Raw genomic sequence first — 57671 nt, forward strand, 5'->3', positions numbered from 1 at the left:
AGGCCTGTTCGCCCTGGACCTGGGCCAGATTGCCGTCGGCGTGATTGCCCTGATCGCAGGCCTGGGCCTGCAGCGCCACGGGCACCGCCTGGAAGCCGAACAGCCCGAACCGTTCGCCAACCGCAAGGACGCCATGCAGCGGCTGCTGACCGAGCAGTTCATCACCTTCCCGCGCTTTGTCCTCAGCGGCGCCTGGTGGAAAGCCTGGCGCGAGCGGCATAAACACCGGCATTGATGCTCAGGCGAAGACGGTGACCGTCTGCCGGCTCAAGGCCAGCAATTCACCGCCCGCCGTCCACAACGCTGCGGCTGCATGCCCGTAGCCATCGCGCGCGTGCTCGGTCTCCACACGGTAGCGGCACCAGTCCAGCGTCGACAGCTGCGGCGTCGGCTGGATGAACTCGATGGTCCAGGTAAGCGTACTGCCCGCCGCCGGCTGCTTGAGGAACGGCATCAGGCTCGGCGGCCAGGCATCTACCAGTGCCAGCAGGTGCGCCTCGTTTACCTGTTCTTCGGCTACATCGCGCAAGCGCACCCAGCCGCCCATGTGGCGCGATTGATTGCCACTGAACGGCAAGCCTCCCACCGCCCAACGCAAAGCGACATGGCGCATGAACTCCGGGGTAATGCCCTTGATGTAGGGCAACTCCGGCGCCGCGTGCTCGAGTGGTTTCATTTCCGCTGCGGGTGCAGCCGCAACATTGACCACCGATGGCCGGCCCGCACCAAAATTCCCCTGCACCAGCGTCACCACCTGGCCCTCTTGAATGGCCCGGCCCAGCAGTGTGGTGACCGCCTTGCCCTCGCGCAGCACCTCGACCTCGAAACGTATGGGCACATCCGCCGCAGCCGGGCTGACGAAGCTGATGGCCAGCGAACGCACCGGGCGAGCATCGGAGAGCTTCAGACGCATGCTTTCGTAAACCATGGCCGCCATCAGGCCACCGAACACGGCACGCCCCTGTGCCCAGCTGGGCGGAATGCTGACTGCGTCGGGAGTTTCCCGCACGGCGTTGAGCAACTGGTTGAAATTCATCGGCCGGCTCCTGGCTCCTGGCTGTAAAGCGAAAGGTCCGCCAATACTAGCCAGCAAACCCCTGTCGATCAGCCCGCAAATCGGTCATTTACCGGGCTAACGCCGCTTGAGTGCCGCCTGCAGCGCGTCCAGGGTGACATCCGACTGGCGCTCGGCCTCGTGCAGCTCCTGCGCCCAGTCGACCTTGCAAGGCGCTAGGTCAGGGTGATCCTTGGCCTGCAGCAACCACTGCAAGCGGTCATGCCAATCCCCCAGATCGCCCTGCGCCTTCTTCAGCAGGCGCTGCAGCTTCTTGCCGGCATGATCGAGCTGCGGATAGGCCTCATCGCCATAACGCGCACGCTTGATGAGCAGGCGCAAGCGATGGCGATCATGGTCGGGATCCTCCAGGGCCTCACGCAGCTTGTGCCACTGCTTGACCAGCCGCTTGTCGATACGTTTGTCCAGCGACCTGGCCAGCCCCTCGCGATCCGCTGCCCGCAGAAACAGCGGGAACGCATCGACAATTGCCAGCACCCGGGTCAGCTGCGGGCTGGAGGCAACGCTGGCGAATGTCTTGTCACGCCCTGCCAGGCGCCGTTGACCGGCCTGGGCATGGCCACGCCGGATGAGTTCCGCTGCCAGCACCTCACGATCACGCAGCGGTGTCGTCAATGTGCCCAATGACTTGGCCGCCTCCTCCAGCTGCTCGACCCCAGGCAGCCCCTGCAACGGCCGCAGCAGGCTGCGCAGACGCCGCAGGCTGGTGCGCAGGTCGTGCAGGGCCTCGCTGTCGGTATCGGCGGCCAGGCGCTCGCGGCATGCCAGCAGGCGCACCTGCAAGGCCAGTAACTGGGCAACGACATGATCGAGCATGGCGGACATGTGACGCTCCTCGGTCAGCGCCCGGCGCGCGACTCACGAATGTAGAAACGGGCCTTTTCGGATTTGTGGGTGCACCCTTCGTACCCTTCGAACTGCTGCTGGGTCTTGGCACCGGTCAGCAGCGACAGGGCCTTGGAATAGCTGACAGTACCGGCGAAGCCTTCGGCCTTGGCCAGGTCCAGCTCCTTCCAGGCGGCATCCAGCTGAGTCGCGCAGCTGTCACGGTAGGCCGTCTTGCCCGCGCAGCCAGCAAGGGCCAGGGCGATCAGTGGAAGGCAGATCCAGGCTTTCATCGGTAATACCTCAAAGGTCAAAAGAGTGGCTGTTCGACGCCCGTGCAACTGAAAAGTGCCCGGTTCGATATGCTTTGCTTAGAGTAGTTCAGCACGCTCTGGATTGAAGCACAGGCAGCAATGAGCGCATTGTAGGACCATGGTTGTACAAGTCGAGGGAAGCTCATGAGCAAACGCGTGGCATTGGTGTTGGGATCAGGAGGCGCTCGTGGGTATGCCCATATCGGCGTGATCGAGGAAATCGAACGGCGCGGCTACGACATCGCCTGCGTCGCTGGCTGTTCCATGGGGGCGGTGATTGGCGGCATCTACGCAGCTGGCAAACTCGACGAGTACCGCAACTGGATCGAAAGCTTGGACTATCTGGATGTGCTTCGCCTGGTCGATGTCAGCTTCCGCCTCGGTGCCATCCGTGGTGACAAGGTGTTCGGCCAGATTCGCAAGATCGTTGGCGAGATCAACATCGAACAGCTACGCATCCCCTACACGGCGGTCGCCACCGACCTTACCAACCAGCAGGAAATCTGGTTCCAGGAAGGCTGCCTGCACCAGGCCATGCGTGCTTCGGCGGCGATACCCAGCCTGTTCACCCCAGTGATGCAGGGCAATCGCATGCTGGTCGATGGTGGCATCCTCAACCCCTTGCCGATCGTGCCGGTGGTCTCCAGCCATTGCGACCTGATCATTGCGGTCAATCTCAACAGCACCAACCAGAAGCAGTATCAATTGCCCGTGATCGAACGGCCGGCGGCATTCAAGATGCGCTTCGAAGCACTGCTCAGCTCACTCGGCTCGCGGCTGCCGTTTCGCCGCAAGCCGGCCGAGGAGCTGATTCGCATCGAGCAGGAGATCGTCGCCGAAGGGCTGGCACCGCCCAATCCGTGGCTGGCCGACGCGGCCGATCCCGAGGCCCAGCAACCCGCAGCAGCGCCCGAGCGTGAAGGTGCGCCGAAATCGGCGACCGGCTCGTTCATCATCGACAACGTCGGGCCAGCCTCACTGCTCGACCTGATCAACCAGAGCTTCGAGGTGATGCAGACTTCGCTGGCGCAGTACAAGATTGCCGGGTATCCGCCGGATGTACTGATCAACGTGCCCAAGCGGGTGTGCCGCTTTTTCGAGTTCTACAAGGCGCCGGAACTGATTGCCTTGGGGCGGGAGATTGCGCGGGATACGCTGGATAATTACGAGGGCGAAAAACGCTAGGTTTTGGGCTGCCTGTGCCAGCCTCTTCGCGGGTAAACCCGCTCCCACAGGTACTGTGCAGGACTTGAGCCCTGCGCTTTACCTGTGGGAGCGGGCTTACCCGCGAAGAGGCCGGTACAGACGGCAGAAATGAAACAGGCCGCATCAAGCGGCCTGTTTCATCATGCGTCCATCACTCAGTAGCGGGTGATGTCGGCAGTGCCTTCCAGCTGCTTGCGGTAGGCCGCGAAGTCCTGCTGGCCAGCACGCGATGCAAGGTAGCGGCGGATCTGCTGCTTCTCCTCGTCGCTGGCGGCAGCGCCTTCATTGACGCCTTTGAGCTGCAGCACGACCAGGCTGCCGTCGGCCAGGACCACACTGCCGTACACCGGCTTGTCCTTGGCTTGCGGCTTGGCCAGGCGGAACAGCGCCTGCAGCTCGGCCGGGTCGATACCGTCCTGACCACGGGTCACAGCCTCGTGCGCCTTCCACTCCTGACCGTCGTGAGCACCAGCGGCAGCGATGGAACCGTCACGCAGGCCAGCGATCAGCTTGTCCGCCTTGGTCTTGAGTTCGGCAGTCGCCTTCTCCTTGGCCAGGTGTTCGCTGATGTTCTTGGCCACGGCCTGCAGCGGCAGTTGCTCCGGCTTGCGGTGCTCCTTGACGCGCAGCACCACGGTGGTTTCCGGGTCGAGCTCGATGGCGGTGCTGTTGGCACCTTCATCCATCACCTCTTCGGAGAACGCGGCCTGGATCACGCCACGGTTGGCCGTGATGCCCTCGCCGCCTTCACGGCCGAACGGGGCGGAGGTCTGCACCTTGAGGTTCAGGTCCTGAGCGGGCTGGGCCAGGTCGGAAGCCTCGTAGGCAGCATCCTGCAGCTGCTTGCTGGCGTCGACGTAACGCTGCTCGACCAGCGGGGTCTTCAGGTCGCGGGTCAGCTTGTCCTTCAGGCTGGCGAAGCTTGGCACTTCCGGCGCCTGCTTGCCCAGCAGCTTGATCAGGTGGTAGCCGAACTCGGTGCGCACCGGGGCCGATACCTGGCCGTCGTTGAGCTTGTACAGGGCGTCTTCGAAGGCCGGGTCATACACGCCCGGGCCAGCGAAGCCGAGGTCACCACCATTGCTGGCAGAACCTGGATCCTGGGAGAACTCCTTGGCCAGCTTGGCGAAATCTTCACCCTTGGCCAGACGCTGTTCGACCTCTTCGGCGCGGGCCTTGGCCTGAGCGTCGGTGACCTTGTCGTTGACCTCGATGAGGATATGCGCGGCATGGCGCTGCTCGGCGAGGTTGGCGACTTCCTTCTCGTACTGGGCCTTGAGCTCTTCGTCGGTGACCTTGACCTGGTCGAAGAACGCCGACTTCTTCAGCTCGATGTAGTCGATGACCACCTGGTCCGGCGTCATGAACTCCTTGGCGTGCTGGTCGTAATGCGCCTTGACCTCGTCATCGCTGACCTTGACCGCAGCCGGGTTGGCCTTGAAGGTCAGGGAAGCGAAGTCGCGGGTCTGGTTTTCCAGGCGGGCAAAAGCGTCAACCTGCTGATCGGTGACGAAGCTGCTGCCGGCAATACCGGTACGCAACTGGCCAATCAGCATCTCTTCCGCGAGCATGTCGCGGAACTGCATGCGGCCGTAACCCATCTGGCGGATGACCTGGTCGAAACGATCGGCGCTGAACTTGCCATCGACCTGGAATTCCGGCGTCTGCAGAATCACCTGATCCAGCGCGGCTTCGGAGAAGGCGAACTTGGCGTCTTCGGCACCCTGCAGCAGCAGTTTGCGATCGATCAGGCCTTTGAGCGCAGCATCGCGCAGCAGCTTTTCATCCAGCAGTGCTGGGTCAAAATCCTTGCCCAGCTGTTGCATCAGCTGGCGGCGCTGCATGTCGGCGGCCTGGCTCAGCTCATTCTGGCTGATGGTGTCGCCGTTTACCTTCGCCGCGTCCTGGCTGTGGGTGGCGGCCTTGAAAATGGCTTCGAAGCCGGTCAACGCCATCAACACGACGATGAGGCCAATGATGGTCTTGGCAATCCAACCTTGTGAATTGTCCCTGATATTTTGCAGCATGCGTCCCCCAGAAACGGCTGTACCACTGCGTCGACAACCGCGGAGCGTGGGTAGAATCCTGATAAAAGAAAGGCGCATCCGAGGATGCGCCTTTTCTTAGCAAACGTGTCAGGCGGGAACGTTTGCGGCCCGCCGTCAGCGTGCTCGGAGCTGGCCAGGCCAGGTCCGGCTGAAAGAGACGACTTAGTTGACGGCGTCTTTCAGGCCTTTGCCAGCCTTGAAGCCTGGAACCTTGGCAGCCCCGATCTTGATCGCCTTGCCGGTTTGTGGGTTACGGCCGGTGCGCTCGGCGCGATCCTTGACCGAGAAGGTACCGAAGCCAACCAGTACCACATCGTCACCTTGCTTCAGGGCACCGGTAACGGATTCAATGACTGCGTCCAGCGCGCGGCCGGCTACAGCTTTCGGGATGTCAGCAGATGCGGCGATAGCGTCAATCAGTTCCGACTTGTTCACTCTAAGTCCCCTTTTTTCTCTATTGAGTTTGTTTCTAAGTATGTAATGAAAAGCGTATGAAACGTGTCCCGGGTGGCAGTTTGACAATAGCGTGCCGCTTTATAGCAAGGCCCCGAAAAAACTGTCAAGGAAAGCCCCCCGGCCAAAAACTACTAATGCGTGCTGATTCTTTCCTTAGCATCGCCGTCGCGTTTGTCATCTTTCGCGACAATCTCCGGAGCCACATCTGGCAAGGGCTCCGGGGCGTATTGCAGCGCAATTTGCAGGACTTCGTCAATCCATTTGACCGGTTTGATCTGCAGATCCTGTTTGATATTTTCCGGAATTTCCTTCAAATCGCGAACATTCTCCTCGGGAATGATCACCGTCTTGATCCCGCCCCGGTGTGCGGCCAGCAGTTTTTCCTTCAACCCGCCGATGGCCAATACCTGACCACGCAGGGTGATTTCACCGGTCATGGCCACGTCGGCACGTACCGGAATCTGCGTCAGCGCCGACACCAGCGCGGTGCACATGCCAATACCGGCGCTCGGGCCATCCTTCGGCGTGGCGCCTTCAGGCATGTGGATATGCACGTCGTGCTTCTCGTGGAAGTCGGCGGCAATCCCCAGGCTGCGCGCGCGGCTGCGGACCACGGTCTGTGCGGCTGTGATCGATTCGACCATGACATCACCCAGCGAGCCCGTCTTGATCAGCTGGCCCTTGCCGGGGATGACCACAGACTCGATGGTCAGCAATTCGCCGCCCACCTGGGTCCAGGCAAGGCCGGTGACCTGGCCGATCTGATCCTGCTGCTCGGCCAGGCCGTAGCGGAACTTGCGCACGCCGAGCAGGTGCTCGAGCTGCTCGCTGGTAACCTTGACCTTGACCTGTTTCTGCCCGGTATGTTCCTTGACTACCTTGCGGCAGACCTTGGCGATCTGGCGCTCCAGGCCACGCACACCCGCTTCGCGGGTGTAAAAACGGATGATGTCGCGAATCGCCGAGACGTCGATGTCCAGCTCTTCGACCTTCAAGCCGTTGGCCTTGACCTGCTTGGGCGTCAGGTACTTGACCGCAATGTTGATCTTCTCGTCCTCGGTGTAACCCGGCAGGCGGATGACTTCCATGCGGTCGAGCAGCGCCGGCGGAATGTTCATCGAGTTCGAGGTGCACAGGAACATCACGTCCGAGAGGTCGTAATCGACTTCCAGGTAATGGTCGTTGAAATTGTGGTTCTGCTCCGGGTCGAGCACTTCCAGCAGCGCCGAGGCCGGGTCGCCCCGCATGTCGCTGCCCATCTTGTCGATCTCGTCGAGCAGGAACAGCGGGTTGCGCACACCCACCTTGGTCATCTTCTGGATCAGGCGGCCAGGCATCGAACCGATGTAGGTCCGACGGTGACCACGAATCTCGGCCTCGTCACGCACGCCACCCAAGGCCATGCGCACGAACTTGCGGTTGGTCGCGGCAGCGATCGACTCGGCCAGCGAGGTCTTGCCCACGCCAGGTGGGCCAACCAGGCACAGAACCGGGCCGCGGATCTTTTTCACCCGCTTCTGCACGGCGAGGTACTCAAGGATGCGCTCCTTGACCTCTTCCAGGCCATAGTGGTCGGCATCGAGAATCTCTTCGGCCTTGGCCAGGTCCAGGCGCACTTTGCTCTGGGCCTTCCACGGTACCTGCACGAGCCAGTCGAGGTAGGACCGCACCACAGTAGCCTCGGCAGACATCGGCGACATCTGCTTGAGCTTGTTCAGCTCGGCCTGAGCCTTGGCCAGGGCGTCCTTCGGCAGGCCAGCGCCTTCGATGCGCTTTTTCAGCTCTTCGACTTCGTTGTGGCCTTCGTCACCATCGCCGAGCTCTTTCTGAATGGCCTTCATCTGCTCATTCAGGTAGTACTCGCGCTGGCTACGCTCCATCTGCTTCTTGACTCGGCCACGGATGCGCTTTTCGACCTGCAACAGGTCGATTTCGGCATCCAGCAATGCCAGCACGTGCTCGACACGGGTCGCCAGGTCGACGATCTCGAGGATTTCCTGCTTTTGCTCGATCTTCAGCGCCATGTGCGCGGCCATGGTATCGACCAGGCGCCCGGGCTCTTCGATGCTGTTCAGCGACGACAGGACTTCGGCAGGGACTTTCTTGCCCAGTTGCACGTACTGCTCGAATTGCGACAGCAGCGTACGCACGAAGACCTCCGACTCGCGTTCGGCGGCGTCGGTTTCGTCGATCAGGGAAACTTCGGCACGGATGTGCCCTTCTACTTCGGTGAAGCGTTCGACCGCACCGCGCTGCTCGCCCTCGACCAGCACCTTCACGGTGCCATCGGGCAGCTTCAGCAGTTGCAATACGGTAGCGACGGTACCGACCCGATACAGGGCGTCTTCGCCTGGATCGTCATCGGCAGGGTTCTTCTGGGCCAGCAGCAGAATCTGCTTCTCGCCCGTCATCGCGGCCTCAAGGGCTTCGATAGACTTCTCACGCCCCACGAACAGTGGGATGACCATGTGCGGATAGACGACGACATCGCGCAATGGCAAAAGAGGCAAGTCGAGGGTGGTCTTCATGATTTCGCCTCTACAGCGGCCTTATGGCCGGAAACCGGTGGAAATGATGCTTGGACCTAATGTGGGGGCACGCTTGGGAAATTACAAGCGCTTGCATAGGAAAAGCAGAAAGGGGCCCGTAGGGCCCCTTCTTGCTTGCTGCCATCAACCGGCTTTTACCTGAAATCAGGCGTCTGGCGCGGCCTTGGCTTGCGGCTCGCTGTTCTCGTAGATCATCAGCGGCTGCGAGGTGCCTTCGATGACGCTCTCGTCGATCACCACCTTGCTGACATCCTTCTGCGAAGGAATCTCGTACATGGTGTCGAGCAGCACGCCTTCGAGGATCGAGCGCAGGCCACGGGCGCCAGTCTTGCGCTCCAGGGCCTTGCGCGCGACGGCCTTGAGGGCGTCGGTGCGGAACTCGAGGTCCACGCTTTCCATCTCGAACAGCTTGGCGTACTGCTTGGTCAGGGCATTCTTCGGCTCGGTGAGGATCTGCATCAGCGCAGCCTCGTCCAGCTCGTCGAGGGTCGCCAGCACCGGCAGACGGCCGACGAACTCAGGGATCAGGCCAAACTTGACCAGATCGTCCGGCTCGACTTCGCGCAGCGATTCACCGACCTTCTTGCCCTCTTCCTTGCTGCGTACTTCGGCGCCAAAACCGATGCCACCCTTGGTGGAGCGGTTCTGGATGACCTTTTCCAGGCCAGAGAAGGCGCCACCGCAAATGAACAGGATGTTGCGGGTATCGACCTGCAGGAATTCCTGTTGCGGGTGCTTGCGGCCGCCCTGCGGCGGAACCGAAGCAACGGTGCCTTCAATCAGCTTCAGCAGCGCCTGCTGCACGCCCTCACCCGAAACGTCACGGGTGATGGACGGGTTGTCCGACTTGCGCGAGATCTTGTCGATTTCGTCGATGTAGACAATGCCCATCTGGGCCTTTTCCACGTCGTAGTCGCACTTCTGCAGCAGTTTCTGAATGATGTTCTCGACGTCCTCACCCACATAACCGGCTTCGGTCAGGGTGGTGGCGTCCGCAATGGTGAACGGTACGTTCAACAGGCGTGCAAGGGTTTCGGCGAGCAGGGTCTTGCCCGAGCCGGTAGGCCCGATGAGCAGGATATTGCTTTTGCCGAGTTCGACTTCGTCGCCCTTCTTGTCACGCTGATTCAGGCGCTTGTAGTGGTTGTACACCGCTACCGCGAGCACCTTCTTCGCGCGCTCTTGGCCAATGACGTATTGGTCCAGGATGCCGCTGATTTCTTTCGGCGAAGGCAATTTGTGCGCACTGCTCTCGGCCTGGGCTTCCTGCACCTCCTCACGGATGATGTCGTTGCACAGGTCGACGCACTCGTCGCAGATAAATACCGAGGGCCCGGCAATCAGTTTGCGCACTTCGTGCTGGCTTTTGCCGCAGAAGGAGCAATAAAGCAATTTGCCGCTGTCCTCGCCGTTACGGGTGTCAGTCATTCGATCGATCCAATCCGGTAGGCTTGCAACACAAGATGAAGGCAATTGCGGGCTTTTTCAAGTCCGCAGGTAGGCACTTTGCGCACCTACCTGCTCTGGCACCTGGGTTCAGGAGGCCAGTTGCCGCTTGTCGTATACCGAGTCGATCAGACCGTACTCGGCCGCGCGCGAGGCGCTCATGAAGTTGTCACGCTCAGTATCACGCTGGATGGTCTCGAGGTCCTGGCCTGTGTGGTAGGCCAACAACTCATTGAGACGTGCCTTGATGCTGAGAATTTCCTGGGCGTGGATCTGGATGTCGGTAGCCTGGCCCTGGAAGCCGCCCAGCGGCTGGTGAATCATCACCCGCGAGTTAGGCAGGCAGTGACGCTTGCCCTTGGCACCAGCGGTCAACAGGAAGGCACCCATGCTGCAGGCCTGGCCGATGCAGATGGTCGACACGTCCGGCTTGATGAACTGCATGGTGTCGTAGATCGACATGCCAGCCGTCACCGAACCACCTGGGGAGTTGATGTAAAGATGGATATCCTTGTCCGGGTTTTCCGCCTCAAGGAAAAGCATCTGCGCCACTACCAGGTTGGCCATGTAGTCTTCTACAGGGCCCACCAGGAAGATCACTCGCTCCTTCAACAGGCGCGAGTAGATGTCATAGGCGCGTTCGCCACGGGCGGACTGCTCGATAACCATCGGGACCAAGCCGCCTGCGGCCTGGATGTCAGAGCTCTGCTGAATATAAGAATTGCGGGACATGTCCTGCGCTCACTCCCAAATAGTCATGGCTTGATAACGCACAAGCCAGCTCGAAGGCTGGCTTGTGGGGTTTCCTACGAGAGAACCGTATTACTCAGCTTCGGCAGGAGCCTGTGCTGGCTTTACGGCATCTTCGTACGAGACCGACTTGTCGGTCACAGTCGCTTTCTGCAGAACAGTATCTACAACTTGTTCTTCCAGCACAACCGAACGAACTTCGTTCAGTTGCTGGTCGTTCTTGTAGTACCAGGAGATGACCTGCTCAGGCTCTTGGTAAGCCGAAGCCATTTCTTCGATCATTTCGCGAACCTTGCCTTCGTCCGGCTTCAGCTCGAACTGCTTGACCACTTCGGCGACGATCAGGCCCAGCACCACACGGCGCTTGGCTTGCTCTTCGAACAGCTCGGCCGGCAGTTGCTCAGGCTTGATGTTGCCACCGAACTGCTGAACAGCCTGCACGCGCAGACGGTTGACTTCGTTCTCCAGCAGAGCCTTCGGCACTTCGATCGGGTTGGCGGCCAGCAGACCGTCCATGACCTGGTTCTTGACCTTGGTCTTGATCGCCTGGCGCAGTTCACGCTCCATGTTCTTGCGAACTTCGGTGCGGAAGCCTTCCAGGGTCGACTCTTTGATGCCGAACTGGGCGAAGAATTCTTCGTTCAGCTCTGGCAGCGCAGGTGCCGAAACGCTGTTGACGGTGATGGTGAACTCGGCGGCCTTGCCAGCCAGGTCCAGGTTCTGGTAGTCCTCAGGGAAGGTCACGTTGACAACGCGCTCTTCACCCGCCTTGGCGCCAACCAGGCCGTCTTCGAAGCCAGGGATCATGCGGCCGGAACCCAGTACCAGCTGGGTGCCCTTGGCGGAACCACCGGCGAACACTTCACCGTCGACCTTGCCGACGAAGTCGATGTTGACCTGGTCGTCGTTCTGCGCAGCGCGCTCGACGGCCTCGAAGCGGGTGTTCTGCTTGCGCAGGACTTCCAGCATGTTGTCCAGGTCGGCGTCGGCCACTTCGGCGCTCAGGCGCTCGACATTGATCGAGTCGAAGCCGGCAACGGTGAACTCCGGGAACACTTCGAAGATGGCAACGAATTCCAGGTCCTTGCCCTTCTCGAAGGACTTCGGCTCAACGGCCGGAGCGCCAGCCGGGTTCAGCTTCTGCTCGACGATGGCTTCGTAGAAGGAAGCCTGGACCAGGTCACCGAAAGCCTCTTGGCGGGCATCGGCCTCAAAACGCTGACGGATCACGCTCATCGGCACCTTGCCTGGGCGGAAGCCCGCGACCTTGGCGCGCTTGGCAGTCTGTTGCAGACGCTTGTTGACTTCGTTCTCGACGCGCTCGGCCGGAACGGCGATGGTCATGCGGCGCTCGAGAGCGGAAGTGTTTTCAACAGAAACTTGCATGGATATTCCTCGTTGCACAGACGTTAGCCGGCGATAGCCCGACTCCAGAATCAAGGGCAAACATTCTAGTGAGTCACGCACCAGAAGTCACCCCACCCGGGACGACGGGAAACCTCGCCGGTCGATTAACTTGCATGGCCCGCACAATGAAGTGCCAGGCCTCTTTATATAGAAGGCAGCGCAACGCCCGCTGGCGGCACGCAACCGAAATACCTTGTGATACAACAGCCAGCACAAAAGCGACGACGCCTTACTCGGGGTCGATCTCGTTGAACTGGCAGTACTCTTCCCACGCCATACCCAACGCCTCAGCCACCTCGCGATGGGTCTCCAGGCGCATGGCATGCAGCTGCTCGGGGCTTTCGGCGATCAGCTGCAACGCCAGCTCCCAGGGCTGAATCCCTTGCTCATCGGCGGCATCCTCGAATGCCCACTCGATCTGCTGGGCCTGCTCACGCGCATCCAGCTCGCGAATTTCCTCGAGCAGTTGCGGGTTGGCTTCAGCGAAGCGCTGCAGCGCCAGGGCCTGGCGGGCTTCTTTTGCAATCATCGGGCTATTCCTCTGCCGGCCAACTGGGCCGGTGTTTCAACCGGCTGAAATCTAACAGCTTTTATTGGGGTGCCACCAGAGGATTACAAGGGGGAAATGAGTGATGGCTGCGAAGTTTATGACGTTAGCCTTTTAGCGCCATTGAGACAGAGCGCCGCGCGGGCGGCGCTCGGGCTCAATGGCGACACATGACATGCAACGGCAGAAACAACAAAGGCGCCAGATCTCACGATCAAGGCGCCTTTGAAAAATATGGGGTGGACGATGGGAATCGAACCCACGACAACTGGAATCACAATCCAGCGCTCTACCAACTGAGCTACGCCCACCATCTTGCGGTGTTGCAGTGTTGCGATACAGCTTTACTAAAGCATGGTGCGGACGAAGAGACTCGAACTCTTACAGCTTGCGCCGCTGGAACCTAAATCCAGTGTGTCTACCAATTTCACCACGTCCGCGTAACGCTTAAAACAAAGGCGCCAGATCATTCAATCAAAGGCGCCTTCGTCGAATATGGGGTGGACGATGGGAATCGAACCCACGACAACTGGAATCACAATCCAGCGCTCTACCAACTGAGCTACGCCCACCATATTGCATTACAGCCTTACTTGCTTGCCTAAGCTGCCTAAATGGCGCACCCGGCAGGACTCGAACCTGCGACCATCCGCTTAGAAGGCGGATGCTCTATCCAGCTGAGCTACGGGCGCTTAAGCTTAAAGCCTAACCGAACGAGGCCTTAACAGGTAACTGCTAAACCACTCATTCTGCCCGACTTCGCCAACCAGTGCTAGGCTGTGCCCGACAAGTGCGGCGAATCTTATAGGCGAGCCTGAAAGTCGTCAACACCTTTCTCCAAAAAATTTAAATTATTTAAGGGCTTAGGGGATTTGCCCGACCACCCGCCTTTGCCCTTGGACGATGTCGTGCGAGAATGCGCCCTCTTTATTGTTCCTTTCTCGATGGTTAATCACGCGTCTATGACTGCACACCTAATCGATGGCAAGGCGATCGCCGCCAACCTGCGCAAGCAGATCGCTCAACGTGTCGAGGAGCGTCGCCAGCAAGGCCTGCGCACGCCAGGCCTGGCGGTGATCCTGGTCGGCACCGACCCTGCCTCCCAAGTCTATGTCTCGCACAAGCGCAAGGACTGCGAAGAGGTCGGCTTCATTTCCCAGGCATTCGACCTGCCCAGCGAGACCACGCAGCAAGCGCTGGCCGAGCTGATCGACCGCCTCAACGACGACCCTGCCGTTGATGGCATCCTGCTGCAGCTGCCGCTGCCAGCGCACCTGGATGCCTCGCTGCTGCTCGAGCGCATTCGCCCCGACAAAGACGTCGACGGCTTCCACCCGTACAACATCGGCCGCCTGGCCCAGCGCATTCCGCTGCTGCGCCCGTGCACGCCCAAAGGCATCATGACCCTGCTGGAAAGCACCGGGCAGGATCTGTACGGCATGAACGCGGTCATCGTCGGCGCCTCCAACATCGTCGGCCGCCCCATGGCCATGGAGCTGCTGCTGGGCGGTTGCACCGTGACCGTCTGCCACCGCTTCACCAAGGACCTGGCCGGCCACGTCGGTCGCGCCGACCTGGTGGTAGTGGCCGCCGGCAAGCCGGGCCTGGTCAAGGGTGAGTGGATCAAGGAAGGCGCCATCGTCATCGACGTCGGCATCAACCGCCAGGAAGATGGCAAGCTGGTGGGCGACGTGGTCTATGAAACCGCCCTGCCGCGCGCCGGCTGGATCACCCCGGTTCCAGGTGGTGTCGGGCCGATGACCCGCGCCTGCCTGCTGGAGAACACGCTGTATGCCGCCGAAGAGCTGCACACGTAAAACCGCGTGACATGAAAACGGCACCTCTGGCAGGTGCCGTTTTTTTTTGCCTCAAGCTTGCTTGCCGCCTGCCACGGCTGCGCCACCTGAGCACAGCCGATTCGGCTGTGGCTTGCCGCGAAATCAACCACAACCGCTGCCGCCAGCCCCCGCTTCAGCCAGCATCGCCACGCTCCAAGCCCGACAATATCACCAGAACCCACACTGGAGGCGTCGCCGCAAGGAGACCTGTCATGACCCGCTATATCGATGTGCAAGACCTCGCCCGCCTGATCAATCGCAAAGGCCTGCCCACCTGCCTGGTGGAGATGGCCGAGTACATCCGCCAGGACTACCTGCGCTGGCAGGCCTTCGAGAAATGTGCGCGGGTGGCCAACCACTCGCCCGGCGGGGTCATCGAGCTGATGCCGGTGTCAGACGCCAGCCTGTATGCCTTCAAGTACGTCAACGGCCATCCGAAGAACACCCAACATGGCCTGCCCACCGTGATGGCCTTCGGCACCCTGGCCGATGTCGACACCGGCACCCCGCTGCTGCTCAGCGAGATGACCCTGACCACGGCGGTCCGCACGGCCGCCACTTCGGCGCTGGCAGCCCGTTACCTGGCACGGGAAGACAGCCGCTGCATGGCACTGATCGGCAACGGCTCGCAAAGCGAGTTTCAAGCCATCGCCTTCAACACCCTGCTGGGTATCGACGAGATCCGCTTGTATGACATCGACCCAGCCGCCACAGCCAAGCTGGTGGCCAACCTGGCCGGCCGCCCGGGCTTGAAACTCAGCGTTGCCAGCTCCGTTGCCGAAGCGGTGCGCGGTGCCGACATCGTCACCACGGTCACTGCAGACAAAGCCTTCGCGACCATTCTCACGCCGGAAATGATCGAACCAGGCATGCACCTGAACGCGGTGGGTGGCGATTGCCCGGGCAAGACCGAACTGCACCGTGACATCGTGGAACAGGCGCGGGTGACCGTCGAATACGAACCACAGAGCCGGGTCGAAGGCGAGATCCAGCAGATGCCGGCCGACTCGCCGGTGGTCGAGTTCTGGCAGGTGGTCGCCGGGCTTGTCCAAGGCCGTGAGGATGCAGGGCAAGTGACCCTGTTCGACTCGGTCGGATTTGCCCTGGAGGATTACTCGGCCTTGCGCTATGTGCTGGACACCGCGCGCATGCTGGGCATTGGCCAGGACATAACGCTGGTGCCAAAGCTTGAGAATCCGAAAGACCTCTACTCTCTGCTGCAACCGCGTGTGGTTGGCGTGCGCTCGATGCGCAAGGCAGACACTGCCTGCGCCTGATGAACCCCGGGGCCGCGCAGCAGCCCCGGATTACGCCTACCCTGTCCATGCCCACTTTTGAAAGAAGCCCTGCGCATGGACACCAAGGACGCCAATGCACAACCGCTGGACCGTATCGATGAAGCCATTCTCGAGGTGCTGCGCCACGATGGCCGCATCACCTTCGAAAAGCTCTCGACCTTGGTCCACCTCACGCCACGCCCCTGCCTGGAGCGCGTGCGCAAGCTTGAACGACGTGGCGTGATCCGCGGCTACGGCGCGATCATCGACCTGCAGAAACTCGCCCCGGGGCTGTCCCTGCTGGTGCTGGTGGCCCTGTCCAATCAGCGTGGGCGCGCCGCACAGAAGGCCTTCGAAGCCACGATGCTGGCCTGCCCGCAGGTGTACGAGTGCCAGCTGATCAGCGGTCACTTCGACTACAGCCTGCGCCTGCGCTGCCGCGACATGGAGCACTATCGGGTGCTGAGCGAAAGCTGGATGAACGACGACGCACTGCACATCGACAAGCTGGTGGCTCACCCGGAGCTGGCTGCGGTCAAGCACATGGCCCCGCCACTCGGGCAGTGACAGCCCCGGGCCCTGGCAAGGCGATTGCAAAGAAACCCTTCGCGCCGGCCAGCGCCCTGATTCCCCCTGCGCGAAAGCGCCGCTGTTTACCCCCTCTGCACCGAACTAGAGCCTGGCCTGCGCAAATGCCCCACAACTGGTCAGACCGGTAAGGCCAAAATCCCTTGCAATGTAGGATTTTTCGCGGTTTTATGATCCCGCGCTGAACAAACCGGTAAGACCACAACAATAATGAAGTCCTGCGCTCTTTCGCCCCGTGCGGCACCGAAGCAAGGACACCGATCAGAGATCACTCCCATGCTCAAATGGTGCTCGCGTTCGATCTTCCTGCAAGTCGTGCTCGGCCTTGCCCTCGGCATCGCCTGCGGCCTCAGCTTCCCCGACCTCTCCCTGCAACTCAAACCCCTAGGCGATGGCTTTATCAAGCTGATCAAGATGCTTATCGGCCTGATCGTCTTTTGCGTGGTGGTCAGCGGCATTTCCGGCGCCGGCGACCTGAAGAAGGTCGGGCGCATCGGCCTTAAATCGGTGATCTACTTCGAAGTGCTGACCACCATCGCCCTGGTCATCGGCCTGGTGTTCGCCTTCAGCAGCGGCATCGGCAGCGGCGCCAACATTCACCTTGACCAGCTCTCCACTGCCGACGCCAACGGCCTGGCCGAGCGCGGTCAGCATATCCACGGGGCCACGGCGTTCTTCATGGACCTGATCCCGACCTCGGTGGTCGGTGCCTTCGCCGACAACAACATCCTCCAGGTGCTGCTGTTCTCGGTGCTGTTCGGCAGCGCCCTGAACCTGGTAGGCGAATCGGCCGCCGGCATCTCGCGGCTGATCAACGAGCTGAGCCACGTGATCTTCCGCATCATGGGCATGATCGTGCGCCTGGCGCCGATCGGTGTGTTCGGTGCCATTGCCTTCACCACCAGCAAGTACGGCCTGGAGTCGCTGCAGCACCTGGGCGGCCTGGTGGCACTGTTCTACCTGACCTGCGCCGGCTTCGTGCTGATCATCCTGGGTACCGTGATGCGCGTGTCGGGCCTGAAACTGCTGCCGTTCATCAAGTACCTGCGTGAAGAACTGACCATCGTCCTCGGCACCGCTTCGTCCGACGCCGTGCTGCCGCAGATCATGCGCAAGCTGGAACACCTGGGTATCGGCAGCTCCACCGTCGGCCTGGTGATCCCCACCGGCTACTCGTTCAACCTCGACGGTTTCTCCATCTACCTGACCCTGGCCATCGTGTTCATCGCCAATGCCACCGGCACGCCACTGGAAATGACCGACCTGCTGACCATCCTGCTGGTGTCGCTGGTGACTTCCAAGGGTGCTCACGGCATCCCAGGCTCGGCGCTGGTGATCCTCGCCGCGACCCTGACCGCCGTGCCGGCGATCCCGGTGGTGGGCCTGGTGCTGGTGCTGGCGGTGGACTGGTTCATGGGCATTGGCCGGGCACTGACCAACCTGATCGGCAACTGCGTGGCCACCGTGGCCATTGCCCGCTGGGAAAAGGACATCGATCTGGAACGTGCTCAGAACGTACTCGATGGCAAACCCGGCTTCGCCCCTGCGCCACGCAAGCAAGCCAACCCCCATCAACAGGAATTCTGAGCCAAAGTGGCCGGCGCCGGCGCCGGCCCTTCCAGGAGCAAACCGTGATCAGCTCATCGACCGTCGTCAACTCAGTGGTGGAAAAACTGCGCCAGGCCTTGGCCCGTGGCCAGTGGCGCTCCGGCGACATGCTGCCCGGCCAGCGCGAGCTTGCCGAGCAACTGGGCATCAGCCGCCCCAGCCTGCGCGAAGCCGTGACCGTGCTGGAAACCCTGGGCCTGGTGCGTGCGCTGCCGGGTAAAGGGGTGCTGGTGCTGGACGCCGAGGCGGCGCCCCAGGACCCAACCACCGAAAGTACCGCAGCGGCCAGCCTGGCCGATGTGCTGGAGCTGCGCTACACCCTCGAACCGTTCATCGTCGGCCTGGTCGCGCAATCGGCCAACAACCAGGACATCGGCCAACTGCGCCTGACCCTGATGGACATGCGCGAAGCCCTGGAAGCCGATGACAGCGAAGCCGGGGTCAAGGCCTACATCGCGTTCCACGAGGCACTGTTCGCCCTGACCACCAACCCGATCTTCCAGAGCGTGGTACAGCAGACCGGCAACGCCCTCAAGCAGAGCGCCAGCATGCTGCGCAACTCACCCGAGCACCTGGCCGCGCGGCTCAAGGAAAACGAAGCCGTGGTGCGCGCCATTCGTGAACGCAACAGCGCCCACGCCAGCGCCCAGATGCGCCAGCACATCCTCGCCGAGGGCCAGCGCATGGGCATTCAACTCAACATCCCGGACGACCAGCCCGGCCAATGACACCAGGAGAGCGACCATGACCGCCTGCGCCCACGCCGCCCCCCGCCTGCCTGCCCTGCTCGCCGCTGGCGAGACCCGCCTTTCGGCCGAGCAGATCTACCCACGCCTGTTCGATGCGATCCTCGAGCAGCGCCTGCCGCCGGGCAGCCTGTTGCCCGAACAGGCCCTGGGCAATGCCTTCGGGGTGAGTCGCACGGTGATCCGCCGGGTGCTCGGACGCCTGTCGGACCAGCAAGTGGTGGTGCAGCGCCCCAGCCACACCGCCCACCTGGCCGCCCCCGACCCTGAGCAGGCACGCCAGGTGCTCAGCGCCCGGCGCCTGGCCGAAACCACCCTGATCAGCCTGGCCGCCCAGCGTGCCCGGCCAGCGCAGATCCGTCAGCTGCGCCAGCTGGTCGAGCGCGAGCGCCAGCACCACGAACGCGGCGAGCGCTGCGCCGCCATCCGCCTGGGTGGCGAGTTCCATCTCAAACTCGCCCAGGTGGCGGCCAATGCACCGCTGGCGCGCTTTCTCAACGGCCTGGTGCCGATGACCTCGCTGATCATCGCCCGTTACGAATCGCCCTGCTGTGACCACTGCGCCTGGGAAGAGCATGCGGCGATCATCGATGCCGTCGAGGCGGGTGACTCGGGTGCGGCGCTGACGTTGATGCATGAACACCTGGACCGCCTGGAAGACAAGCTCGACCTGGATTGAGCCGGGGCCGCTGTGCGGCCCATCGCCGGCAAGCGCGGCGCCTGCTGGGATAGCGCAAGATTCAAGCCCTGCACAGTTCTTGTAGGAGCCGGCTTGCCGGCGATGGGCTGCAGGGCAGCCCCATCAGCACCGCCCTATACTCGGATAACCACCCAGCCTCTACCCCAAGGGAGGCAGCCGAGTGAGCCCACGCCTGTTGATCCTGCTGTGCTTCTTGCTGGCCATCGCCGGCTGCGCCGGCAAACGCCCACCAGCCGCTCCGCCACCGGCGGTGCTCGACCCCGCGGCCTGGCAGCGCATCGACCAGGAATTGATCGAGGCCTCGGTCGGCGCTGCCGGCTCTGCCAACGACTATGCGCGGCGCTCGATGCGGGTATGGAAGGAGCAGGTGCAGCAGCGCACCGAAAACGACTTCATCCCCTGGTTCACCGGCTACTGGACCCAGCAATGGCTGACCATGAAGGTGGCCTGGTACAAGCTCGACAGCGGCGAAGGCCGTGAGCCTGCAGAGAAGCGCCTGGCGCTGTACCTGCAGGAGCAGTACCACGAGCGGGTAATCGAACCGGTGGCCGAGCAGATCAACCCCGAAGGCATCCGCGATCGTGCCTGTGAGCTTTACGTGCAACTGCTCGGCCAGCAATTGCCGGCCATCATCCAGCGTTACAACGCCGCGCCCGAAGCATTCAGCCAGCGCCTGAATCGCATCCCGGCGATCAACCTGGGGCCACCGCAGGCCCGCAATGCCACGCTGTATCAATTGCTGCGCACCAAGTCACTGGATCAGCAGCCGGCCTGGCTGGCGTTGCGCGAGCACTTGCACAAGCAGGCCAGCAAAGGCCCGGGGAAAACCGACGTGGGCTTGTCGTCCGTGGCGACCAATGCCAGCGAAAAACTCGGTGCCACCCTGGCGCCGCGCGGCATTGCCAGCGCCGTAGCCAGCGCCGTCGGCAAGGTGGCCGGGGCCATGATTTCCATTGCAGCGACCGGTTACGGCATGATGACCCACAACCGTGACCAGCCGCAGATGGTCGAGCAGTTGCGGGTCATCCTCAACGTCGCGCTCAACCAGGAATGGCAGGAGCTGATGGAGAACCGCCAGAGCGGCGCGCTGGCGGGGGTGTACTACTTGTCGGGGCAGGTTGAAGACAGCCTGCTGGCCACCGCGCCACAGCCATCCATGCAGCAGCAGACCCAACAGCGGCAAGCACCAGCACCCCAGGAGCCTTTGCTGATACGCCTGCCGTAGCAGACAGTCCCGGCCTCTTCGCAGGCAAGCCCGCGAAGAGGCCGGGACAGGTCGCCTCAGGCAGCGGCCATGGCCGAGGTCGGCAAACCAAAGATCCGGTCGAATGCCCAGTTGTAGGCGAAGGTGTAGCACGGGATCAGAATGATGAACGCCAGGTCGACCAGAAACGCCTCCACCAGGCTCATGTCCAGCCACCAGGCAATCAGCGGAATCAGATACACCACCAAAGTCAGCTGAAAACCGATGGCATGCACCACCCGCCGCGCCACGCTGCGCCCGCGCTTGGCCTGGCGGCTCTCCCAGTACTCGAACAGGCTGTTGTAGATCAGGTTCCAGAGCATGGCGATGGTGGTGATCATCACCGCCAGCGGCCCGGTGTGCGACGCCTGGGTGTCCGACAGATAGGCCAGCCCCAGCGTCGACATGCACAGGCCGATCAGTTCATAGGCGGTCACATAGACCAGTTTGCGTTTGACGCCCTGCACGGGTTACCTCATGTGTCGAAATGCGATGAGGCGCAAGGATGATTCAATCCGCTTGACAGAAAAAGTCAGCAGCTTTCAGATTGACTGACAGGAGGCTGCCATGAATTTTTCCAGCGACAACATCCAGCTGTTTCTCGCCGTGCTCGACCGCGGCTCGTTTTCCGCCGCCGCCCGCGCCCTGCAGCGCGTACCCTCGGCGGTCAGCATGGCCATCGGCAACCTTGAAGCCGAACTGGGTTACAGCCTGTTCGAGCGCGGCCCACGCGAGGTCCGCGCCACCGCCCAGGCCCTGGCCCTCGAGCCCCATGCGCGGCTGATCGCCGAACAGCTGGGCCTGCTGCAGGTGCACGCGCTCGAGCTGTCCCAAGGCCTGGAGAGCAGCCTGACCCTGGCCGTGGTCCCCGATATCGACCATCGCCCGCTGCTGGCGGCCATTGCCAGCCTGGGCGCACGCTACCCGCTGCTCGACATCCAGCTGCTCAGTGCCCCTCAGGAAGAAGCCCTGCACCTGCTCGACAGCGGCCGTGCAGACCTGTGCCTGGCCTTCGCCGGCTTGCAGGTCGATGCCCGCCGCAGCTTCCAGCACATCGGCATGGAGTCGCTGGTGGCCACCTTGGCGCCGGCCCACCCAGCCCTGCTCGAGGGCCGCATCCACTACCTCGAAGACCTGGTCAATGTGCGCCAGATCCTGGTCCGCAGCCGCGACCTGCCACTGCTCGACCCTCGCCCGTTGATCGGCGCCACACACTGGTCCACCGACAGTTTCGACCTGGCCCTGCAGATGGTCGAAGCCGGCCTTGGCTGGGGTGACCTGCCACTGGCACGCGTGGCGCCACTGGTCGATGCCGGCCGCCTGGTGCGGCTGCAATTTCGCAATACCCGCAACGAGCTGCAGCTGCCGATACATGCCTTTTGGCGCAAGCAGCAACCGCTGCGCCAGGGCGCACGCCTGCTGATCGATCTATTGGCCGCCGGCTAGCCCACCGTCCGTCGACCTGGGCCAAAGAAAATTGGTAAGTGTTTCAACCTTTTACCGGCCGAGCCGATATCCCAGGAGACAGGCCCCGCCTTCGCGCCACAAGCGCGCGGCGCCCTCCCCTCCATGGCTCAAGGTCTCGAAACATGAACCTGAAATTTCGCCACAAGATCCTCCTCAGCGCCTGCGGTGTCGTGGTGCTGGCCTTTGCGCTGTTCACGCTCTACAACGATTATCTGCAACGCAATACCCTTCGCCAGAACATCGAATCGTCCGTGCAACAGGCCGGCGCGCTGACCGCCAGCAGCGTGCAGAACTGGATGAGCGGGCGCATTCTGGTGCTGGAAAACCTGGCGCAGGACATTGCCGAACAAGGGGCAGGAGAAACCCTCGGTGGGCTGATCGAGCAGCCTTCCTACACGCGAAATTTCCTTTTTACCTACCTGGGCCAAGCCAACGGCGTATTCACCCAGCGCCCTGACACGCAGATGCCGGCCGGTTACGATCCGCGCCAGCGACCGTGGTACGCCAGTGCGGTCAGCGCTGGCCAGACCGTGCTCACCGCGCCGTACCAGGGCGCAGTCGGCGGCCTGATGGTGACCATCGCAGTACCGGTGAAAAGCAAGCACAGCGGCGAGCTGATCGGCGTGGTCGGCGGCGACCTGACCCTCGACACCTTGGTCGAGATCATCAACTCGGTCGACTTCGGCGGCATCGGCCACGCCTTCCTCGCCGACAGCAGTGGCCAGGTGATCGTCAGCCCCGACAAAGACCAGCTGATGAAGAACCTCAAGGACATCTACCCCGGCAGCGGCCTGCGCGTGACCGCCGGCATGCAGGATGTCACCCTCAACGGCGAGGAACGGCTGATCTCGTTCGCCCCGGTATCGGGCCTGCCGTCGGCGCAGTGGTACATCGGCCTGTCGATCGACAAGGCCAAGGCCTACGCCGCACTCAGCCAGTTCCGCACCTCGGCGATCATCGCCATGCTCATCGCCGTGGTCGCCATTGCCGTGCTGCTCGGCCTGCTGATTCCGGTACTGATGCGCCCGCTGACCACCATGGGCCGCGCCATGCGCGACATCGCCGAAGGTGAAGGCGACCTGACCCGCCGCCTCGACGTGCAGCACAAGGACGAATTCGGCGAACTGGCCAGCGCGTTCAACCGCTTCGTCGAACGCATCCACACCTCCATCAGCGAAGTGTCCTCGGCCACCCGCCTGGTGCACGACCTGTCGGAGAAAGTGGTCAACGCGTCCAATGCCTCGATCATCGGTTCCGAAGAACAAAGCATGCGCACCAACAGCGTGGCGGCGGCGATCAACCAGCTGGGCGCCGCCACCCAGGAGATCGCCCGCAATGCCGCCGATGCCTCGCAACACGCCAGCGGTGCCAGCGACCAGGCCCAGGGTGGCCGTGAAGTGGTCGAGCAGGCGATCAGCGCGATGACCGCGCTGTCACAGCGCATCAGCGAGTCTTGCGAACAGATCGAAACCCTCAATGCCAGCACCGACGAGATCGGCAAGATCCTCGACGTGATCAAGGGCATTTCCCAGCAGACCAACCTGCTGGCGCTCAACGCCGCCATCGAAGCCGCCCGTGCCGGGGAAGCCGGGCGCGGCTTTGCCGTGGTCGCCGACGAGGTGCGCAACCTGGCACACCGGACCCAGGAATCGGCTGAAGAGATCCACCGCATGATCACCAGCCTGCAGGTAGGCTCGCGCGAGGCGGTGCACACCATGAACACCAGCCAGGTCTCCAGCGAACAGACCGTGCAGGTGGCCAACCAGGCCGGCGAGCGCCTGGCCAGCGTGACCCAGCGCATTGGCGAAATCGACGGCATGAACCAGTCGGTGGCCACGGCTACCGAGGAGCAGACCGCGGTGGTCGAGAGCCTGAACCTGGACATCACCCAGATCAACGCGCTGAACCAGCAAGGGGTAGAGAACCTCAACCAGACCCTGCAGCATTGCGATGCCCTCGCTCAGCAGGCCGGGCGCCTGAAGCAGCTGGTGGGCAGCTTCCGCATCTGATGCAGCACGCCTCGTCGGCGAGCACGCACTTGCCGACGAGGCCCCTCAGCACTGCGCGACCACAGCCTTGGCGCTCCTGCCGCGCCGCACCCAGGCCAGCAACACCGCCGCCATCAGCACAAAGCCCAGATAGCCGAACAGCGGATACACCTGGCCCACCAGGCTGATGAACCCCACCAGGCTACAGACGAATGCCACCACTCCGGTCACCAACGCTGGCATCCGGGGGTCGAAGCCGATCACCAGGTCACCGTCGGCGACGAACGAACGTTGCCGGCCGCAGCGGGATACGCCACCGGCACCTCGATTACCACCCGATCACCGGCGCCTTCCCACAACGACGCATGACCCCGCCTACGCCCGCATCATCGCTCGCGAACGCGGCCAGTTCGACGATTTTATCCGCCACCCGGGCCAGGCGTTCGCGGTCGTGCTCAGTGGCCGGTGCGCATCGAATTCGAGACCGGTGAGGCCGTCAGCATCGGCCCACAGGAAACGGCCTACTTCGACAGCCAGGTGGGGCACATCTACCTGTCGGAGAGCGAGGATGGCGGCGATGCCCATGTGATGGTGGTGATGACCGATCGCTGAGGCCGGTTATAACCTAATAACGAACAAGTCTATTTGGCTATAAAAAAATCTATATGCTGGCTGCATCCGATAACGGGCAAAGCTGGGCAGTTGAGTAGCGTATGGATGTAGGATCTTTCGGTTTCACCATTGCCGGACTGGTTGTGGGTTTCATCGTCGGCATGACCGGCGTCGGTGGCGGCTCGCTGATGACCCCGATCCTGCTGTGGTTCGGTATCAACCCGGCGACTGCCGTGGGCACCGATCTGCTGTATGCCGCCATCACCAAGGGCGGTGGCATCTGGGTACATGCCCGTAACAAGAACATCGACTGGAAGATCACCGGCCTGCTCAGCCTCGGCAGCGTACCGGCGGCGGCGCTGACCCTGTGGTTCCTCAGCACCCTGCACACCGACACCACGGCGCTGAACGCGATCATCAAGCAGGGCCTGGCGGTGGTGCTGATCCTCACCGCGCTGGCGATCCTGTTCAAGTCGCGCCTGCAAGCGTTCGCCAGCCGCCACGCCAGTGATCACTACCACCTCAGCGACCGCAGCCTGAACACCCTCACCGTGCTGACCGGCGTGGTACTGGGCGTCATGGTCACCCTGACATCAATCGGCGCGGGGGCATTGGGCACCGTGGCGCTGTTCCTGCTCTACCCGTTCCTTGCCACACGCCGCCTGGTCGGTACCGAAATCGCCCACGCCGTGCCCCTGACCCTGGTCGCCGGTATCGGCCACGCAGGCATGGGCAACATGGACTGGTCACTGCTGGGCTACCTGCTGCTGGGCTCGCTGCCGGGCATCTACATGGGCAGCCACCTCGCCGGGCGTATCTCCGACCGCGTGCTGCGCCCTTGCCTGGCGACCATGTTGCTGCTGATCGGCTACAAGCTGGCATTCTGACCCGGCAAACGGCGCTTGCTCAGCCCAGACGCAAGCGCCATTGCCCGGTAAAGCTCAACTCGATACGCGATAACGGCAGCACATCGATCCGCTGCGCGGCAGCCAGCGGGCACTCCAGCACCGTCACCAGCGCAGCGCGAATCACCCAGGGGTGAGTCACCGCCAGCCATTCCCCCGGCCTGTCGAAGGCCATCAACCAAGCCCCCACGCGTTCGCACACCTGCGCGAACGACTCACCGCCATGGGGCGCGCTGACAGGGTCATTGAGCCACTGTGCCAACGCCTGCGGCTGCTCGGCCTGCAATTGCTTGAGCGGCAACCCCTGCCAATGGCCGAGGGCGCAATCGGCCAACGCCGGCTCGCTCTGCACCTGCGACGACAGCCACGCCGCCGTCTGTGCCGCACGCTGCTCTGGCGCAGCCAGCAGCTGCGTGCCGAGGGTGATCGCCAAAGGCTCCACGGCCAAGGGTAAAATGCCGTCGTCGGGCTGCGCCAGACGCCCGCTTTTCTGGGCCTGGGTCAGGGCGTGGCAGAGCAAGGTCAGGCGTACGGCTTTCACCAGGGCGTTCTTCACTGAAAGTCAGGCCGACTGGTTTAACACGCCGGCCGCATTTTTACCGCAACAAAGTCACGCCAATGCGGAACGTCGGGTTAGCATCGCCACTCCAATCAGGCGAAATGCCAGCAGAGACAGACCGATGCCCAGCTCCACACCTAGCCCCTTGCTGCTCGCCCTGCGCGAAGGCACCCGCGACTGCCACAAGGCGCTGGAGGCGCGCCTGCCCTTCTTCAGCCCTGGCTTCGATAGCGCAGCTTACCGTCGCCTGCTGCAGGCCTACTATGGCTTTCATGCCCCCCTGGAAAATCAGCTGAGCGACTATCAGGGGCCAGAGCGCCGCAAGGCCGCGGCCTTGGCCCGCGACCTGCGGGCTCTGGACCTGACTGAAGCCGACATCGACGCCCTCCCACTGTGCCAGGCACTGCCCGCCATCCGCGACGAGGCCAGCGCGCTGGGCGTGATGTACGTCCTGGAAGGCTCGACCCTGGGTGGCCAGGTGCTCAAGCGGGCAATGGCCGAGCGCCTGGGCATCGGCCACGACAGCGGTGCAGCCTTCCTCGATGTGTACGGCGAGCTGACCGGCAGCTACTGGCGAAGCTTCCTCGAACGGCTTGGCCAGGCATCGGCTGCAGCGCCGGCACAGGCCATCACGGTACAGGCCGCCATCGACACGTTCGGCCGTTTCGAAGCGTGGCTCGGCCAGCGCAATGTCTTGAATTAGAGCCTGCACTGGGCCCTTATTGGCGTTTTGCCACTGTTAATTCACAGCGGCGGTTCTCGTTCCTTGCTGTATCCAATGACAGCAAGGAAGTCGATTCATGACCGATATGACACGTCGCTCGTTGGTGGGCCTGGGCATGGCCCTGCCGTTGCTGGGCCAACTGGGCTGGGCCGACGAAGCCCCCGCTGCGCCAGGCACCGACCAAGGCCCGGTACGCATCAACTACAACGAAAGCCCCTGGGGCCCGAGCCCCGCTGCCCGCCAGGCGATGCGCGACGGCATCGAGCAATGCGGGCGCTACCCGTACAAGGCGCAGTACCGGCTGATCGACACCTTCGCTGCCGAACATGGCCTGGCGTCGTCGCAGGTACAAGTGTTCTGTGGCTCTAAACTAGCCCTGCAGCACGCCGTGATGGCCTTCACCGGCCCCCGGAGCCTGGTGCTCGCCGAGCCTTCCTATGAAGCGGCCGCCGAAGCCGCCAGAAGTCATGGCAGCGCCGTGCATGCAGTGGCCCTGGATGCGCGCCATGCCCATGACATCGATGCCATGCTGGCGGCCGACAGCGCCCCTGGGCTGATCTATCTGTGTAACCCCAACAACCCGACCGGCACGCTGACTGAGCGGTGCGATATCGAACGCCTGCTCAAGCGCGCACCGGCCGGCAGCGTGGTGCTGGTGGATGAGGCGTATATCCATTTCAGCGACGCCCAAAGCTGCATCAGCCTGGTCAAGGAGCACCCGCAACTGCTGGTGCTGCAGACGTTTTCCAAGCTCTACGGCATGGCCGGGGCGCGCCTTGGCCTGGCCATCGGGCAGGCGCCATTGCTCAAGCGCCTGGCGGTGTATGACGGCGACAACGTAGCCGCTGCATCGACCTTGCTGGCAGGGCTGGCGAGCCTGAACGACCAGCAGTTGGTGCCACAGCGCAAGGCCGAAAACGCCCGCCTGCGCGACCACACCATCGCCTGGCTCGGCGAGCGCGGCTGGCGGTGTACGGCGTCACAGACCAACTGCTTCATGATCGACATGCGTGGGCCGGCACAGCCGGTAGTCGAGCGCCTGGCCAAACATGGCGTGCTGGTGGGCCGGGTGTGGCCAAGCTGGCCGAACTGGGTGCGGGTGAGTGTCGGCGATGAACAGGACATGCTGCGCTTTCGGGCAGCTTTTGCCAGGGTGACCGCCGGATAGCCGCGTGGAGCCTTGGGCTGCAGCTGCCTGCCAGGCGGAACGCCTGGGCACTCCCGGCCGTCTGCAGTCAGCACTGTTCCCATCGGCTCCAAGCCCTTACCTGTATGCGCCAACGTGATCGGCTGCGACCTGGGGCCGAAGATTACCCCGATCGCCAGCCTGGCGACCTTGCTGTGGCTGCATGTGCTGGCGCGCAAGGGGGTGATGGTAGCGAAGGCGCTCACCATGCCGCTTACTGAGAAAGAGTCGAAGATTTGCGATGCCGCACGCCAGATCGGCAACGCACTGCTGAAGTCCACCCGTGATGTAAAAGCGGGCCACCATGGCGCACTACACCGGGCGAAAGTGCCTGAAGTATTCGATCCGCGTAGCAGAGCCAACGGGCTCAAGGATTGACCCGCCACAAGCCTGCCATCTGCGTGGTAAACCCCGCACTCATCAACTCCCGCCGCATCGCCCACTGCGCCGTCGCCGGCACCGCCGCACTGCGAAGCGTCCCCCTCCCCCAGCGCCCGTTAACGCCATCGATCACCTGCATGACCCGCTCGGCCTTCACGCTCTGCGTCGGCGTAAACAGATCTCCGGTCACTTCCCCACGCTGGCACAGCTCCATCAGCAGCACCTCGGCCTTGCTGTAGCGAAACCCTTCGCGATATACCCGCTCCACCGCCTCCAGCGCCATGCGTGTCAGCAGCCGCTCGTCATCGGTCGGGTATGGCAACTGCACGACCACGCCGTTGGCGTAGCGCGGCTCATCGGGGTTGAACATGCCGGTGCGGATGCTCACCCGCATCCGCTGCGTCAGCGAACGCTGCTTGCGCAGCTTTTGCGCCGCGCGCATCACGTAGGTGGCCACGGCTTCCTTGAGCGGCGCGAGTTCGGTCAGGCGCTGGCCGAACATGCGGCTGCAGCAGATTTCCTGGCGTGGCGGGTCGACTTCATCCAGTTGCAGGCACGGCGTGCCGGCCAGTTCACGGGCGGTCTTTTCCACCACCACGCTGAACGTCTTGCGCAGCAGGCCAGGGTTGGCGCGGGACAGGTCCCAGGCGGTGCGGATACCTAGCTCTTGCAGGTGTGCGGTAAGGCGTTTGCCAATGCCCCAGACCTCGGACACATCGCATTTTTTCAACACCCATTCGCGCTTTACCGGATCACGCAGATCGACCACCCAACCGCTCTGCACCGACCAGCGCTTGGCTGCGTGGTTGGCCAGTTTGGCCAGGGTCTTGGTGCCCGCGATACCGACCCCAACCGGAATACCGGTGTGCTTGAGCACCCGGGCGCGGATGTCGCGGCCAAGGTGCTCAAGGTCGCCAGGCATGCCGGCCAGGTCGGCGAAGGCCTCGTCGATGGAATACACCTCCAGCGCCGGGACCATGCCTTCGATCACCGTCATCACCCGCTGGCTCATGTCACCGTACAACGCATAGTTGGAGGAAAATGCCACCACCCCGTGGCGCCGCAGCAGGTCCTTCACCTGAAAGTACGGCTGGCCCATTTTTACCAAAGGCTTGGCCTCGGCGCTGCGGGCGACGATGCAGCCGTCGTTGTTGCTCAGCACGACGATGGGCGTGCGCTGCAGGTCGGGGCGAAACACCCGCTCGCAGCTCGCGTAGAAACTGTTGCAGTCGATCAGGGCAAAGACAGGTGTGGGTTTCATCGGGCGACATCAACAATACTGTATTTATATACAGTTAATCACAACACTCCGCCGATGCCTCCAGCCACTCATCCGATTTGCATCCTGCGCACAGGCTCCTACAGTTTCGAACTGTGACAACCCCGCCGAGGCTTCCGATGCGCAGCGCCGAAAAAACCGAGCAAGCCGCCACCGCCAAGGCCATGCCGAAGATTCCTCGCAGTGTCTGGGCGCTGGGGTTCGTCTCGCTGTTCATGGACATTTCCTCGGAGATGATCCACGCCCTGCTGCCGCTGTACATGGTCACCGTGCTCGGTACTTCGGTGGTCGCCGTCGGCGTCATCGAGGGCATCGCCGAAGCCACCGCGTCGATCACCAAGGTCTTCTCTGGCGCGCTCAGCGACCGCCTCGGCAAGCGCAAGCTGCTGACGGTGCTGGGCTATGGCCTGGGCGCATTGACCAAGCCGGTGTTCCCCATGGCCTCCGGGCTGGAATGGCTGATGGCTGCACGCTTCGTCGACCGTATCGGCAAGGGCATCCGCGGCGCTCCCCGCGATGCGCTGGTGGCCGATGTGACCCCGCCCGAACTGCGTGGCGCGGCATTCGGCCTGCGCCAGGCGCTGGACACCGTCGGCGCCTTCCTCGGCCCGTTGCTGGCGATGGCATTGATGTGGCTGACGGCGAGCCATTTCCAGACGGTGTTCTGGGTGGCGGTGATCCCAGCGTTCGTCGCCGTGGCCATTCTCATCGCCTTCGTTCGCGAACCCGAGGTGGCGCCCGGTGCGCGGCCAGTGCGCTCGCCCCTGGCACTGCATGAACTGGCACGCCTGGGGCCGGCCTACTGGCGGCTGATCGGCCTGGCCATGGTGTTCACCCTGGCCCGTTTCAGCGAGGCGTTTCTGCTGCTGCGCGCCCAGGACATGGGCCTGGCGCCGTTGTGGGCCCCCGCGGTACTGGTGCTCATGGCCTTGGCCTACTCGCTGTCGGCCTACCCGGCCGGCGCGCTGTCGGACCACCTGGGCCGCCGTGGCGTGCTGATGATGGGGCTAGGCCTGCTGATCGGCGCCGACCTGTTGCTGGCCCTGGCGCCGGGCTGGGCCGGGCTGGCACTGGGCGTGGCGGCCTGGGGCCTGCACCTGGGCTTCACCCAGGGCATCTTCGCTGCGCTGATCGCCGACAGCGCGCCGGCCAACCTGCGCGGCACGGCATTCGGCCTGTTCAACCTGCTGACCGGGGTGGCGCTGCTGGCCGCCAGCGTGGTGGCCGGGCTGTTGTGGGATGGCGCCGGGTTCCAGGCGACCTTCCTGGTCGGGGCGGGGTTTGCCGGTGCCACGTTGCTGGGCGTGACGCTGCTGCGCTGAGCCCGCTCAGGCGGCCGGGTCATGGCTGCGCACGCTGAAGGTCACCACGCCCCAGATCGTGAAGTCGTCACCCTCCATGATGTAGCGTGGCGCATAGCGTGGGTTCTCGGAGTGCAGCAACACTTGCCCGGCAACCCGCTGCAGGCGCTTGCACAGTGGCTCGCCGTTGACGGCAGCAATCACGATATGGCCATGACGCGCCTCGATCGAGCGGTCGACCAGCACCAGGTCGCCATCGAAGATACCGGCGCCTTGCATGCTGTCGCCGTCTATTCTGACCAGATAGATATGCGGTGCGCGCAGGTTGAGCAGCTCGTCCAGCGAAATAGGCTGCTCCATGTGGTCGGCGGCTGGCGACGGAAAACCCGCCGGGATGCGGAACAGATAGCGCGGTACGGCAGCACTGCCGCCCGTGATGGGACCCAGGATGGAAGTCATGAGACGGCCTTGATAGTAAACTGTATGCATATACAGTAAACGACGTAGCGAGTATCCGGTCAATTTCGCCGTAGGGTATTTCGACAAGTGGGGGTACATGCCATGTGCGGACGCTTCGCCCAGTACCAGGGCCTGGCCGACTACCTGCGTGAACTGGACGCCGAGCAGGACGTGATCAGCGGCTACGACAACGTGCCCGTCGGTCGCTACAACGTCGCCCCCGGCAGCCGCGTGCTGATCCTGCATCACGCCACCGATGGCCTGCGCATCGACCCTTGCCACTGGGGTTGGGCGCCGTTCTGGGCCACGGGCAAACGGCCGGCACCGATCAATGCGCGGGTCGAGACGGTGACCACCGGCAAGTTTTTCAAGGCCCTCTGGCCGCAAGGGCGGGCCTTGGTGATGGCCGACGGCTGGTATGAATGGGTGACCGACCCGCACGATCCCAAGCGCAAGCAGCCGTGGTTCATTCGCCTGAAAAGCCAGGCGCCGATGTTCATGGCGGCGCTGGCCGAGGTGCATGCGGGGCTGCAGCCGAATGAAGGGGACGGCTTCGTGATCATCACGGCGGCCAGTGATGCGGGAATGGTCGATATACATGACCGCCGGCCCTTGGTGCTGAGCCCGGAACATGCGCGGGCGTGGATCGACCCGGAAGTACCTGCCGAGGAGGCCGAACGCCTGGCGCGGGAGCAATGCTTGCCGGTGGAGGCGTTCGAATGGTTTGCGGTGGGCAAGGAAGTGGGGAACGTGCGAAACGAAGGGGCTGAACTGATTGCAATGCTCGATGCCGAGCATCAGCCCTGAAACCTGGCTGCCGGTAGCCGGGTTGAGCTGGGGCCACTGCGCGGCCCTTTCCCGACACAAGGCCGCTCCTACAGGGATTGCGCAGCTCTGGACAGCTGTGAAAGAACCTGTGGGAGCGGGCTTGCCCGCGAAGAGGCCGGCACTGGCAACCGAGCTGTTGAAGGTTAAGCCAAGACCTCCTGCTGGCGCAGCGACCAGCCCCCCTGCCCGTCCACTTCCAGCCGGTGAGTATGGAAATCGGCCAAGGTACTGCGATGCCCCACGCTTACCAGCAAGGTCTCGGGCATCTCCTTGCGCAACAACGCATACATCGCATGCTCCAAGCCCTCATCCATCGCCGAGGTGGACTCGTCGAGGAACACCACCTGCGGCCGGTTGAACAACACCCGGGCAAACGCCAGGCGTTGCTGCTCACCGACCGACAGAATGTTCGACCAGTCGCAACTTACCGCCAGCCGCTCGGCCAAGTGCGCCAGGTTGACCTCGCGCAGGGCCTGCTGCATGCGTGCTTCGTCCTCCGGCTGGCTGTCGGCCGGGTAAGCAATGGCAGTGCGCAGGTCGCCCAGCGGCAGGTAAGGCCGCTGCGAGAGGAACAACGCCTCGGTGCCCAATGGTCGCCGGACTTCGCCTTCGGCATAGGGCCAAAGGCCCGCCAGGGCACGCAGCAAGGTGGTCTTGCCACTGCCCGACGGCCCTTTGATCAACAGCGCCTGGCCACCGTGCAGGCGCAGGTCGAGGTCGGCGATCAGCGCATGGCCGTCCGGGCGCAGCACCTGCAGGCCGATGATGTCCAGCGCCCGTGGCTGGTCTTTGGTCAGCACCCGTGGCAGCGCGCTGGCCTGGTCGTTGGCGTCGAGGAAACCGGTCAAACGGTCGAGGGTGGCGCGGTACTGGGCGAAGGTGTCGTAGGACTCACGGAAGAACGACAGCGAATCCTGCACTTGGCCGAACGCCTGGGAGGTCTGCATCACGTCACCCAGCTTGATCGCCCCGCTGAAGAAGCGTGGCGCCTGGAGGATGAACGGGAACACCACTGCCACCTGGCTGACGCCGAGGTTGAAACCGCTGAACTTCAGGTTCCGGAACACCAGCGCCCAGACGTTGCCGATCAGCGCGCCGAAGCGCCCCAGCAAGGTCGCCCGCTCGACCGGCGCGCCTTGGTAGAAGGCAATGTTCTCGGCATTCTCGCGCAGGCGCATCAGTGCATAACGGAAGTTCGCCGTGAGTTTTTCGTTGAGGAAATTCAGGCGGATCAACGGCTGGCCGAGACGGAAGGCAATCCAGGTGGCGATCAGCACATAAACGTACACCGCAAATACCATCGCCCGGGGAATCTCGTACCCCGCCACCGTCAGCGGCGCCGAAAGGCCCCAGAGGATGCCGGTAAAGGCCACCAGCGAAACCAGTGCGCTGACCGCGCCCAGGGCCAGCGACACCGAGTTGCTGACAAACGCGCTGACGTCCAGTTCGATACGCTGGTCGGGGTTGTCCACCGGCTCGGCGAGGAAGCGGCCGCGGTAGTAGGCATCGCCTTTCATCCAGTCGCCGGTCAGGCGCTCGGTCAGCCACACCCGCCACTGGATACTGAAGGCCTGGGTCACGTAGAAGGTGAACAGCGAACGCAACACGTGGATGGTGGCCAACACCGCGAACACCCCCAACAGGTACCAGAAGGCAGTCTGATCAAGGGCTTGCAGGGCACTGTAGAAGCCGTTGTACCAGAACGAGAACAGCACGTTCAGGCGCACCGAGAACAGCGTCAGCACCAGCAGCAGGCCGAACATCAGCAGCGGGCGCCAACTGCGGCGGAAGGTGAAGTAAGGCCCGGCCAGCTGCCAGAACTGGCTGCCCCAGCGCGTGTAGCGCACGACCAGGCAGGCAGCGGTGGTGAAGCCGATGAGGGTGACGAACGAGGCAATTGCGAGCCAGCTCAGGCTCTCTTGCAGGGCCTCGTGCCAGTTCATGTCCATGGGAAATATCCGTGACGAGTGTTTCCGCGAGCGTAGCATCGCGGGGGATTCGTCTTGCATAAATGACGGACATTTCATTTTCCTGTTCCGGCCCCGACTTGCCCGTGAAGGGGCCGGAACAGGCGAGCACTAGGCCAAGGCCTCCACCACCTTTGCATCCAGCCCGTCCTGACCATGGGCAGCAATCCACTCCCCCAGTTGCCGGCGCATTGCCGGTGTCCAGAAGCTCTGCAGATGCTGCCTCACCCCCTGCACCGCCAGCACCCGGTCCGGCTCGCTGTCGAAGTAGTGGGCGATCTGGTTGGCCATTTTGACCAGGTTGTCGCTGCTCATCGGCGTACCTCGGCTTTTTCCGCAGTGCGGCGTTCCTTGAGCAGGCGCCGCTGTTCATCACTGAAGTCCTGGTAGCGTTTCTGCCATTCCGAAGGGTGGAACACCTTCACCACCTCTACCGCCGTGACCTTGTATTCCGGGCAGTTGGTGGCCCAGTCGGAGTTGTCGGTGGTGATCACGTTGGCGCCAGACTCGGGGAAGTGGAAGGTGGTGTACACCACCCCCGGCGCCACCCGCGTACTGACCCTGGCACGCAACACGGTCTGGCCCGCACGGCTGCCGATACCCACCCAGTCGCCCTCGCGGATGCCACGGCTTTCGGCGTCGCTGGGGTGGATCTCCAGCCGGTCGGCATCGTGCCAGGCGGTGTTGCCGGTACGCCGGGTCTGGGCGCCGACGTTGTACTGGCTGAGGATGCGCCCGGTGGTCAGCAGCAGCGGGAAGCGGCTGTTGACCTTCTCGTCGGTGGGCACATAACCGGTCAGCATGAAGCGCCCCTTGCCACGCACGAACTGGTCGATGTGCATGGTCGGGGTGCCGTCCGGGGCGGCGTCGTTGCAGGGCCACTGCAGGCTGCCGTGGCGGTCGATCTCGGCATAGCTGACGCGGTGGAAGCTCGGCGTCAGGCGGGCGATCTCGTCCATTATCTCGGCCGGATGGCGATAGTTCATCGGGTAGCCCAGGGCATTGGCCAGGGCCACGGTGGCTTCCCAGTCGGCCTTGCCGGCCAGCGGCTCCATGACCTTGCGCACCCGCGAGATGCGCCGCTCGGCGTTGGTGAAGGTACCGTCCTTCTCGAGGAACGAACTGCCCGGCAGGAACACGTGGGCAAACTTGGCCGTCTCGTTGAGGAAGATGTCCTGCACCACCACACACTCCATCGCCCGCAGGGCGGCGGTGACGTGCTGGGTGTTGGGGTCGCTCTGGGCGATGTCCTCGCCCTGGCAATACAGCGCCTTGAAACTGCCGTCCAGCGCCGCTTCGAACATGTTGGGGATGCGCAGGCCCGGGTCGGGCTGCAGGGTCACGCCCCAAGCCTGCTCGAACTCGGCGCGCACGCCTTCATTGGAAATATGCCGGTAGCCGGGCAGCTCGTGGGGGAACGAGCCCATGTCGCAGGAGCCCTGCACGTTGTTCTGCCCGCGCAGCGGGTTCACCCCGACCCCTTCGCGGCCGATGTTGCCGGTGGCCATCGCCAGGTTGGCGATACCCATCACCGCGGTACTGCCCTGGCTGTGCTCGGTCACACCCAGCCCGTAGTAGATCGCCGCGTTACCGCCCGTGGCGTACAGCCGGGCGGCGGCGCGGATCTGCTCGGCGGGCACGCCGCATACAGGCCCCAGGGCCTCCGGGGCGTTTTCCGCCAGGCTGACAAAATCGCGCCAGCGGGCGAAATCCTCGGTTTCGCAACGGGCGTCGATAAAACGCTGGGCCAGCAGGCCCTCACTGACGATCACATGAGCCAGTGCGTTGAGCATGGCCACGTTGGTCCCGGGGCGCAGCTGCAGGTGCAGGTCGGCACGGGCGTGGGGCGAGTCGACCAGGTCGATGCGCCGTGGGTCGATGACGATCAACCGTGCGCCCTGGCGCAGGCGGCGCTTGAGCTGCGAGCCGAATACCGGGTGGGCGTCGGTGGGGTTGGCGCCGATCACCAGGATCACGTCAGCCTGCATCACCGAGTCGAAGCTCTGGGTGCCTGCCGACTCACCGAGCGTCTGCTTCAGGCCATAGCCCGTTGGCGAATGGCACACCCGCGCGCAAGTGTCGACGTTATTGTTGCCGAACGCCGTGCGCACCAGTTTCTGCACCAGGTAGGCTTCTTCGTTGGTGCAGCGGCTGGAGGTGATGCCACCAATGGAATCGCGCCCGTACTTGAGCTGGATGCGGCGGAACTCGCTGGCGGCGTAGGTCACCGCCTCGTCCCAGCTGACTTCCTGCCACGGGTCTTCCAGGCGTTTGCGGATCATCGGTTTGGTGATGCGATCGGGGTGAGTGGCATAGCCCCAGGCGAAGCGGCCCTTGACGCAGGCGTGGCCATGGTTGGCGCCGCCGTTCTTGTCCGGGACCATGCGCACCAGCTGGTCGCCCTTCATCTCGGCGCGGAACGAGCAGCCAACGCCGCAGTAGGCGCAGGTGGTGATCACCGCCCGCTCGGGCTGGCCCAGCTGGACCAGGCTCTTCTCGGTGAGGGTCGCCGTCGGGCAGGCCTGCACGCAGGCGCCGCACGACACGCATTCGGAAGAGAGGAAGTTGTCGCCGCCGGCCGCCGCCACCCGCGAATCGAACCCGCGCCCGGTGATGGTCAGGGCGAAGGTGCCTTGGATGTCTTCGCAAGCACGCACGCAGCGGCTGCAGACGATGCACTTGCTCGGCTCGTAGTTGAAATACGGGTTGGAGGTGTCTTTCTTCTCTGCCAGGTGGTTGGCGCCATCGTAGCCGTAGCGCACCTCGCGCAGGCCGACCTGGCCGGCGACGGTCTGCAGTTCGCAGTTGCCGTTGGCCGAACAGGTCAGGCAGTCGAGCGGGTGGTCGGAGATGTACAGCTCCATCACATTGCGCCGCAGGTCGGCCAGGCGTGAAGTCTGCGTGCGCACCACCATGCCCTCGGCAACCGGCGTGGTGCACGAGGCCGGGTAGCCACGCATGCCTTCGATTTCCACCATGCACATGCGGCACGAGCCGAACGCCTCGAGGCTGTCGGTGGCGCACAGTTTGGGGATGCTGGTGCCCAGCAGCGCGGCGGCGCGCATCACCGAGGTGCCGGCCGGCACGCTGATGCTGCGGCCATCGATGTTCAGGCTGACCTGCACGTCGCTGTCGCGGGCAGGCGTGCCCAGATCGGTTTCGGGGTCGAAGTAATTGATCACTGCGCGGCCTCCGTGGTGGTCAGCCCGAAATCGGCGGGGAAATACTTTAGGGCGCTGGCCACTGGGTAGGCGGTCATACCGCCCATGGCACACAGCGAGCCGTATTGCATGGTGTCGCACAGGTCGCGCAGCAACAGGGCCTGGTCATGGCGCTCGCTGAAGTCGCTGGTCGCGATCAGCCGGTCGACCACCTCCATGCCGCGGGTCGAGCCAATCCGGCACGGGGTGCACTTGCCACAGGATTCCTCGGCGCAGAACTGCAAGGCGAAGCGCGCCATGCTGGCCATGTTCAGGGTGTCGTCGGCGACTACCACGCCGCCGTGGCCGAGCATCGCGCCCATGGCGGCGAAGGCCTCGTAGTCCAGCGGGGTATCGAAGTGGCTGGGCGGTACCCAGGCGCCGAGCGGCCCGCCGACCTGGGCTGCCTTGAGCGGGCGACCGCTGGCGGTGCCGCCGCCATAGCCTTCCACCAGCTCGCGCAGGGTCAGGCCGAAGGCGCGTTCCACCAGGCCGCCGTGGCGGATATTGCCAGCCAGTTGGAACGGCATGGTGCCCAGCGAACGGCCCATGCCGAAATCGCGGTAGAACGCCGCACCCTCAGCCAGGATGGTCGGCACCGAAGCCAGGGTGAGCACGTTGTGCACCAGTGTCGGCAGGCCGAACAGGCCTTCGAGCGCGGGCAGTGGCGGCTTGGCGCGAACGATGCCGCGCTTGCCTTCGATGGATTCGAGCAGCGCAGTTTCCTCGCCGCAGATATAGGCACCGGCACCGACCCGCACGTCCAGGTCGAAGGCCTGGCCGCTGCCGGCCACGTCGCTGCCCAGGTACCCGGCGGCGCGGGCGATGGTACAGGCCTGGTTGAGCACACCGATGGCATCCGGGTATTCCGAGCGCACATAGATGTAGCCTTTGTCGGCCCCGACGGCGAGGCCGGCGATGATCATGCCTTCGATCAGCAGGAAGGGGTCGCCCTCCATCAGCATCCGGTCGGCGAAGGTGCCGGAGTCGCCCTCGTCTGCGTTGCACACCACGTACTTCTGCGCAGGCCTTGCGTCGCGCACGGTGCGCCACTTGATGCCCGCCGGGAACGCCGCCCCGCCCCGGCCGCGCAGGCCGGAATCGAGCACGCTGGCGACCACGGCGGCGCCGCCCAGTGCCACGGCGTTTTCCAGGCCCTTGAAGCCGCCATGGGCACGGTAGTCGTCCAGCGACAATGGGCGGGTGATGCCGGCGCGGGCGAACAACAGGCGCTGCTGGGTTTTCAGGTAAGGCATTTCTTCGACCGGGCCCAGCGCCAGCGAATGGCCGCCGGGTTGGCCGACCAGCGCGTCGAGCAGCGACGGTACATCTGCCGGGCTGACCGGGCCGAAACCTTGGCGCCCTTGCGTGCTTTCACACTCCACCAGTGGCTCCAGCCAGTACAGCCCGCGTGAGCTGGTGCGCTGGATCTGGACCGGCAGCTGGCGGCGCTCGGCTTCCGAAAGGATGGCGGCGGCTACCTGATCGGCGCCTACTGCGCGCGCTACCGAATCACAGGAGATGAACACCTTCAGCATGTTTCGCCCTCCAGGCAACCCTTCACCAGCACCCGCAGGCGCTCGGGGGTAAGCCGTGCATGCACCTGGCCGTCCAGTTCCAGCGCCGGCGAGCAGGCGCACGCGCCCAGGCAGTACACCGGGCGCAGGCTGATGGCACCGTCGGCGCTGGTGCCGTGGTCATCCAGCGCCAGCTGTTCGCGCAGTTGCGCGGCCAGGGCTTCGCTGCCACGGCTCTGGCACGATTCGGCGCGGCACAGGCGCAAGGTGTGACGGGCGGGCGGCGTGGTGCAGAAGTCGTGATAGAAGCTGATCACCCCGCGCACCTCGGCCAGGCTGAGGTTCAGGGCATGGGCAATTTCCGGGACGGCAGCTTCGGGGATGAAGCCGATGGCTTCCTGGATGGCGTGAAGGATCGGCAGCAGCGCGCCGGGGGTGTCCTTGTCACGGTTCAGGATGCTCTGGATAACGGGCAGGTGGAGCAGTTCATCAGGCATACAGCGGACCTCGGCATCACGGACCCGGCCTGAATTGTTATAGAGGGCAGGTATCCGGCGTCTTCTGCTGCGGCACACCGGCCACGTCACGGTGGCGTGGGCACGGGGGCCTCCTTGCCGATGGCCGTGCGTCTGCGCGCACTGGGCTCATGGGCATCCCACAAGCATGGCACTTGTGGCGCCGGGGGGTTGTATGCGAACGACCAGGCGCATCCTGAAACCGACCTGCAGGCTTGTGCTGGTTTTGCTCGCCCCATCGCGGGCAAACCGCGAAGCGGCCCTTCAGCCAATCACCACATGGGGCAAGAACCGCGAACTGTCCTTGGTGATCAACGAATCATCTTCGCGGATGCCTATCCCCGAGGCCCTGCCCCCCACCACCCAGGACCCGATGAGGGTATAGCTGTCCGCAAACCTCGGCAGTGGTGCAAGCGCCTGCAGGATGTACGGCGCATCCGTGTATGGCCCGTCCTCGAAAACCCGCTCCCCCTCAGCGGTGCGAATATCCACATTGGCCCCTTCCCGCGAGAAATACGGCTTGCGTACCCAGCCCTTGGGCACCGGCAACTGCGGGCTGTCGTCGATAAAGGCCGGCAACAGGTTCGGATGGCCTTCATGCCATTCCCAGAGCAACGGCAGAATGCCTTTGTTGGAAATCAGCGCCTTCCAGGGGGGTTCGACGAACTGCGTGTCGCAACCTGCAATTGCCTGGCCGAAGTCCTCGTGGAAGATGTGCTCCCAGGCATGCAGCTTGAACAGCCGCGCAATCGCCCGCCCCTGCAGGTCGACGAAGCGGCCCTCGCCGTTCAGGCCGATGTCCTCCAGGTCGATATGCCGGGTGCGGATGCCGGCATGCTCGGCCATCTTGCGCAGAAAGTCGGTGGTACCGCGATCCTCCAGCGAACCGGAGAGGGTCGAAAAATGGAACTCGCCATGCCCCGGCATCGCTACAAAGGCCTGCACCAGGTCCTCGGCCAGGGTATTGAACTGGCTCGCATCGGCGGGCAGAACGCCCCGCTGGATCTGCTCCTCCAGCCAGATCAGCTGAAACGCCGCAGCTTCGTACAGCGAGGTGGGCGTGTCGTAGTTGGCCTCGATCAACTTCGCCGGGCCGTTGCCGTCGTAGCTGAAGTCGAAGCGCCCGTAGAGGTGCGCCTGCCCCTCGTGCCATGAGCGGCGTACCAGATCGAAGAAGGCTGGCGGAATCGCCAGGCGCGCCATCAGTGCCTCGCTCTCTACGATGCGCCCAACTGCATCCAGGCACATCGCGTGCAGCTCTGTGGTCGGGGCGTGCAGATCATGCACCACCTGGGCCTCGCTGAACTGGTAGTAACCACGTTCGTCCCAGTAACGCTCGCCGTCGATAGTGTGAAAGGCAAAGCCCTCGCGCAGGGCTGTCGTGCGCCAGTCGGGGCGCTCGGCCAGTTCGACCTTGCGCATGCCTACCCCCCGAAGAAACTGCCGGATCTGCCGCCCCAACCGCTGCGCGCCGTGGCCTGGCCACCGAAGCCTCCACGCGTGACCGAGGCCGAGGTTGCAGAACGCGATTCGTTGCGGCTTGAACCACCGTAGCCACCCCCGCCACCACTCGAAGCACTGCTGCTCTCTTCATCCTGCTTCACGCGCTGAATGCCGCCGCCCGTGGCAGCGTAGCGCTGGCCAAGCAAACCGTGCCGCTGGCCTGCACCATCGCGGTAGGCATACAACGGTTGCGCGTTGTAGTGGCGGCCAGCGCTGTTGCCCATCTGCGCAAGCAGCATGCCGGCCACTGCGGCGGTGGCCACATGGCCGTAGCCACCGCCCTGGGCGTAACCTGCGTCGAGCTGAGACTGCGTGACCTCAGCACTGGTCTGCAACTCGAAGCCACTCATGCGCGGCATGTAGCGGCCACCAACGGTGATCTGGCAACCGTCGGGGGTGAATTGCGCCTCGCACTCCGCCTTGGTGAAAAACGTCGGCGCATTGCGCTGATAATCCGCAAGCGCCCGCTTGAAAGCATCGTTGCAGGCGGCTTCGGGCACCTTGTCGGCCACACAGGCCGCCACGCTGTCGTAATTGCTTTGCTGGGTAACCGTGTACAGCTCTTCCTGCGGGCCGCAAGCGCTCAGCGCCAGCGGCAGCGAGCCGGCCAGCACCAGCTTGACGGGGCTGCGTCGGATAGGGGAATTCATGGGGGCTCCTTGCACTTCAGGCCGCTGGGGTCATGCAGGCCGAATTGAGAAAGCCCACGCTGATTGCCACGCTGGCGGCGTAAATGGCCGCAGCCAGTTCGCCTTTGACGATGCGCCTGGACAGGTCGCGCAGCACCAGGCTGGTGAGGCCAAAGGCGAGCAATTGCACCACGGCTGCGATCACCACCCAGGCAACGAAGTCGAGCATGCTCACGCTGTAGGCGATGATGTTGCTGGCCGGCAGCGAGAAACCGATCAGCGAGCCACCCAGGGCGATGGCGGCCGCCGGATTGTTTTCACGGATCAGCGAAAACTCGCGGTGGGGCGTAATACGCGTGTAGATGAACTGGAACAGCCAGAACAACAGCAGCGCCACACTGATATAGAGGATGAAGCCGGTCACCGCCGAAGCATTGAGTGACAGACGAAGCGCGTCGAGCATGGTGAATCCTTGTCAGGTTACGTTGAAGTCCGTGGGGAACAGGGTGACGCCCAGCGAGGTGGTGAAGGTGAGCGCGCCGTGCTCATCTTCTTCGAGGGAAAACAGCAGGAATTCGCGGCGGTCGAGCAGGCCCGTGTCGCGGGCATAAAGCATCGAAAGGTGCTGGACCCCATAGCGGGTTTGCGGGTTGACCACCTGCTCATGGAACTGGATCAGCTCAGCCTGCCCTTGGGCCTGCCCCCATTGGCGGGAGTAAAGGCAGCCTTCATGGGTATAGATCGGCAGGCCGACCTTGGACAGGCAGCCGACCAGGTACTGCCGGTGCGCCTCGTCGCGCACGGCGATGGCGCTGTGGTAGCCGAACAGCACGATATCGCCTGGCTGGCTGCCGTGCATCAGTACTTGCAACCAGTAATCGTCGTTGTCCAGGTAATAACGCAACAGGCGTACGGACTCGCCAAGGTCGACCTCGCCGCAGGCGCACACTACTTCCGGGCCGGGGAGTTGGAGTTCAGAGTAACCGTCGAGCAACGGTTCGAGCGTTCGGGCAGGTGTGAAAGTACTGCCATTGCGCAGGCCGAAAGGCGGGCTGGCGCGATTGAAAAGCGACATCAACTACTCCCTGGGGTCGCGGCGTTCCTTGCTGGGGGCGACACCTTAACGGGTTTGACCGCCAGGGCCAATACTGATGGTGTGAGCATTCTTGTCGCTGGAAATGTGATGTTACTACCGGCCTCATCACCGCCTTGCCGGCAACGCCCCCTGAGTGATGCGCAGTTCAGGCGACAGCCTGCTCCTCTGCCGTCTCTGCCTCCAGCGCCCTGACCAATGGCAACACCTGCTCCCCGAAGTACGCCACTTCCTCCTGGAAATGCAGGAACCCGGACAGAATCAAATCGACCCCCACCGCCTTCAACGCCACGATGCGCTCGGCAATCTGCTGCGGTGTGCCGATCAGGTTGGTCTTGAAGCCGTCGTTGTACTGCACCAGGTCTTCGAAACTGGACTTGGCCCAGTTGCCCTCGCCTTCCGGGCTGGCGGAACCGGCATGCTTCACTTCATGCCCGAAAGCCTGCACCGCCTCGGGGTTGGCCTTGTCGATGATCTCCTGCAACACCGCCCGTGCCTGTTCCTCGGTATCGCGAGCGATGATGAAGGCATTTACCCCGACTTTCACCGAATGCCCGTTGGCAGCGGCCTTGGCGCGAATATCGTCGACCTGTGCCTTAATCCCTTCTACCGTATTGCCGTTGGTGAAGTACCAGTCTGACACCCGCGCCGCCATGTCCCGCGCCGCCCGCGAACTGCCGCCCTGGAAGATTTCCGGGTGCGGCTGCTGCAACGGCTTTGGCTTGAGGTTGTAGTTGCGAAAGCGATAGAAGTCGCCGTTGAAGGTGAAGTTGTCTTCGGTCCAGATCCCCTTGAGCGCCCGGATGAATTCCTCGGAGCGGCGATAGCGTTCGTCATGGTCCAGCCACGGCTCACCAATGGCATGGAACTCGCCCTTGAACCAGCCCGATACCACGTTGATGGCGACACGGCCATTGGTGAACTGGTCGATGCTCGCCAGCTGCTTGGCCGCCAGCGCCGGGTTCCAAGGGCCCGGCAGAATGGCAGCGATGACCTTGAGCTTCTCGGTGGCCGCCAGCAGCGCGTGGCTGATGGTGACCGACTCGTGCTGGTTGTCGGCGCCATAGCCGGCGGTGAAGCGGATTTGTGACAGGGCGTAGTCGAAACCGGCCCGCTCGGCGATCTGCGCCAGTTTGCGGTTGTAGCCGATGTCCCAGCTGGTGCGCTGCTCGATGGTGCTGACCACCAGGCCACCACTGACGTTGGGGACCCAGTAGGCGAATGTAATCGGTTGCTGGCTCATGGGAGGCTCCCTGGCAGGACGTGAGAAAGTCCAGGGAACGGAGCAGCAACCGTGCCAGAGCAGAAAGTGCTTCAAGTTCAACGAGATGACGAATAGATGTGGGACAGTTGCCTGCCTCTAGCAAGGCAAGCTGCTGAAACACTGTGCGCCAGCCAACACCTGCACCGCTAGCCGAGCCGCATGCTGCAAGGTATGGATTACCTTTTGATCTCTCACCTCCAGTACATCCGCTTGAATCCGTGCTTTGCCTTTGGCCACGCCTTCCAGGCAGGTGGCCGAGCCGGCGGTGACGCCAAGTCTGCTGGTTGCTCCATCAAAGTCCTTGTCCATTCTCATTCCTCTTGAAAGCGCTGACATCAAGCTACTGCGCAGTCGTTGCAAGAGCGGCCTTGTGTCGCGAAAGGGCCTAGGCGTTGTCGCGACTATTGCCGGGGCTGCTTCGCAGCCCTTTCGCGACACAAGGCCGCTCCTACAAAGACCGCGCCGACTCCAGCAACGTGCGCACTGCCTCCCTCTCATGAATCATCGACAGCGTCATGACGGTAGGAGTTGACTTGGGCCGCGTGGTGACGGCCTGCTAAGCCACGGCCAGGCCACAAAGCAGGTATTCGGTTGTAGAAGCCACGTCACCGTAATGATTTGTTAAGACTTTTTAGATAATTCGTTAACGCAATTTTCACATGCCGCCCTCTAGCGTCACTGCCTTTCCGGCAGCCCCTTTTTGGGTTGCCGCCATGGTTCTACGAGGCACACGTGGCAAACACCGCATCCCCATCCGCGACCAAGCGCGTGGACTGGGCCGGCCTGGGCTGGCTCCTGCTGTTCTTCTGGTATTTCTCCGGCGTCACCCAGGCGCTTCTGCTGTTCAGTGGCACCACCGGTTTTGCGGGCTTCCGTGACGCGCTGTTCCTCAGCACCCTGTGGTTGGTCCCGGTTCTGCTGCTGCCACGCCTCACCCGCACCCTCGCCGCCGTCATCGGCGTAATGTTGTGGGCTGCCTCGCTGGTGGGTTTGAGCTACTTCGGCATCTACCATCAGGAGTTCTCGCAAAGCGTCATCTTCGTGATGTTCGAGTCGAACACCGCCGAAGCGGGCGAATACTTCAGCCAGTACTTCAGCATTGGCCTGATGCTCGGCCTGGTGGCCTACACCGTGGGTGCGGTACTGCTGTGGACGCGCGTCCGCCCGGTCACCCTGAGCCTGCGCAGCCGAGTCCCGGTGGCGGTACTGTTGCTGTTCGCCAACCTGGTGCTGCCGTTCTACAAGCAGATGGTCACCCAGGAACGCAACTTCGCCGATGCGGCAGAGAAAGTGCAGCAACGCATGGAACCTGCCGTGCCTTGGCAACTGGTGGTTGGCTACCGCCAATACCTGCAACAGCTGAACAACATGCAGAACCTGCTGGCCCAGAACGCCGCCCTGCCCCCGCTGCAGAACCTCCAGGACAGCAGCGGCGAAGCCCCGCGCACCTTGGTATTGGTGCTCGGTGAGTCGACCACCCGCGAGCACATGCACCTGTACGGTTACAACCGCGACACCACGCCAAACCTCGACGCCCTGGCCGCCGCCGACAAGAGCCTGACCGTGTTCCAGAACGTGGTCACCCCGCGCCCTTACACCATCGAGGTGATGCAGCAGATTCTCACCTTCGGCGACGAAGAACACCCCGACCGCTTCCTCACCGAGCCGTCGCTGATGAACCTGATGAAACAGGCGGGCTACAAGACCTTCTGGATCACCAACCAGCAGACCATGACCAAGCGCAACACCATGCTCACCACCTTCTCGCAGCAGACGGACGAGCAGGTGTACCTGAACAACCAGCGCAACCAGAACGCCAGCCAGTACGACGAAGTGGTGCTGCCACCGTTCGAACAGGCCCTGAAGGACCCGGCGCCGAAGAAGTTCATCATTGTCCACTTGCTGGGCACGCACATGGACTACCGCTACCGCTACCCGAATGCCTATCAGCACTTCACCGATCGCAAAGGCGCGCCGGATGCGCTGACCGATGACCAGGTAGAAACCTACAACTTCTACGACAACGCCGTGCGCTACAACGACTTCGTGGTGTCGAGCCTGATCAAGCAGTATTCGGCGACCACGCCCAACGGCTTCCTGCTGTACCTGTCCGACCACGGCGAAGACGTGTACAGCTCCGGCAACCACGACCGCCTGGGCCGCAACGAAGGCGCCCCCACCCGGCCGATGTACACCGTGCCGTTCCTGCTGTGGACTTCACCCAGCTGGCAGGCCGAGCACCCACGGGACCTGCAGTCGATGGCCAACCGTTCCTACAGCAGCTCGCACCTGATTCATACGCTGTCGGACCTGGCAGGGTTGAGTTACGACAAGTACGAACCGGCCAAGAGCCTGGTGAACGCGCAGTTTGCCGCAGCACCTCGCTGGATCGGTGACCCCTACCGCAAAGACGGGCTGCATGAGTTTGACCTGCTGCCGCAGGACAAGTCGGAACACACGCAGGAAACGGCTGCCAACGTTCAGAAGTAGCGATCGGCTACTTGGCTGTTCAAAGGCCGAAGGCGAGGTCACCGACCACGCCATCGGCCTTTTTCTTGCCCACGCTCGCACACCTGCCTGATGACACAATCTTCATACCTTAGTTAGAACGCAAACAAAGCAAGCGGCTTTAATGAAGCTATGGGCGCTTGCAACCACTGCGGGGACGTAAAACATGGGCGAACTTGAAGCACTCAACCGCACCCTTTTCCTGCTGATCAACGCAGGCGATGACACACCGCACTGGATGATCCAGCTCGCCATCGGCATCGCTGCCGGCCTGATCTACCTGCTTCCCGTGCTGCTGCTGGGCTTCTGGTTGTGGGGCAGCCCTGGCGAGCGCAGGCTGATGCTGAAAGCGACCTTGATTACCGTGATCGCCTTGCTCGCCAACCAGCTCATCTGGGCAATCTGGCCACACCCAAGGCCATTCATGATGGGCTTGGGGCACACGTGGATGTTGCACGCACCCGATTCGTCATTCCCAAGCGACCACATGACCGTATTCGGCTGCATTGGCTTGACCTTGCTGCTGGATGGTTTGTCGGGCTGGGGGGTGGTCATTCTGCTGACCGGGTTGAGCGTCGCCTGGGCGCGGGTATTCCTGGGCGTGCACTTCCCGCTCGACATGGTGGGGGCGATGGTCGTTTCGTTTTTGGTGTATGCAGGGTTCTCGCCTGTCTGGAAACGTATCGGCCTGCCTGTCACCCACCTGGTGCAACGGTGCTATCGCAGCCTGATGGCGGTGCCGATCAGGGCGGGTTGGCTGCGGGGCTGAGGTAAAACTGGCGTTGGGTCGCCACCCTTGCAGTGGGCAGGCACAGGCCTGTCACTCTTGGTAAACTAGGGCAACTTTTCCCGAAGGCCGATCTGGCGAGGTCACTGACCGCGCCATCGGCCTTTTTCCATGTTCCGATCGTTGCCCTGGCCCACAATGCCCCTAGAACAGACCACGAACCCAAGTACTACAAGGCCTGAGCCGTCCCGCCGCTTCAGCGTTGCGCCGATGATGGATCGGGCGAATAAAACTCTAAAATCCTGATTTTATTAGGTTTTATCGAGAAAATTTCCTCTTCGTACCATTTTTGTAGCACCTCATTTGCCACCTGCACTCCAGCTCAGCTTCGAAGGCATGGTGCTGAGCGTTACCCTGACCTATACCGAATGCTAACGTAGTGGTGGCATACTGGCACCAAGCCAACAACCACCGCAATGGATAGCCATGCATCTCATTATCGAAAAAAACATAGAAGAATTAAAAAAAGAATACCAATACCCTAAAAAAACTCCTGAATCCAAGTTATTCGAATATTTTTGTAATTATTGCATTACTTCAAAGCATTACCTTGGCAGATTCAATCCGAAAGACATAACGACCGATGAAGATGACGCATCCATCGATGGGATATCCATCATTATTGATGGCGACTTGATTACAACACTAGATGACGTTCAGAAAATCTTCAAGACTCACAAAACCAGCTTGAGCGCCGATATCATTTTCACTCAATGCAAAAGTGGAGAAGCTTTCAAAAAAGCAGATATCAATAATTTCAGCGTAGGGCTAGAAGACTTTATAAGCCTGAATCCACAATATCCACAAGGCAAGCTCAACACAAATTCACTAAAAATAATCAAAGAAATATTCGGCAATTTGAAAAAAATAAAAAATCGCCTACCCAATCTTCATGCATACTACTGCACCAGTGGGAATTACAGAGAAGAGCGAGAGATAAAGGCCTCCTTTGAAGCATTAAAGATCAAAATTGAAGAAAAAGACATCTTTGGCGAAGTAAGCATCACACCATTAGGGCGAGCCGAACTACTTAAGCTCTATGCGAATGCAACAGAAAAAAACGAAGCAACTTTGAAACTCATCGATTACTTCGGAATGCCTAAGATTCCCAATATACCTCAATCCTATATCGGAATCGCAAGTGCAGAAGAATTTGTTAAAAACGTTCTATCCGATGCTGACGGCAATTTAAACCATCGAGTCTTTGAAGAAAACGTTCGCTCGTTCTTAGGCGAAGGCAACCAGGTAAACAATAAAATCAAAGCCACCCTTAACGATCCAGATAAAAAAGATCTATTTTCGGTCCTCAATAACGGCATTACCATCGTTACCCCCGAACTCACATTAACCCCGAACACGAAAGAAATAAACCTAACAAACTATCAAGTAATAAACGGATGCCAAACAAGCAACACCCTATATATGAACAGACATCTTTTGGACAAGTCTGTAAACATAATCATAAAATTCATCGAATCCGCCAACACTGATGTGTCCGAAGATATAATTTCTGCCACCAACAACCAGACAGAGGTGAACACAGAGTCTTTCCATGGATTGAAGGGCAAAGCGAAACTCGTTCAGAAATATTTCGACGCAAAAAACGCCAAAGCTGCACCAGAAAACAGAATCTACTTTGAGCGTCGCGAAAATGAATACAAAGACGCTGGCTATCAGTTCACCCGAATTTTTGATGTACGGGAACTAGCTCGCAGCTATGCCGCCATGATCCTGAACCAAGCACACCACTCAGCAAGATATGTAAAAGAAATATTCTCAACAAGCGGCAAGGACCTATTCTGCGACAATGATCATGAGTCCCTCTATTACGCTTCTGCTTTAGCTCTTTATAAGTACAATACGCTGGTAAATGGTCGAAAAAACGGAGCGCAAAATTTTATTAAGCTTCGATGGCACATTATACAAGTCTATAAGTGGGTAGTACATGGAAAAACTGAAATGCCGGCACCTTCCTCAAAAGCCGCCGAAGAATATGCAAGCAAGATAATTTTATCGCTTACCGCTGAAGACAAACCATACATAGAGCACTTCATTGCCTGTCAGGAGATCATTAAATCCACTGGTACTCCAACAGCAGATTCTCTCAAGCGCGGCAAATTTACAGCCGACCTCTTCAACAAGGCAAATGAATATTTCGCGAACCTTAATCCATAAGACCTTGTAATACCTACACTTCTTTGCGCGACAATAAAAGGCGCTCAAGTCGCGATCTGAGGACTTGCGCGCCGCTGTGCAGTTATGCGTCAACGCGTGGATTGGCACGAACTGGCGTGCTGCACCGTAATTTCGATTAAACCTTTGAAGGAATCTGGCATGAATGCAGGTGAAATTGGCACCGAAGCCGGGCGCATTTTCGCATACAACTTACCAAGTGCTTGGATCTACCGTAGCCAAGAGGATCAAAACGATTTTGGCATTGACGGGGAAATCGAATTAAAAGACAGCAACGGGAAGGCACTTGGTAAAGAAAGCATCTTTAAAGTCCAGATAAAGGGGGAAGAGTTCTCCACTTACATCAATAACAATCAAATTCTATCATTTACCCTAACAACAGAACGACTGAAATATTACCACAATTTTAAAATCCCAGTGATACTAGTTGTCGTAGAGGTATCCACCCAGAAAATATTCTGGAAGGCCTTAACTATCGACGAAGAACTCAAGAGCAAAGTACTCAACGCAACAGATCAAAGTTACATCCAGGTTCACCTTCCGACGAAAAATACACTATCGAGAGGTTCACCATCATTAGCAGACAGCCTTCTGAAATCTGTTAACTTGTGCTGGGATCACCTTAGCATTCTTGGGATAAAAGCGTCCATCGCTCAGTATCCTAGCATGACCTCAACAGAGCTCGACCACAAAATACATGTAATTGGTGACGCTCTTTACAAGGCGTACCACCAGCAACTTGACAACTTGTTCCACGCAAAGGATTACAGTTCTCTCTATGATAAAGCTGAAACGCTATCTGCATCTCCTGTAGTACCTTCAGAAGATCGTTTTCTCGCCACCCTGTACTACTGGCAAGCATTTCAGATTGCCCCTAACACACGAAACCAGCAAGATTACTTTGATAGCCTTTTTCGAATCTGTCACAATCTTATTTACTTGGCTCGGCTCGACCGGTCAAAACCACTCAGACTAATCGCCTTAGGGAAAGCGCGTCGCACCCAGTTTAAAATTAGCATGGATGCATTGTTTTTTGCACATCATGCAACGAATCATTTTAACGACTCATCATTAGAGCACTTGATCTTCGATGGACAGACACAACAAGCTTATAGAGCTTGCTGTTTCGCCTTGCAAAAACTGGTCGACCTTTGCAACAGACTTTTTAATAGCAGCCAGTATCATATACTTGCTGATCTATTCATTGAGATATCACCCTCTATATTGGTTTTCCGGCAAATACATCAGGCAAGAGGCACCACTGAGTCAATTGAATTCATTGAACACTGGCATCAAAGCCTTTCATCACTAGTACTTCATTACTGTGTATTTACAAACAACACTTATTACATACAATGTATATACCGCCTCATAGCGTCAGACCCAAAAAACAGTCAAACCAAACCCGAAGCCAAAGCTTTCATAATAAAAAATCTTCCTGAATTATCCCCCACTCTAGAACGCATTGAAGAGGAATGCAAAAAATTCCTCAATCCTACTTCCTTTCTTGATGCGAGCATCGACGAGCAAAAAAAATTCTTTATTGACATGGCTAAAAACCTTGGAATGGATCCTGACGACCCGAATAACGAACTGGGAGACGTCGTATCTCTGGCACTGGCCAACTATGACCCCTCCGAGATAATGAAATCATGCGAACATTTATTCGTAGACTATAGACCAGGCGGAATAGTCGCTCAGTCGCTGCAAATGCATTCTGCTGGAGGAATGACGCTGCTTATATGCATGAAGCATAAGTACGCGATGGCCACCGGGGGGAGCATCAAAGATCTGTATTTGGGCATTCATTCTTCCCCTGCACATAGCTTTGAAAATCAACACTGCAAAAACTGCAACGATTGTTCTCCTAGACCCAATGATTGGAAGTGGAGTTTTAAATGGCATTACGAGATCAGAAACTTAAATATGGACATAATCAATACGTACCAGTTTTAACTGCCTTGGACTACCACCTAGAGGTTCGGCAAAGGCATGAAACAGTAATGATGAACCAGCCTAACGCGCAGGGACAGTCCATAACTGGTCGAGCCGAGTCGTATAAGATTGACTCATCATCTCCCGGCACATCCTCCATTCGGGGGTGCGGGGGTCGCTCCCGGCCCGCACCGTTCCCCTGCCATACCGGTCATTGATCTTGTCGAGCGCTGACATCAGCCGGCCACTAGCCAGTGGCTGCGTTACCGCGAACAGATCATCGGTGAACTCGCCAGGCTGCCGCAGATCGAGCAGCAACGCCTCGGCCTTACTGTAGCGGTAGCCAGCCTGGTAGACACGCTCCACAGCCTCAGTTGCCGCCCTGGTCAACAGCAAGGTGTCGTTGGTGGGATATGGCAGGTCGACCAAGGCACCATTGGCGAAGTGCAGTTCATTGGGATTGAACATACCGGTGCGGATCGATACTCGCATGCGCTTGCACACCGAACTTTGGGCACGCAGCTTCTCGGCTGCCCTCCCCGTATAAGCGGCCACTGCCTGTTTAATCGGAGTCAGCTCCGTCAGGCGCTTGCCAAACATCCGGCTGCAACATATCTCTTGCTTTGGTGGGTCAGCCTCATCCAGTTGAAGGCAAGGAGTGCCGGCGAGTTCACGCGCCGTTTTCTCCACCACCACACTGAACTTGTCGCGCAACATCCTCGGATCTACCTTGGCGAGATCCATTGCCGTGTGGATGCTCATGGACTCCAGATGCACTGTCATCCGTCGGCCGATGCCCCACACCTCTTTCACATCAGTGTTACGAAGCACCCAGTCGCGCTTGAAGTCGTCGGTAATATCGACAACCCCACCTGTCTGCGCCTGCAAGCGCTTCGCGGTGTGGTTGGCGAGCTTCGCCAGAGTCTTGGTACGGGCGATGCCTACACCGACGGGGATTCCGGTGCAACGCAGCAACCTGGCGCCCACGTCCCGGCCGAACTGGGTAAGGCTGCCCGTAACGCCTGTGAGATCGGCGAAACACTCATCGATCGAATAGACCTCGGCCGCCGGCACCATCGACTCGATCAGGGACATGACGCGCTCGCTCATATCGCCATACAGCGCATAGTTCGACGAGAACGCCACGATGCCATGCTGGCGAATTTTCTCTTTCGCCTGGATGTAAGGCTCGCCCATCTTCACGTACGGCTTGGCATCGTATGAGCGTGCGATCACGCAGCCGTCGTTATTGCTCAGCACCACGATGGGTGTCTTAGCTAGATCCGGGCGGAACACACGCTCACAGCTCGCATAGAACGAGTTGCAGTCGATCAGCGCGAACACCTGATCACTGCGCATGGTCGAGCACGCTATACCGCACCACACCCCAGATGACCAGCTCGTCACCCTCCATGATGTACCTCGGCGGGTACGCCGGGTTTTCGGATTTGAGGATCACCACTCCGTCACGGCGGTGAAGCCGCTTGCAAATGGGCTCAGTGTTAACAGCTGCAATGACGATGTCGCCGTGCTCTGCCTCACGCCCTCTGTCTACGATGACCAGGTCACCAGAGTAGATGCCCGAGCCTTGCATGCTATCGCCCTCAACTTTCACCAGATACACATGGGGCGCGCGGAGGTCGAACAACTCATCAAGCGAAATATGACCTTCCAGATGGTCTGCTGCAGGCGACGGAAAGCCTGCCGGCACGTGGAATGAGTACAGCGATAGCGGTTCGGTACCGCCGGTTGGCGTACCTAAAAAAGTGATGGTAATGATGGGTGGTTCGATGCTAACTGTATGCATACACAGCAAATCCGGCAACGTTCGTTCTGTCAACCCGGGCAGCGAAATTTCTGACAGGCGAGAGGGAGTGCCGCCATTCGAGCCGAGCTTGACCCCACTACGCTTTCCTAATAGATTTCCAAATCTTGCATGACCATTTGACCTAAAATGGCCCGCCGTGGATTGTGCAATCCACAACCGTAGATACTCCTCTTGGATCGTACGATCCAAAAACCTTCCGCTGCGCCCTAGGCCAAAATGGCCTGAAAGCTTCGGACCTCCTGTAAGTCATCAATCCTCCGAAGCTACAACTCTTCCCTCCGTAAGACGCGCCTCAACGAATCTAACAATCGTTTGCCCGACTCAAGCCCACAATGAATCTTGAGATCACTTACTTCTTACCGCATCACGCCCCCAAAACTCCGCATATCATCCAGAACTCCTAAAGCACTACCCATAACTCTGGAGAACTATCCAAACTATTGGAGTACGATCCAAAATTCATTGTTATGAGAGGCAACCCGAGAGCATCAGGCGGTAGCTGATTATTTTTAATTAAAGCTGCAGGCCGCGCCGTGCCTGCCTTACAGAGACAGAAACGGCATTTAGCACTCCCTCACACATGATAAGCCTATTGACGCACCAAGATATCCGGTCAATGATTAACTTCATCAAACACAGCAATGTAAAAAAGCGCTACAACCTTGTGGTAGTAACGCTTTCTATCGGCTCACTAAAAGGAGATACGCATGATGCTCTACTTACTTGCCATCACCCTAGAAGTCTTGCGATTGATTAACAACATATTGCTGTGTTTTGGTGGATGCCTGTAATGACATCAGAAAAGCTGACCCAGTCCTATAGGCTGCCAATTCATTATTGCCAGTTCGCCAGTCACCTCCGCCCTGCTTTGCCGCTGGTTCATATTCCTGTAGCTGATATCTAGGCACTCGAAGTGGAAGCCGTCGAAGGCGCGCCGAATGTCAGGGTGGTCGTTTATGCTGACCATCACCTTGCCCTTGCACCGACGCATGAAGCCGGCCATGCGCTCGTACTCCTCGAAGGGGAAGTCGACGCCATAGCCGGCGGTCTGCCAGTACGGCGGGTCCATGTAGAAGAATGTGTGCGCTCGATCGTAGCGCTCGGCGCAGGCGAGCCAGGACAGGTTTTCGACGTAGGTGCCAGCGAGGCGCTGCCACGCAGCAGACAGGTTTTCCTCGATACGCAGCAGGTTGATGGCAGGTCCGGTCGTGGCGGTACCGAAAGTCTGCCCGGTGACCTTGCCACCGAAGGCATGCTGCTGGAGGTAGAAGAACCGCGCAGCACGCTGGATGTCGGTCAGGGTCTCGGGGCGCGTCATTTTCTGCCACTCGAAGATCTGGCGAGAGCTGAGCGCCCACTTGAACTGACGGACGAACTCCTCCAGGTGGTTCTGCACCACGCGGTACAGGGTGACCAAGTCACCGTTCAAATCATTCAGCACCTCCACTGGGGCGGGCTGGGGACGCATGAAGAACAACGCGGCACCGCCGGCGAAGACTTCGACATAGCATTCATGAGGGGGAAAGAGGGGATCAAGCGGTCGGCCAGGCGGCGTTTTCCACCCATCCAGGGGATGATTGGAGAGGTCATAGGTATGCAAGTCTTTACTGCATGGATAAACAGGTTTTAGGCTCGCCGCGCTTTGTGCACAAGGCAGAGGCCACGGCTGGACTTGCAGGAAGGGTCTGCGGGTTCGGTGGGCCGGGCTGGATGTTGACGCATCCGCCCGGCTCGCCTCTTTACTACTTGGTGACTTCGCGGACGTAGGCCTGACAGGCCTGCAGCGCAATCAGTCCCCGGTCGCCGTAGTTGGTGATGGCAACAATTCGTTGAGCATGCGCTCGGTCAAGTTGGGCGCGTATGGCTCCATGTACCACGCCTCCGGTGCTGGTGGCTTCACGCAACCCACCGTCACAACACTGGGCGGCAAAGGTGATTTCGGAGGGGGTGTTTTGAGTTGAGGCAAAACAATTGCAGCCATAAGCTGTTGCTTCCCCAATCGGAGTAATGCAATGGATATGAAAATCATCTCGTACCTAGGGCTGATCGTGGCCTTACTCGGCCTTTTGATGGCTTACATCAAGTTGGAAACCCGAGAGGTAAAACGACTTCAGCGAATCCTGTTCCGCGGCTGGGTGCTGGTTTCGCTGGCGTTTTTGACACAAGCATATGCTCGTGACCTGTACAAGATGGTCCAACCAGGTCAGCCGGTGAACATCGAGACAATTGTGGTTGGACATGGCCTGATGTTTGGCCTCGTCTCCTTTGCCGTGATTCTTCCAGTCCTACTCCTGCACTGGCGGAATGTTGATAGGACGGAATGATCTCGCCATAAAAGGAATCCGTGCACTAGAAGAGCCGATGCGGGGCGGCGATGCTTTGCATTCCATGATCGTTCCCAGCTAGCTGCCGAGACTGGCTCCCAAATCCAGCTGCCGACGCCGCTCGCCCCAGTGCGGCATAAGCTTACCCACCAAGCGCAGGCGCCACCCAAGATATCGCGCGTTTCATCGGATAGAACCCCCTGCGCGTCTGCTTTACCGTATGCCCTACCCGGCTCGCCCGCTCGATTGCACCAGGCTCCGCCAGCTCAGTTTCTCGTCGCTTCGCCCAAGCCACAGCCGCCTGTTTGCGGGCGAACGTCTGGCTCTCTTGGTAAACTGTCACCTTGTCGCGGTTGATGCAGATCTGAGCTGTGTAGCTGATGGTGCCGTCGGCCTTCTTGCGGGGTCTGATCGTTACCATGTTAATTGGTACACGTCCTGATTGGCTTGGTACATTGCACCAAGCGCGTGGTAACAACGCCCCACCCTCCGAAAATCGGTACTGAACACGTTGAACGAAATGACTGCAAAATCAGGCTCAAAGCCGGAAATCATGCGCCCTGAGCCCTCCCGCCGCTTCAGCGTTGCGCCGATGATGGATTGGACGGACCGCCACTGTCGGTTCTTCCTGCGCCTGCTCTCCAAGCAAACCCTGCTCTACACCGAAATGGTCACCACCGGCGCCCTCCTCCACAACGACGCCCACCGTTTCCTGCGCCACGACGTCTCCGAGCACCCGCTGGCCCTGCAGCTGGGCGGCAGCGTGCCGGCAGACCTGGCCGCCTGTGCCAAGCTGGCCGAGGAAGCGGGCTACGACGAGGTCAACCTCAACGTCGGCTGCCCGAGCGACCGGGTGCAGAACAACATGATCGGCGCCTGCCTGATGGGCCACCCGGCACTGGTGGCCGATTGCGTGAAGGCCATGCAGGATGCGGTAGCCACGCCGGTGACGGTGAAGCACCGTATCGGCATCAATGGCCGCGACAGCTATGCCGAGCTGTGCGATTTCGTCGGCCAGGTGCGTGAGGCCGGTTGCCGCAGTTTTACCGTGCATGCGCGAATCGCGATTCTCGAGGGGCTGTCGCCTAAGGAAAACCGTGAGATCCCACCGCTGCGCTACGACGTGGCCGCGCAGTTGAAGGCGGACTTCCCGGACCTGGAGATCGTGCTCAATGGCGGGATCAAGACCCTGGCGGAGTGCCAGACGCATCTTGCGACCTTCGATGGCGTGATGCTGGGGCGTGAGGCATACCACAACCCTTATCTGCTGGCCGAGGTGGACCAGCAATTGTTTGGCAGCGAGGCAGCTGTGGTGAGCCGCAGTGAGGCGCTGGAGCAGTTGCGGCCTTATATCGTGGCGCATATGGAAAGCGGGGGCGCGATGCATCACATCACCCGGCATATCCTGGGGCTGGGGCAAGGCTTCCCGGGGGCGCGGCGGTTCCGGCAGTTGCTGTCGGCGGATATTCACAAGGCGGCGGAGCCGTTGAAGGTGTTCGATCAGGCGGCGGAGTTGATGCAGGGGCGGTGAGGTTCGGAAAGGGATAGGGCTGCCGGAGCATTTCAGCGCCTGTGAGGTCGAGCGCCGCCCGCGCGGCGCATCGCGGATAAATCCGCTCCTACATCTGTTGCAACGTGGCCATGCCTGTCAGGCCATGGTTGTCAGCCGATTTGCACGGCTCAAGACATGCGCCAAGGCGGACGACCATGGCGTAACAGGTTCGGCACGTTGCAACAGATGCAGGAGCGGATTTATCCGCGATGCGCCGCGCGGGCGGCGCTCGATCTGATAGGCGCTAACACCCTCAAGATGAACCCCAGGGAACCTCGCGCCAGCTGCTGACTCGAATCATCACCTTCGGCAATTCCACCCTGCCCCACAGGCCTCTTGAGCGCCCGTCTGGGCTCGGGTAATGTCGAGTAAATGCACAGGACAGAGCACGCCATGACCTCCAAGCTGGAACAACTCAAGCAGTTCACCACCGTGGTCGCCGACACCGGGGACCTGGATGCCATCACCCGCCTCAAGCCGGTCGATGCCACTACCAACCCGTCGCTGCTGCTCAAGGCTGCCGCCATCCCGGGCTATGCCGAGC

At 61.1% G+C, this 57671-nt stretch carries 50 protein-coding genes, 4 tRNA genes and 7 pseudogenes (2 of these 61 cut by a window edge); 26 read left to right on the top strand and 35 right to left on the bottom strand.

Annotated elements, in window-relative coordinates:
- Positions 1-235: the 3' portion of an Mpo1-like protein gene (locus APH27_RS02680; protein ID WP_027919626.1), read on the top strand. The gene continues 134 nt to the left of window position 1, outside the view; only the last 235 of its 369 coding nucleotides appear in the window; the start codon falls outside the window, past its left edge; it ends in the stop codon at positions 233-235.
- Between the two features lie 3 nt (positions 236-238).
- On the opposite strand, the gene APH27_RS02685 is transcribed toward APH27_RS02680, so the two are convergent.
- The 3 genes from APH27_RS02685 to APH27_RS02695 all read right to left on the bottom strand — a co-directional run bounded on the left by APH27_RS02685 (position 239) and on the right by APH27_RS02695 (position 2193).
- Positions 239-1036, bottom strand: a complete 798-nt coding sequence (locus APH27_RS02685; RefSeq protein WP_027919625.1) for an acyl-CoA thioesterase II — start codon at positions 1034-1036, stop codon at positions 239-241.
- A gap of 96 nt (positions 1037-1132) precedes the next feature.
- The gene (locus APH27_RS02690; protein WP_060483903.1) at positions 1133-1900 is read right to left on the bottom strand and encodes a CHAD domain-containing protein; all 768 of its coding nucleotides are present in this window, start codon (positions 1898-1900) and stop codon (positions 1133-1135) included.
- Between the two features lie 14 nt (positions 1901-1914).
- Positions 1915-2193, bottom strand: coding sequence for a hypothetical protein (locus APH27_RS02695; protein ID WP_027919623.1), 279 nt, complete (start codon positions 2191-2193; stop codon positions 1915-1917).
- Between the two features lie 165 nt (positions 2194-2358).
- On the opposite strand from APH27_RS02695, the gene APH27_RS02700 reads away from it, so the two are divergent.
- Entirely contained in the window at positions 2359-3399 is a 1041-nt protein-coding gene (locus APH27_RS02700; protein WP_060483904.1) for a patatin-like phospholipase family protein, read from the top strand.
- A 176-nt stretch (positions 3400-3575) separates the two neighbouring features.
- Here APH27_RS02700 and APH27_RS02705 read toward each other — a convergent pair whose 3' ends face one another.
- From APH27_RS02705 to APH27_RS02755, 11 genes are all read right to left on the bottom strand, one after another.
- The gene (locus tag APH27_RS02705; RefSeq protein WP_027919621.1) at positions 3576-5447 is read right to left on the bottom strand and encodes a SurA N-terminal domain-containing protein; all 1872 of its coding nucleotides are present in this window, start codon (positions 5445-5447) and stop codon (positions 3576-3578) included.
- Between the two features lie 183 nt (positions 5448-5630).
- Positions 5631-5903 carry an HU family DNA-binding protein gene (locus APH27_RS02710; RefSeq protein WP_060483905.1) on the bottom strand — a complete coding sequence of 91 codons (273 nt, stop codon included), beginning with the start codon at positions 5901-5903 and terminating at the stop codon, positions 5631-5633.
- Positions 5904-6055: 152 nt separating this feature from the next.
- On the bottom strand, positions 6056-8452 hold the full coding sequence (gene lon, locus APH27_RS02715) for an endopeptidase La (protein WP_060483906.1): 2397 nt from the start codon (positions 8450-8452) through the stop codon (positions 6056-6058).
- 165 nt (positions 8453-8617) lie between these two features.
- A complete protein-coding gene (gene clpX, locus APH27_RS02720) occupies positions 8618-9901 on the bottom strand; it encodes an ATP-dependent Clp protease ATP-binding subunit ClpX (RefSeq protein ID WP_016394423.1) in 1284 nt (427 codons plus the stop codon).
- A 108-nt stretch (positions 9902-10009) separates the two neighbouring features.
- The gene (gene clpP, locus APH27_RS02725) at positions 10010-10651 is read right to left on the bottom strand and encodes an ATP-dependent Clp endopeptidase proteolytic subunit ClpP (protein ID WP_012271562.1); all 642 of its coding nucleotides are present in this window, start codon (positions 10649-10651) and stop codon (positions 10010-10012) included.
- A 90-nt stretch (positions 10652-10741) separates the two neighbouring features.
- Positions 10742-12055: a trigger factor gene (gene tig / locus APH27_RS02730; protein WP_060483907.1), complete on the bottom strand. Its 1314-nt coding sequence runs from the start codon at positions 12053-12055 to the stop codon at positions 10742-10744.
- Between the two features lie 250 nt (positions 12056-12305).
- Positions 12306-12605: a DUF6388 family protein gene (locus APH27_RS02735; RefSeq protein WP_060483908.1), complete on the bottom strand. Its 300-nt coding sequence runs from the start codon at positions 12603-12605 to the stop codon at positions 12306-12308.
- 253 nt (positions 12606-12858) lie between these two features.
- Positions 12859-12934 (bottom strand) — tRNA-His (locus tag APH27_RS02740).
- A 44-nt stretch (positions 12935-12978) separates the two neighbouring features.
- Positions 12979-13063 (bottom strand) — tRNA-Leu (locus tag APH27_RS02745).
- 56 nt (positions 13064-13119) lie between these two features.
- Positions 13120-13195: transfer RNA gene (locus APH27_RS02750), tRNA-His, on the bottom strand.
- A 43-nt stretch (positions 13196-13238) separates the two neighbouring features.
- A tRNA-Arg gene (locus tag APH27_RS02755) sits at positions 13239-13315 on the bottom strand.
- A 270-nt stretch (positions 13316-13585) separates the two neighbouring features.
- On the opposite strand from APH27_RS02755, the gene folD reads away from it, so the two are divergent.
- From folD to APH27_RS02790, 7 genes are all read left to right on the top strand, one after another.
- On the top strand, positions 13586-14440 hold the full coding sequence (folD, locus tag APH27_RS02760) for a bifunctional methylenetetrahydrofolate dehydrogenase/methenyltetrahydrofolate cyclohydrolase FolD (protein ID WP_060483909.1): 855 nt from the start codon (positions 13586-13588) through the stop codon (positions 14438-14440).
- 233 nt (positions 14441-14673) lie between these two features.
- Positions 14674-15738, top strand: coding sequence for an ornithine cyclodeaminase (locus APH27_RS02765; RefSeq protein WP_027919616.1), 1065 nt, complete (start codon positions 14674-14676; stop codon positions 15736-15738).
- 75 nt (positions 15739-15813) lie between these two features.
- Complete coding sequence (locus APH27_RS02770; RefSeq protein ID WP_027919615.1) at positions 15814-16305, top strand: Lrp/AsnC family transcriptional regulator; 492 nt, start codon at positions 15814-15816, stop codon at positions 16303-16305.
- A 297-nt stretch (positions 16306-16602) separates the two neighbouring features.
- The gene (locus tag APH27_RS02775) at positions 16603-17913 is read left to right on the top strand and encodes a C4-dicarboxylate transporter DctA (protein WP_027919614.1); all 1311 of its coding nucleotides are present in this window, start codon (positions 16603-16605) and stop codon (positions 17911-17913) included.
- A gap of 44 nt (positions 17914-17957) precedes the next feature.
- The gene (locus APH27_RS02780; protein ID WP_027919613.1) at positions 17958-18662 is read left to right on the top strand and encodes a FadR/GntR family transcriptional regulator; all 705 of its coding nucleotides are present in this window, start codon (positions 17958-17960) and stop codon (positions 18660-18662) included.
- Positions 18663-18678: 16 nt separating this feature from the next.
- Positions 18679-19359 carry a GntR family transcriptional regulator gene (locus APH27_RS02785; protein WP_060483910.1) on the top strand — a complete coding sequence of 227 codons (681 nt, stop codon included), beginning with the start codon at positions 18679-18681 and terminating at the stop codon, positions 19357-19359.
- Between the two features lie 181 nt (positions 19360-19540).
- Positions 19541-20605, top strand: a complete 1065-nt coding sequence (locus tag APH27_RS02790) for a hypothetical protein (RefSeq protein ID WP_060483911.1) — start codon at positions 19541-19543, stop codon at positions 20603-20605.
- Between the two features lie 56 nt (positions 20606-20661).
- Here the strand turns inward: APH27_RS02790 and APH27_RS02795 are convergent, their stop codons facing one another.
- A complete protein-coding gene (locus APH27_RS02795; RefSeq protein ID WP_060483912.1) occupies positions 20662-21090 on the bottom strand; it encodes a PACE efflux transporter in 429 nt (142 codons plus the stop codon).
- 100 nt (positions 21091-21190) lie between these two features.
- Here APH27_RS02795 and APH27_RS02800 point away from each other — a divergent pair, with 100 nt between their 5' ends.
- The 3 genes and pseudogenes from APH27_RS02800 (at position 21191) to APH27_RS27065 (ending at position 24099) form a co-directional block, all read left to right on the top strand.
- A complete protein-coding gene (locus APH27_RS02800; protein WP_060483913.1) occupies positions 21191-22069 on the top strand; it encodes a LysR family transcriptional regulator in 879 nt (292 codons plus the stop codon).
- Between the two features lie 143 nt (positions 22070-22212).
- Positions 22213-23241, top strand: a pseudogene (locus APH27_RS27060) (cache domain-containing protein); the annotation flags it as partial.
- 117 nt (positions 23242-23358) lie between these two features.
- Complete coding sequence (locus APH27_RS27065) at positions 23359-24099, top strand: methyl-accepting chemotaxis protein (protein ID WP_371260260.1); 741 nt, start codon at positions 23359-23361, stop codon at positions 24097-24099.
- Positions 24100-24144: 45 nt separating this feature from the next.
- Here APH27_RS27065 and APH27_RS26530 read toward each other — a convergent pair.
- A pseudogene (locus tag APH27_RS26530) lies at positions 24145-24324 on the bottom strand (hypothetical protein); the annotation flags it as partial.
- Between the two features lie 42 nt (positions 24325-24366).
- Here APH27_RS26530 and APH27_RS02815 point away from each other — a divergent pair.
- Both APH27_RS02815 and APH27_RS02820 read left to right on the top strand, forming a co-directional pair.
- A pseudogene (locus APH27_RS02815) lies at positions 24367-24690 on the top strand (cupin domain-containing protein); the annotation flags it as partial.
- A 101-nt stretch (positions 24691-24791) separates the two neighbouring features.
- Positions 24792-25577 (top strand): sulfite exporter TauE/SafE family protein, encoded by a 786-nt coding sequence (locus APH27_RS02820; RefSeq protein WP_060483915.1) that lies wholly within the window; start codon positions 24792-24794, stop codon positions 25575-25577.
- Positions 25578-25596: 19 nt separating this feature from the next.
- Here APH27_RS02820 and APH27_RS02825 read toward each other — a convergent pair whose 3' ends face one another.
- Positions 25597-26136: a histidine phosphatase family protein gene (locus tag APH27_RS02825; protein WP_027919605.1), complete on the bottom strand. Its 540-nt coding sequence runs from the start codon at positions 26134-26136 to the stop codon at positions 25597-25599.
- Between the two features lie 139 nt (positions 26137-26275).
- Between APH27_RS02825 and APH27_RS02830 the strand changes: the two genes are divergently transcribed.
- The 3 genes and pseudogenes from APH27_RS02830 to APH27_RS25545 all read left to right on the top strand — a co-directional run.
- The gene (locus tag APH27_RS02830) at positions 26276-26857 is read left to right on the top strand and encodes a biliverdin-producing heme oxygenase (RefSeq protein ID WP_060483916.1); all 582 of its coding nucleotides are present in this window, start codon (positions 26276-26278) and stop codon (positions 26855-26857) included.
- 97 nt (positions 26858-26954) lie between these two features.
- Complete coding sequence (locus APH27_RS02835) at positions 26955-28046, top strand: pyridoxal phosphate-dependent aminotransferase (protein ID WP_060483917.1); 1092 nt, start codon at positions 26955-26957, stop codon at positions 28044-28046.
- Positions 28047-28148: 102 nt separating this feature from the next.
- A pseudogene (locus APH27_RS25545) lies at positions 28149-28256 on the top strand (ArsB/NhaD family transporter); the annotation flags it as partial.
- Between the two features lie 175 nt (positions 28257-28431).
- On the opposite strand, the gene APH27_RS02845 reads toward APH27_RS25545, so the two are convergent.
- Positions 28432-29706: a Y-family DNA polymerase gene (locus tag APH27_RS02845; RefSeq protein WP_060483919.1), complete on the bottom strand. Its 1275-nt coding sequence runs from the start codon at positions 29704-29706 to the stop codon at positions 28432-28434.
- 137 nt (positions 29707-29843) lie between these two features.
- Between APH27_RS02845 and APH27_RS02850 the strand changes: the two genes are divergently transcribed.
- Positions 29844-31046 (top strand): MFS transporter, encoded by a 1203-nt coding sequence (locus APH27_RS02850; RefSeq protein ID WP_027919601.1) that lies wholly within the window; start codon positions 29844-29846, stop codon positions 31044-31046.
- 6 nt (positions 31047-31052) lie between these two features.
- Here the strand turns inward: APH27_RS02850 and APH27_RS02855 are convergent, their stop codons facing one another.
- Positions 31053-31484, bottom strand: a complete 432-nt coding sequence (locus APH27_RS02855; protein WP_027919600.1) for a LexA family transcriptional regulator — start codon at positions 31482-31484, stop codon at positions 31053-31055.
- 102 nt (positions 31485-31586) lie between these two features.
- Between APH27_RS02855 and APH27_RS02860 the strand changes: the two genes are divergently transcribed.
- The gene (locus tag APH27_RS02860) at positions 31587-32291 is read left to right on the top strand and encodes an SOS response-associated peptidase family protein (protein WP_060483920.1); all 705 of its coding nucleotides are present in this window, start codon (positions 31587-31589) and stop codon (positions 32289-32291) included.
- A gap of 164 nt (positions 32292-32455) precedes the next feature.
- On the opposite strand, the gene APH27_RS02865 is transcribed toward APH27_RS02860, so the two are convergent.
- The 11 genes from APH27_RS02865 to APH27_RS02915 form a co-directional block, all read right to left on the bottom strand.
- Positions 32456-34261 carry an ABC transporter ATP-binding protein/permease gene (locus tag APH27_RS02865; protein ID WP_060483921.1) on the bottom strand — a complete coding sequence of 602 codons (1806 nt, stop codon included), beginning with the start codon at positions 34259-34261 and terminating at the stop codon, positions 32456-32458.
- A 129-nt stretch (positions 34262-34390) separates the two neighbouring features.
- Positions 34391-34594: a formate dehydrogenase subunit delta gene (locus APH27_RS02870; protein WP_027919597.1), complete on the bottom strand. Its 204-nt coding sequence runs from the start codon at positions 34592-34594 to the stop codon at positions 34391-34393.
- Positions 34591-37461, bottom strand: coding sequence for a formate dehydrogenase subunit alpha (fdhF, locus tag APH27_RS02875; RefSeq protein WP_060483922.1), 2871 nt, complete (start codon positions 37459-37461; stop codon positions 34591-34593). The genes APH27_RS02870 and fdhF overlap by 4 nt, the downstream gene beginning before the upstream one ends.
- Positions 37458-39017 (bottom strand): NADH-quinone oxidoreductase subunit NuoF, encoded by a 1560-nt coding sequence (locus tag APH27_RS02880; protein ID WP_060483923.1) that lies wholly within the window; start codon positions 39015-39017, stop codon positions 37458-37460. Before APH27_RS02880 ends, fdhF begins: the two co-directional genes overlap by 4 nt.
- Entirely contained in the window at positions 39011-39493 is a 483-nt protein-coding gene (locus APH27_RS02885) for a formate dehydrogenase subunit gamma (protein WP_060483924.1), read from the bottom strand. Before APH27_RS02885 ends, APH27_RS02880 begins: the two co-directional genes overlap by 7 nt.
- A gap of 282 nt (positions 39494-39775) precedes the next feature.
- Positions 39776-40933, bottom strand: coding sequence for a glutathionylspermidine synthase family protein (locus tag APH27_RS02890; protein ID WP_060483925.1), 1158 nt, complete (start codon positions 40931-40933; stop codon positions 39776-39778).
- Positions 40934-40935: 2 nt separating this feature from the next.
- Positions 40936-41664 carry a DUF1190 domain-containing protein gene (locus tag APH27_RS02895; protein WP_060483926.1) on the bottom strand — a complete coding sequence of 243 codons (729 nt, stop codon included), beginning with the start codon at positions 41662-41664 and terminating at the stop codon, positions 40936-40938.
- Positions 41665-41680: 16 nt separating this feature from the next.
- The gene (locus tag APH27_RS02900; RefSeq protein ID WP_060483927.1) at positions 41681-42106 is read right to left on the bottom strand and encodes a DUF350 domain-containing protein; all 426 of its coding nucleotides are present in this window, start codon (positions 42104-42106) and stop codon (positions 41681-41683) included.
- A gap of 12 nt (positions 42107-42118) precedes the next feature.
- Complete coding sequence (locus APH27_RS02905; RefSeq protein WP_060483928.1) at positions 42119-42718, bottom strand: DUF2491 family protein; 600 nt, start codon at positions 42716-42718, stop codon at positions 42119-42121.
- Between the two features lie 166 nt (positions 42719-42884).
- Positions 42885-43979, bottom strand: a complete 1095-nt coding sequence (sfnG, locus tag APH27_RS02910) for a dimethylsulfone monooxygenase SfnG (RefSeq protein WP_060483929.1) — start codon at positions 43977-43979, stop codon at positions 42885-42887.
- Between the two features lie 117 nt (positions 43980-44096).
- Positions 44097-44309 (bottom strand): hypothetical protein, encoded by a 213-nt coding sequence (locus APH27_RS02915; RefSeq protein ID WP_060483930.1) that lies wholly within the window; start codon positions 44307-44309, stop codon positions 44097-44099.
- 423 nt (positions 44310-44732) lie between these two features.
- Between APH27_RS02915 and APH27_RS02920 the strand changes: the two genes are divergently transcribed.
- The 4 genes from APH27_RS02920 (at position 44733) to APH27_RS02935 (ending at position 51444) form a co-directional block, all read left to right on the top strand.
- Positions 44733-46490, top strand: coding sequence for a phosphoethanolamine transferase CptA (locus tag APH27_RS02920; protein ID WP_060483931.1), 1758 nt, complete (start codon positions 44733-44735; stop codon positions 46488-46490).
- Positions 46491-46674: 184 nt separating this feature from the next.
- On the top strand, positions 46675-47277 hold the full coding sequence (locus tag APH27_RS02925; RefSeq protein WP_027919587.1) for a phosphatase PAP2 family protein: 603 nt from the start codon (positions 46675-46677) through the stop codon (positions 47275-47277).
- A gap of 444 nt (positions 47278-47721) precedes the next feature.
- The gene (locus APH27_RS02930) at positions 47722-49470 is read left to right on the top strand and encodes an AIPR family protein (RefSeq protein ID WP_060483932.1); all 1749 of its coding nucleotides are present in this window, start codon (positions 47722-47724) and stop codon (positions 49468-49470) included.
- A gap of 159 nt (positions 49471-49629) precedes the next feature.
- Entirely contained in the window at positions 49630-51444 is a 1815-nt protein-coding gene (locus APH27_RS02935) for a DUF4365 domain-containing protein (RefSeq protein ID WP_060483933.1), read from the top strand.
- Positions 51445-51504: 60 nt separating this feature from the next.
- Here the strand turns inward: APH27_RS02935 and umuC are convergent, their stop codons facing one another.
- The 4 genes and pseudogenes from umuC to APH27_RS26745 form a co-directional block, all read right to left on the bottom strand.
- Positions 51505-52782, bottom strand: a complete 1278-nt coding sequence (gene umuC, locus APH27_RS02940) for a translesion error-prone DNA polymerase V subunit UmuC (RefSeq protein ID WP_060483934.1) — start codon at positions 52780-52782, stop codon at positions 51505-51507.
- Positions 52772-53200 (bottom strand): LexA family transcriptional regulator, encoded by a 429-nt coding sequence (locus APH27_RS02945; protein ID WP_060483983.1) that lies wholly within the window; start codon positions 53198-53200, stop codon positions 52772-52774. The genes umuC and APH27_RS02945 overlap by 11 nt, the downstream gene beginning before the upstream one ends.
- An 847-nt stretch (positions 53201-54047) precedes the next feature.
- Positions 54048-54841, bottom strand: a pseudogene (locus tag APH27_RS02950) (DNA adenine methylase).
- 152 nt (positions 54842-54993) lie between these two features.
- Positions 54994-55161, bottom strand: a pseudogene (locus APH27_RS26745) (lysis protein); the annotation flags it as partial.
- A 102-nt stretch (positions 55162-55263) separates the two neighbouring features.
- Between APH27_RS26745 and APH27_RS02955 the strand changes: the two are divergent.
- Entirely contained in the window at positions 55264-55575 is a 312-nt protein-coding gene (locus APH27_RS02955; RefSeq protein ID WP_060483935.1) for a hypothetical protein, read from the top strand.
- Between the two features lie 211 nt (positions 55576-55786).
- Here APH27_RS02955 and APH27_RS26750 read toward each other — a convergent pair.
- Positions 55787-55996: pseudogene (locus tag APH27_RS26750) on the bottom strand (site-specific integrase); the annotation flags it as partial.
- Between the two features lie 132 nt (positions 55997-56128).
- Here APH27_RS26750 and dusA point away from each other — a divergent pair.
- Complete coding sequence (dusA, locus tag APH27_RS02965; RefSeq protein ID WP_177331631.1) at positions 56129-57106, top strand: tRNA dihydrouridine(20/20a) synthase DusA; 978 nt, start codon at positions 56129-56131, stop codon at positions 57104-57106.
- A 414-nt stretch (positions 57107-57520) separates the two neighbouring features.
- On the top strand, positions 57521-57671 hold the 5' end (the start) of the coding sequence (tal, locus tag APH27_RS02970) for a transaldolase (RefSeq protein ID WP_060483938.1). The gene runs 776 nt beyond the window's last position; only the first 151 of its 927 coding nucleotides appear in the window; the start codon lies at positions 57521-57523; its stop codon lies off the right edge, out of view.

The sequence above is a fragment of the Pseudomonas sp. NBRC 111123 genome, from assembly GCF_001320205.1.
GTDB lineage: Bacteria > Pseudomonadota > Gammaproteobacteria > Pseudomonadales > Pseudomonadaceae > Aquipseudomonas > Aquipseudomonas putida_J.

Coding starts and splice junctions, on each gene's coding strand:
- APH27_RS02685 (WP_027919625.1), bottom strand. CDS start 1,036: ATGAATTTCAACCAGTTGCTCAACGCCGTGCGGGAAACTCCCGACGCA.
- APH27_RS02690 (WP_060483903.1), bottom strand. CDS start 1,900: ATGTCCGCCATGCTCGATCATGTCGTTGCCCAGTTACTGGCCTTGCAG.
- APH27_RS02695 (WP_027919623.1), bottom strand. CDS start 2,193: ATGAAAGCCTGGATCTGCCTTCCACTGATCGCCCTGGCCCTTGCTGGC.
- APH27_RS02700 (WP_060483904.1), top strand. CDS start 2,359: ATGAGCAAACGCGTGGCATTGGTGTTGGGATCAGGAGGCGCTCGTGGG.
- APH27_RS02705 (WP_027919621.1), bottom strand. CDS start 5,447: ATGCTGCAAAATATCAGGGACAATTCACAAGGTTGGATTGCCAAGACC.
- lon (WP_060483906.1), bottom strand. CDS start 8,452: ATGAAGACCACCCTCGACTTGCCTCTTTTGCCATTGCGCGATGTCGTC.
- clpX (WP_016394423.1), bottom strand. CDS start 9,901: ATGACTGACACCCGTAACGGCGAGGACAGCGGCAAATTGCTTTATTGC.
- clpP (WP_012271562.1), bottom strand. CDS start 10,651: ATGTCCCGCAATTCTTATATTCAGCAGAGCTCTGACATCCAGGCCGCA.
- tig (WP_060483907.1), bottom strand. CDS start 12,055: ATGCAAGTTTCTGTTGAAAACACTTCCGCTCTCGAGCGCCGCATGACC.
- APH27_RS02735 (WP_060483908.1), bottom strand. CDS start 12,605: ATGATTGCAAAAGAAGCCCGCCAGGCCCTGGCGCTGCAGCGCTTCGCT.
- folD (WP_060483909.1), top strand. CDS start 13,586: ATGACTGCACACCTAATCGATGGCAAGGCGATCGCCGCCAACCTGCGC.
- APH27_RS02765 (WP_027919616.1), top strand. CDS start 14,674: ATGACCCGCTATATCGATGTGCAAGACCTCGCCCGCCTGATCAATCGC.
- APH27_RS02770 (WP_027919615.1), top strand. CDS start 15,814: ATGGACACCAAGGACGCCAATGCACAACCGCTGGACCGTATCGATGAA.
- APH27_RS02775 (WP_027919614.1), top strand. CDS start 16,603: ATGCTCAAATGGTGCTCGCGTTCGATCTTCCTGCAAGTCGTGCTCGGC.
- APH27_RS02785 (WP_060483910.1), top strand. CDS start 18,679: ATGACCGCCTGCGCCCACGCCGCCCCCCGCCTGCCTGCCCTGCTCGCC.
- APH27_RS02800 (WP_060483913.1), top strand. CDS start 21,191: ATGAATTTTTCCAGCGACAACATCCAGCTGTTTCTCGCCGTGCTCGAC.
- APH27_RS27065 (WP_371260260.1), top strand. CDS start 23,359: ATGCGCACCAACAGCGTGGCGGCGGCGATCAACCAGCTGGGCGCCGCC.
- APH27_RS02820 (WP_060483915.1), top strand. CDS start 24,792: ATGGATGTAGGATCTTTCGGTTTCACCATTGCCGGACTGGTTGTGGGT.
- APH27_RS02830 (WP_060483916.1), top strand. CDS start 26,276: ATGCCCAGCTCCACACCTAGCCCCTTGCTGCTCGCCCTGCGCGAAGGC.
- APH27_RS02835 (WP_060483917.1), top strand. CDS start 26,955: ATGACCGATATGACACGTCGCTCGTTGGTGGGCCTGGGCATGGCCCTG.
- APH27_RS02845 (WP_060483919.1), bottom strand. CDS start 29,706: ATGAAACCCACACCTGTCTTTGCCCTGATCGACTGCAACAGTTTCTAC.
- APH27_RS02850 (WP_027919601.1), top strand. CDS start 29,844: ATGCGCAGCGCCGAAAAAACCGAGCAAGCCGCCACCGCCAAGGCCATG.
- APH27_RS02855 (WP_027919600.1), bottom strand. CDS start 31,484: ATGACTTCCATCCTGGGTCCCATCACGGGCGGCAGTGCTGCCGTACCG.
- APH27_RS02860 (WP_060483920.1), top strand. CDS start 31,587: ATGTGCGGACGCTTCGCCCAGTACCAGGGCCTGGCCGACTACCTGCGT.
- APH27_RS02865 (WP_060483921.1), bottom strand. CDS start 34,261: ATGGACATGAACTGGCACGAGGCCCTGCAAGAGAGCCTGAGCTGGCTC.
- APH27_RS02870 (WP_027919597.1), bottom strand. CDS start 34,594: ATGAGCAGCGACAACCTGGTCAAAATGGCCAACCAGATCGCCCACTAC.
- APH27_RS02880 (WP_060483923.1), bottom strand. CDS start 39,017: ATGCTGAAGGTGTTCATCTCCTGTGATTCGGTAGCGCGCGCAGTAGGC.
- APH27_RS02885 (WP_060483924.1), bottom strand. CDS start 39,493: ATGCCTGATGAACTGCTCCACCTGCCCGTTATCCAGAGCATCCTGAAC.
- APH27_RS02890 (WP_060483925.1), bottom strand. CDS start 40,933: ATGCGCAAGGTCGAACTGGCCGAGCGCCCCGACTGGCGCACGACAGCC.
- APH27_RS02895 (WP_060483926.1), bottom strand. CDS start 41,664: ATGAATTCCCCTATCCGACGCAGCCCCGTCAAGCTGGTGCTGGCCGGC.
- APH27_RS02900 (WP_060483927.1), bottom strand. CDS start 42,106: ATGCTCGACGCGCTTCGTCTGTCACTCAATGCTTCGGCGGTGACCGGC.
- APH27_RS02905 (WP_060483928.1), bottom strand. CDS start 42,718: ATGTCGCTTTTCAATCGCGCCAGCCCGCCTTTCGGCCTGCGCAATGGC.
- sfnG (WP_060483929.1), bottom strand. CDS start 43,979: ATGAGCCAGCAACCGATTACATTCGCCTACTGGGTCCCCAACGTCAGT.
- APH27_RS02915 (WP_060483930.1), bottom strand. CDS start 44,309: ATGGACAAGGACTTTGATGGAGCAACCAGCAGACTTGGCGTCACCGCC.
- APH27_RS02925 (WP_027919587.1), top strand. CDS start 46,675: ATGGGCGAACTTGAAGCACTCAACCGCACCCTTTTCCTGCTGATCAAC.
- APH27_RS02930 (WP_060483932.1), top strand. CDS start 47,722: ATGCATCTCATTATCGAAAAAAACATAGAAGAATTAAAAAAAGAATAC.
- APH27_RS02935 (WP_060483933.1), top strand. CDS start 49,630: ATGAATGCAGGTGAAATTGGCACCGAAGCCGGGCGCATTTTCGCATAC.
- umuC (WP_060483934.1), bottom strand. CDS start 52,782: ATGCGCAGTGATCAGGTGTTCGCGCTGATCGACTGCAACTCGTTCTAT.
- APH27_RS02955 (WP_060483935.1), top strand. CDS start 55,264: ATGGATATGAAAATCATCTCGTACCTAGGGCTGATCGTGGCCTTACTC.
- dusA (WP_177331631.1), top strand. CDS start 56,129: ATGCGCCCTGAGCCCTCCCGCCGCTTCAGCGTTGCGCCGATGATGGAT.